Source organism: Candidatus Neomarinimicrobiota bacterium (genome assembly GCA_041154365.1).
GTDB classification, from domain to species: domain Bacteria; phylum Fidelibacterota; class Fidelibacteria; order Fidelibacterales; family Fidelibacteraceae; genus Fidelibacter; species Fidelibacter multiformis.
In genome coordinates, this window is sequence record AP035449.1 from 519044 (window position 1) to 576714 (window position 57671).

Sequence of the window (57671 nt, forward strand, 5' to 3'; positions counted from 1 at the left end):
TAACCGAACTGAAATTCAGCGAAGTAACGGGCAAATTTTCCCAGGAGGCCATGGTCACGGACAGTGTAATCACCCTGGATGATGACAATAAACTGGATAGAGCCATCCTTCAGAAAGGAAATCTGAATTTGGTGTTTACCAATAATATCGGTGTCATTGCCGATGTCGTGTTCCGCCTTCCGGAATTACTGAAGGATGGACAACCTTTCCGGGAAGTGATCCACCTGTCGGATGATGCCGCGCCCCAGGAATTTACAGTTCCCCTGGACGGATATGTCCTGGATTTGGATTACACCTCACCTGATGTGGACCAGCAGATTGCCTACCGTTCCACCATCAGCCTGCCCGATGATTCGGTGATGACCCTATCCCTGAATCAGGAAATCGGAGTGGATGTGGAATTGACGGATATGACCTTTTCGGAAGTATCAGGCTATATTGACACGGTGACGGTGGAGATCGATCCCATTGAGCAATCCATTACTTCACTTCCCGAAGAACTGAAAAATGTGGATTTTGCCGATGTTTCCATTCAGGTGGTCTTTGATTCCCAAATTGATGTCCCGGTCTACCTGGATTTGAACATCACATCGGAAAATGAAGAAGGTGAAACCGTGGAGGTCTCTGTAAGTCAAAATATTACAGACAATCCGGTGGTGGATATCCCCAATGCCAAAGATCTCATCAATATTTTCCCCAACAAAATCACGGCATCGGGACAAGCCCGGGTTGTCGGGGAAGGAACAGTCCGCCAGACGGATGTGGTGAAAGGGGATCTTTTCCTCTCAGCGCCCATCGCCTTTGAGATCGGAGATTCTGTGTATGTCGAACTGGATGTGGAGGAAATGGAAGAGACGGATATCCCGAAAGAGTTTAAAAGTGCGGTGCTGAATGCAAAAGTGGATAATCTCTTTAAATTTGGCGCAGAAGTCACGGTTTTGGGAAGCCCTGATTCCAATTATCTGAAAATCCCGGATCATCCGGATGTGATCGAAATTGCCCGGCTGGATGTAGATGCTGCTGACACCTCACTGCAGGTTCTTGAACTTGGTGAAGATGTGATCGAATTCCTCAAGGATGGAGGATATATGAAAACCGATGTCCGGCTTAAGGGGCCTGAGGATGGTTCTACATCGCGACTGTTGACAACCGATTCCATGACGGTGTGGTTGTATGGGACCTTCAAAGCACTCATCGGTGCAGAGGATGAGGAGGAGAATTGAGATGAATATGAATAAGATTAAGATAACACGTATATTGTTGATCGCCGGATTTATCTTTCTGGGGTCTGGGCGTCTTTTTGCACAGGAACCCGTGAATCCGGGTGAAGAAACATCTCTGGATGAAGTGCGTGAACGGGCGGATGAGGCCTTCGACGAACTGGATCGCGAGATGGATGAATCCCGGGCTGAAGAAGAAGTCTACGATATGTCCGATCAGAATTATCTGGATAAGGACACGTCTGAGCAGCAACAAACCCCTGAACCGGATGTCAATGTGTGGGAAACGGAAAAACAATCCGTATCCCTTGCTTCTGCACCTGCTGTGATTAAAGATAAAGGATCGGATTTTACAGGTTCCTTTACGGATATCGTGTACAAACGGACACTCCGCCAGCCTGCAGCCCTCCAGGGAAATCCGGCAAACCTTGGCATCGATCACGAGTCACTGGTCTCCCTGTCTCTGGTTGCGCCGATGGTGAATATGGATTTTCAGCTATCCAATGGCGCCGTAACGGTGGGGAACTATAACGATTTTGTGTCCCGGGACATGCTGACCTTTGAAGACCAGGAATATTTCGCAGGGCTCTTCGAGGAAAATGGCCTGCCTCTGTATTCTCAGATCTCTTTACCAACACTTTTTGCGCTCAGGGTTGGACCTGTTTTCTTCAACAGCGGTGTGCATGTCGGGGTTTCCGGAACACTCCCCGGTGAAATCCTGGTCATCCCCTTCCTTGGGAATCAGGCACCGGGTTTCAGCTTCGGCAACCCCATTACCAATATGGAAACATCGGCTGAAGTTTATGCCTACATCAGGAATTCACTGGGTATGGGGCACACAATCAGCCGGTATATTCCCATTGTCCGGGATATTGTGGATATCCGGGTTGGCCTGGCTGTGAATGCCTATCTGGGAGGATTCAGCCTGGCTGAAGCCCACGATGTGGTTATCGGGGTGGATGAAACCACCGTCCAAACTGCCGGAACAGCTACGTACAGTTTTGTGAATCCGGATGCCGATATCGAAGTACCGGGACCCACCTTTGGCTTTGATTTCGGCGTAGGGGCGAAATTGAAGGATTTTCTACCCATTCCCTTTGTGGCAAACCGTGTGGATGTCCAGCTCTCTTTCCTGGACCTGGGCGCGACGGTCAACAGCTCCAATATGATTAAAAAAGAGTATCGCTGGGATGCCCGGGTGGAAGATCCTGTAGGAACCTTTTCCGAAGAGGATCTGGATGTGGATTCCCTCCTCAATGCCACACATACAACCCTTGATTCCAACTTCGTGATGACCGAAAATCTGGCTTCACGCATGAAACTGGATCTGACTTGGCAACCCATTTCTGTATTAATGGTCAGGACAGGATTAACGGCTTTTCTGAATGAAGGTCTGGGATATGAAGAATCTCCCCGGACTTATCTGGAACTGGACGTTTTTCCTCTGAAATGGCTGATGCTGAATATGGGAACCGGCTTTACCAACGGCAATGGTTACCTGAAGACCGGGATCGGGTTTAACACCCGGATCTGGGATATGGGAATCTATACCTATTCATTGGGAAGTGCGGGATTTACCGACAATATTCGGGGATTCGGCTTCAAACTGGTGAATAACTGGTATTTTTAACGAATAAGTATTTTTCCTGAATATTTTCTAAAAAAACCCGGCGTTGTCCGGGTTTTTACTTTTAGTTGAGAATCTGTAGAAATTTTGTTGGGTTGATTTATGATTGTAAATAGAATAAAATTTTTACAGAAAGATAATTATAGAAAAATGATTATTAACTATTTCAAATATCCTCTTGTGAAGCAGCATCAGTCCTCGGACTGCGGACCGGCCTGTCTTCTGAGTCTGATTCGGTATTTTGGCGGATATGCTTACCTGGATAAACTTCGTTTATTATGCCATACCGATTATAAAGGATGCCGTTTATACGATTTGAAACAGGCAGCAGAAAAAACAGGCCTGAAATGCTCTGCATTCCGTGTGGACAAAGGAAAATACCCGGAAGTGGAATTACCGGTGATTCTCCATTGTGAACTTCCGGAACACCTGGCTCATTATGTGATCGTCTATGCTCATAAAAAGGGGCGCTTTTTGATCGGCGATCCGGCCAAAGGTCTTTACTGGCTGGATCAGAAAGCGCTGGATTCCCTGTGGAAAAGCCGGGTTTTGATGACAGTCCAGTGCCTTTCCACGTATCGGGATCCGGATTATCAATCGGATGGGGCGTGGCTTGTATCCTATGTCAGAAAATATGCAGATCATGTGATTCAAATTCTATTTTGTGGTGTGATTTCAATCTTTGCAGGTTTTTTTACGGCATTTCTCATCAGGGCGGTGACCGAAAGGGTAATCCCCCGACAGGATCAACATCTGTTATTCATAAGTCTTATCTTTCTGTCATGTTTTCTCCTCATACGAAGTGCTGTGACATATATCCGGAATCTCCTTTTTTACCGACATGGGAAAATACTTTTTCAGGATATTTTCCAATCGTCCATCTCTCATTTTACCCATCTTCCTTACGGGATTATATCGCGTTTCAGCACCGGTGAAATCACATCCCGCTTTCTGGATATTTTCCGGATACAGTCTTTTTACCAATTTACCCTTCTGCATGGGCTGTCAGATGCTTTTATTCTGGCCGGAAGCCTTCTTGTGATGGTCGTGTTTTCTCCTCTCTTGGCAGGTTTGTCCACCCTGTTCATCCTGTTACTGGCGGGGATACTGGCAGAGTTTTATCCCCGGCTGCGAAAACTTCAGAATACCATGCTTCAAAAAGGAGCCGCCTTCAGTCATGAGTTGATTGAAACCATGGAAGGCATGCCGGAAATATCAGCTTTTGGTGTCCACTCCTATTTTACCCGCTTAAACAGGGAAAAATATGATGCTTTTCTCAGTCGATGGCAGGATGTCGGATTGTTGAACAGCCGATTATTTGTCCTTTCAGAATGCTGTCTTGCAGTATTTCAACTTTTATTTATCGGATGGGGTATCCTGAGTGTGATGAATGGGCACATATCCTTTGGCAACTGGCTGGCTGCCTTTATTCTTACGGCCAATTTTATCCCTTCCCTTTTCAGAGTCATGGAAAATGCTTTAAAAGCTGCCGAAACCCGTGAAGCAATCACGCGTCTCCGGGATTTTCTGGTTCATCCAGTGGAAACATGGGAAGGGAAAACATGTGATCCTGTCCCAAATTTTTCCCTGGATCTCCGGAACTGTACTTTCCAATGGCCCAAATATCAACCCCTGTTCGAGAAAATCAGTTTTTCACTCCGGAAAGGATCCCTGGTACAGATTTCAGGTGATAACGGAACCGGTAAAACGACCCTGATCCATTCCATCCTCCGGCAATATCAATTTTGTGAAGGGGATATGTATTGGAATGGGAAACCTGTGATGATGACGAACGTCGTGGATTACCGGCAGCATTTTGGTCTGGTCAGCCAGGATGTGAAGATTTTCAATATGACACTGCGGGATAATATTTTCCTGGGACGTAAACCTGAAAATTTCCGCTGGTTGAATGAAATACACCGGGATTTCAACTGGTTTATCCAAAAGTTTGAATACGGCCTTTTGTCGATTCTCGGTGAAGGACACCGCCGGCTCTCCGGGGGAGAAAGGCAAATAGTGGGACTTCTTCGGGCGATCCTCGAAGAGCCGGATGTCCTGATTTTAGATGAGTGTTTCAATTCCCTGGACCGTATGACCCGTCACTGGGTTCTGAAATGGATAAAAATGTATGCGAAACACCATGCTGTTATTCTTATTAGTCACGATACCCAGATAACGGATCTGGCTCAAACTGTTGTAGACCTTAAAAGAGAATATGCCGGGTGATATGATGCTTACGATTACCTATCGGCCTTTTTTTCAACGTATAAAGTCTGTTCCCTGGACCGGATTCCTTATTCTGTGGTCTGTTTTGTCCATGGCGACGGTCTGGTTCTATCAGGATCAATTTACAACCCGTCAAACCGTGGAACAACTTCTGGGAGCACAATTTTCACCGGTCTATATTGACCTGATTTATGCACGTATTCAGGATATCACATACTGGACGCTGTTGTGTATTCCTTGTTTCATCCTGATCCGAATGACCCTGATGGCGCTTTTGATTCATCTCTTTTTCATACTGACTCAGGTATGGATCCCTTTCAAAAGAGTTTTTCATGCAATCGTGCCTGCCTTTGGTTTTTTAATCCTCAGGGATGTATCAAAATTCATACCCCTGTCCGGCATGGACACTTTGGATGATAAGGCCGGGGAAGTCCTTAAGGTCCCCCTGGCACTCAGTGCGGTTGTGTCTGTAGACTCCTATCCAACATTGAATAAACTTCTGAATGCCTTCAACTGTTTTGAAGGGGTATGGCTTTTATGGGTTGTTTTAACCCTGGCAGTCTGGACAGGGCTCAATATGAGAAAGATTCTTTTCCCGTTGCTGACTGCCCGGATTTTGGGAATTGTCCTCATGTGGGGACTGGGAGTTTTCTATGAAATCTATATGTTATAAAAAAGGTTTTACGCTTCCGGGAATCGTGTGGCTTCTACTGATTCTTATTGTCAGTATATTGATTGTTTTCTGGGTTGTGAAGATTGAAACGCCTCGGGGTGAATTATCTTCTTTCACATACTATTCCGGTTCAGGTCCCAAGCAATTTATACCTGAAAGAGGGAAATATAAAATCATCATCCTCTTTTCCATGAATTGTCCCTACTGCATGCAATATCTGACGCGCCTGAACCGGATGCAAGGGCAGTTACCGGATGTCCAGTACGGCTTGTTTACCACAGATAAAATCTTTTTTACGTCAAGTATATATGAATCCTGTATTTCGCTCAGGCAGGATTCCCGTTTTACAATAGGTATTCTGGATGTCAGCACCGCATACGCCTGTTTCGGGGATCCGCCTTTACCCGTCACATTTATCTATGACGGTGAGCATAAATATGTCCGTTCACTGCGCGGTGACCGAGATATCCGGGAACTCCTGAAATGGATCCCGTCAAATCACAAGCAACATGAAAGAAAGGGGGTCGGAAATGAATGAACTTACCTTGAACGAGATGATGGAGTACACGGGAGGATACCTGCCCGGGTCCTATCTTGCCTGCCTGGCAGGAATCGTTGCTCTGGGCTTCGGTATCTTTACATCACAGGGAATGGTCATGAATATCGGGACATCGCTGATTTTCCGGTATTGTGACTGAAATCCCGGGGGCACATCGGGAGAGCCGTCTCCGGCTCTCCCGGTTTAATCAAATAATGCGGATAGGGAAAAATGTTTATAAAACAACTCAGACTATCTTTTTTGTCATGCCTGATCTTTCAGCTTGTGAAAGTATCTCTACTGACAGCATCGGATCCGGACGGCTTCAGGCCATGCACATGGGTTTTGAAACAACAGGATAAAAATGATTATCTGACGATTAGCATCACCGATACACTTGTAGATTCACTGGAATGTCTTCGCTACCGGGAAGCCTTTACAGCTTCACCCCTTGGCGGTGTGGATGTTATTTTTGTTCTGAAGACTGGTGATCCTCTTTGGTTCAGGATTCCCGCCCTGGGAGAAGAGGTGCATGTGGATTACCGGAAGAAAGAATACATTGTCCACAAACGGATGAAAGATAAATCCTATACCCTGCATACTCCTTTTCATAATGTAACTTTTCCCTTCTATGCCCGTTTCGCCCGTCTACTGTTTCATCCACCTCCCACTGATACCCTTGTTCAACTCTACCTGTATAACGGAAAAACGGTGCCATACCTTTTTAAACCAGCCGGTATGGATACCCTCCAACTTCAGAATCAGAAAATCCCGTGCCAAAAATGGGTTGTTCGTATGAAAACCGGTCCTTTAATGGGACAGGAAGATTATGTGTGGATAACTGATCATCCACCGTTTGAAGTCATGAAAGTAACATCAATCACCCGGATTGGTAAAGTCCTTGGACTATCTTTGGGGAAACATACGGCAGTCTTTGAAAGGGTCTATTAGAAAAACCGACGGCATGAAATCCGCGTTATTCATTTTGTTGGTTTTGATCACAGTTTACTGTGGGATTTGGGTTCAAAGAGGGTTGGTTTTGAAAAAAAAATCCATACCTGAACTGGACCGGCTAATCCGGCAATCTACCTATCTGCAAGGAGAAATATCCCGCACGCCCACGCGTGACGGAAAATGGATTCGACGGGAACAGCTTCCCCATGTCCTGGTTCTGTTGTTGTTGTCCTCTGAGGACCGTCGCTTTTACGAGCATCATGGTGTGGATTTTTTCCGGGTTTTGAAAATTTTACTGACTCCCAGGGTTTCCCGGACTGTTTATTCAGGGGGCAGCACACTGACACAGCAACTGGTGAAAACCATCTGGGGATCCTGTGACCGGACGATATGGCACAAAATCCATGAAATGGCAGGTGCCTGGATTGTAGAATCCTTTCTAAAGAAGGATGAAATTCTTGAACTCTATGTCAACTGTATCATGTGGTCGCCCAACTCTGTGGGACTTTCTTCAGCGGTGCAGGTATTATTCAGGAAGGATGTAAAAGAGCTGTCTCCTGATGACATGATCCTGTTGGTGGCCGGCCTTCCCAATCCTGAAGCCCTGGCGGAATTTATTATTCAGGGCAAACCGAACCGGCGCCTTCTGAACCGAATTCAACGTTTGACATCAGAAGCTGTGACTATGGGTCTCTTTCCATAAGGTAAAAAAAGGAACAGATTATGAATAAAAAAATCTATTTCCTGATTATGATCTTGCTGTTTTTCTGGATACTGCTGCTTTTGTACCGTCAGAAAGAAGTATCCCGAAGCCTTCTTCATGCAGACCGCTCGATTTCAGAATTTCTAAGCCTTGAAAATCTCAGAGCCTGTTACCTGTTCACACCAGTGGACTCGTTGGTAGAAATAAATCATAATGAAGGATTGCTCCTACTGATAAACCGGGACGAAAACCTGGTCACATGGGTTACGTATTTAGAAACACATTTTCCGGCATGGCCCCTGAAGGTTGTGGCAAACGAGACATTGATTCCTTCGGGATCAAAGATGTGTGAGACCCGGATTTCCTTTCCTGAAGTGTTGGATATCCCTGTAAATATTCTCTGTTATTACAGAAGGGATACATGCCGTTATTTTTTTCTGCATGAACCGGCAAACCCCTGGCGATTGGGACTGGACATGAAAAATTTGAGGAAATTCTATGAAAAAAGCACTTAAATGGTTCGCCATCATGATGGCTATCTGCCTGATCTTTATACTTAGCGCGGTGCTAAGACCCAAAATTAAAGAAATCAGAACAGAGCGGTATATGTCGAAATATTGGGAAACTATCCGTCAGGTCTGTGAAAAATCTTCTTTATCTCCTTCAGAGTATTTCAGTGTTGTTTTTGCCGAGCGGCTTCATAATGTCAATCATCTGGACAAGGCAGATTTTAGCAGGGCCCGGTTGGGGTTTGATGCCTCTGTGGGATTTGCCCAGATGAAAATTTCTACCTGTGAATGGGTGGAACTCCATCATCCGGAGCGCTTACCTTTTTCTCCTTCAAAAGACAGATTCCATTTGATTCACCGCTTATCCTTTCCGGATACCAATATTGTGTACAGTGTTGTGTATTGCCGTATCATTCAGGATCTTTACAAGAAACGTTTTGGGTATCTTCCTGATGTGGCAGCTCTGGGATCTTACTATGGCCGTGGAATTGATTACGGAAAAATCATGGACCAGGAATTTTATCTGAATGAATTGGGACTTACAGCTCATGATTATTACACCCGCCATTTTCAGACAGATCCTTAAACTCAGTGTTTGTGTTGTACTTTTCTGGACATGTTCAGAAAACAGGGATCCACTGCACATCATATTCAGAAATGCCTGGAATGCCCGCGATCCGGTCTATCCCCTGCAAATGGAAAGTAAACGGCGCCATAATATTCCTTTTACTGGAATCTGTATTCACTATTCCGGTTTCAGTTGTGATATGGACCCCCGTTCATTGCAGGATTACCAGATTTTACGACTTGGTTATCCGGATATAAATTATCATTATATCATAGATAAAAGAGGGCACATCTATCAGGGAAGGGATACCCTGTTTTTCTGTGAAACCCTCCATAAAACGGATCCATATATTCACCTGTGCTGTATCTCCGATATGAAATTTTCTTCAGGATCCTGGCTGCCAAAAAAGCAGAAGAATTCTCTTAAAGAAATGATCCGGTATTTATATGATTTATATAACATTCATGGTAAAAGTATCTTTTTTTATGACAGTACAGGTTATGAAGATTTGGATTTCATGTAAATTTCATTAACTTTTCTGGAAACAAAACGTCATGTCTATAAATTGAAATCCTGAATGAATAAGGAGTAAAAAAGCCATGGTAAGTGAAAAAGTGAATCCTTTTAAGCGTGTGTTGGATGTCTTTGTCAATCCGGAAACGACCTTTGCATCGTTTCAGGAAAAGATCACCTGGAAGGATTTGTGGTTGCCGGTCTTATTGCTGGTGCTTGTTTCGATGCTCACGATACAGCTGACCCATCCCATTCAGGTTAAGGAAAGCCGCCAGATGATCTCCCGCATGGATAATCTTAACGATCAGCAGAAAGAGGCGATGCTGCAACGGATATCTACTGATGAGGTCCCGGTACAGAATATGATCCTGGGAGGCATCACCCCGCTTATTTATGCTTTTTTTATTGCAGTTATCTATCTGTTTGTGGGGAACTTTTTTGGTGGTGGAAATGCCAAATATATGACTATGCTGGCAACGGCCCTGCACATTAGCATGGTGGATGTCCTGGCCAGTGCTGTTAAAATCCCCCTCATGCTCGCTCAAAAAACCATGATGGTTCATACAAGCCTGGCCATGTTTTTCAGTGATTTTGATTTATCTGATATCTGGTTCCGGATTGCCATGCAGGCGGATATTTTTAAAATCTGGAAATGGATACTCTGGATCATTGCCTTCAAGGTGATTTATCAATATTCCGGTAAAAAGGCTTTTATTTTAACAGGAATCATCTGGTTCCTGGGAGCTGTACTCACCATTATTATCCAGGGTTTTTCACCCCTGGCATAAAAAAGTGGACAACCCTTTGCTCTGCAGGGTGTCCGAAACGGAGAAAATAAGGATAGGATCGATTCATGAAGGTACGCAAGGTAATATGGATATTCATGTTTTTGGGGATTGCGGGGTGGATTCAGGCTGCACCGCTCATGACACTGAGCAAATGCCAGGAACAGGCGTTGAGGGCAAATGGGGATCTTTTACAGCAACGGCTTGAAACAGAAAAAACCGGATTAACGGTTAAACAGAGTTATTCTGATCTTTATCCCTCTGTCTATGGCCGTGTTTCGACCAGCTATTCCCATACGGATAATTCCATTGTCACAACTGATAACTCCGGTTATACACTTTCAGGGACGGTGAGTCAGAATGTGTTTTACCCGGGGCTTTTTTCCGGTTTAAAAGCGGCAAAATTCTCGGAAGAAGCAGCAGGATTGAATCTTCAGGATGCCATTTCATTGTTGGAAGCTTCGGTAATTCAATATTATTACAGCATCCTGGCCTCTGATGAATTGATTGCCGTCTATAAAGAAAATATCCGTTTTGCCGATGAAAATATCAAACGGGTTCAGAGCATGGTGGAACTGGGAGCAAGAACTGAATCTGACCTGTTAAAAGTGAAAGTCCAAAAAGGCCAGTTTCAAAGCCAGCTTTTATCTGAGGCACAACGAAACCGGAGTCTGAAACGTGAGCTGAACCTGTTGATGGGACAGGATCCGGCCCAGGAGTTGAGGCTTCAGCCCATGAGTCCTGAACCTGCGAGCCTGCCGGATATTCAGGATGCCCGGAACCTGGTTAAAAAAAGTAATTTCTCTCTTTTGGCCCTGGAAAAACAGATTGAACTTCAAAAGCTGAATGTAAAAATCAAAAAAGAGTCTTATTTGCCGACGGTTTCAGGGGATTATACCTATTCATACAGTGATGATGACGGGGGGAAAGTTCAATCCAATACACTGGGTTTATCGGCGAATATATCCCTCTTTGAAGGATTCCGAAGAAATACGGAAAAGCAAAAAGCTGAGATTGATTTAAAGGCGATGCAAATCCGGTATAACAATGCCGTGGATGATCTGTTTGCCCGTCTCGATGAGTTGTACCACACCCTGAAAACGTACAATGAACTGACAGAAATTCATGAAATCAGTCTGGCGTCGGCAAAGCGGGATTATGAGCTGGTCACTCAGCAGGTTGAACTGGGGTCGGGGACTATTCTGGATCAGCTGGACGCTCAGTTGTCGGTCCTTGCTTCAGAAAGTCAGCTCGTGGAAGCCCGGTATAATACAAAAATAACAGAAGCACACATTAATCAACTTTTAGGGAAATAAAATGAAGAAATGGATTATTCCGATTGTTGTTGTAGTGATAGCAGCCATCGTGTATTTCAACTTAAAAATGAACAAAGAACAGGCGGTTGAAGTACAAACAGAAGTTGTCAAACGCCATACTGTCGAAGAAAAAGTCTCGGCAAGCGGTCGTGTGAAGCCTGTTACCCAGGTGGATATCAGTGCCAATGTAGCCGGTGAAATTATTGAAATGAATGTGAAGGATGGTCAGAATGTCCGCAAGGGACAGGTATTGGCCCAGTTGGATAAAGTCCGTTATGAAGCAGCAGTGGTTAGTGCCCGGGCGACATATTCTTCCACAAAAGTTGCTTTTGAAAAAGCCAAAAAGGATCTCAAAAGAGCACAGGCTTTGTATGAATCGGGCAATCTGAGCCAGGCGGATCTGGATCAGGCTCTGGCGGAATATGAAAGTATCCAGAGTAATCTGGCTCAGGCGGAATCAAGTTTAAAACAGGCCGAGGATAATCTGTCCAAGACGACGATCATTTCTCCCATTGATGGAACCATTATCCAGGTTCGGAAAGAAGCGGGAGAAATTGCCCTTGGATCCCAATTCCAGGCCGATATTATCATGGTTGTGGCGGATCTTTCCAAGATGGAAGTGGAAGTGGATGTTAATGAAAATGATGTCGTCAGGGTCTCGCTGAATGATCCCGTAGAAATTGAAATTGATGCGATCCCAGATACATCTTTTAAAGGGGTGGTCACGGATATCGCCAATCTGGCCCAATCCACCGGACTGGGAACGCAGGAAGCAGTCACCTACTTTACGGTTCTGGTTGAAATGCTGGAAGTACCGGATATGATGCGGCCCGGCATGAGTGCTACCGTTGAAATTCTCACGGATAAGGCGGAGAATACCATTGCCGTTCCTATTCAGAGTGTCACGGTGCGGCCTGCCGATAAGGTGTTTAAACCTGTTGAAAAAGACAGTCTTTCTTCTCCTGCACCCAAAGAAAAAACCGGGGATGAAATGGTTGAAGTCATTTTCCGGGTGGATCAGGATACCGTAACGGCAGTACCTGTCACCATCGGACTCAGCAGTCAGGATCTGTTCGAGATTAAATCCGGTATCCAGGAAGGAGATGAAATTGTCATTGGAAATCATAAAGTCCTAAGCCGTGAATTACAGACCGGAATGCATGTCAAGAAATCCGAGAGTGAAGAAGGCAACGAATCCGGTAAGAAACGCTAAGGAGCAGAACATGGCCTTATTGGAACTGAAACAAGTAACAAAAGTGTACCAGGTTGGGACTGTGGCTGTTCATGCTCTTCGGGGAATTGACCTGATGGTTGAAAAAAATGAATATGTGTCAGTGATGGGCCCCTCCGGATCGGGAAAATCCACCCTCATGAATGTCATCGGATGTCTGGATACCCCAACTTCGGGGACCTACATTCTGGATGGAAAAACAGTCCATGATGATCGCATTGAGCAAAGCAGTAACGGTAAATTATCCGATGATGATCTTGCTTTTGTACGGAATCAAAAAATCGGGTTTGTTTTTCAAACCTTTAATCTTCTGCCCCGCATAACGGCCCTGCACAATGTGGAACTTCCGTTGATCTATGCCGGAATCCATAAAAAAGACAGGATAGACATGGCAAAAGAAGCCCTTCGGAAGGTGAATCTGGAGGACAGGATGCATCATCAGCCCAACGAACTTTCAGGTGGGCAGCGTCAGAGAGTGGCCATTGCCAGAGCCCTGGTAAATAACCCTTCAATCATTCTTGCGGATGAACCTACCGGGAATCTGGACAGTAAAACATCCCGTGAAATCATGCAGCTCATGGATCACCTTCATAATGAAGGCAATACAATCATCCTGGTCACGCATGAGACAGATATTGCCCGGCATGCCCACCGGGTTGTCCACTTTCTGGATGGGCTGATTGCCAGTGACGAATTGACACCTAAGGGAAAAGGGTAAATGGGTCAGCTGTTTGAAAGTGTGATCATGGCCACGAAGGCCATTCTTCAGAATAAAACCCGGGCATTTTTAACCATGTTGGGTATTATCATCGGCATATTATCCGTGTCCCTCATGGGAACTGCCATTTCCGGAATCGATGAAGTTTTTGAAAACAGTATTCAGGGGATGGGCCAGGATGTGTTATATGTACAAAAATATCCCTGGTTTATGATGAATGATGAATGGTGGGAATACCGGAACCGCCCTGACATTGAGGAGGAATATGCCGAGCAAATCCTGGAACGGGCAAGCACCATTGCGTTTGCCGCACCTTCAACAGGACGCCGGAGTGATGTGAAATACGGCAAAAATGCTGTAGAAGGGGTGGAAATCAACGGAACCACCTGGCAGGAAGCCTATATTTCAGCCCTGAAGCTGGAATCCGGCCGCTTTTTTTCAGAACCCGAAAGCCGCTACGGTACCCGGGTGGCAGTAATTGGATATGATATCAAAACAAGCCTCTTCCCCAATGAAGATCCCCTGGGCAAAGAGATTATCATCCAGGGAATTAAATTTCGAATTATCGGTGTGATTGCCCAACAGGGGAAATTTCTGGGACTCATGAGTATGGATAATATTGTGACCATTCCCCTGAAATCCCTGCAAAATATTTTTGGTGGCCGGTGGGGAATGTCTGTCAGTGTGAAACCCAAAGAGGGAGTGACGGTAGAACAGGCGAAAGAAGAACTCATGTTTATTATGCGGGGGCTCCGGGGGCTGAAGCCCCAGGAGGAAAATGATTTTTCCATCAACCAACAGGAGGCCTTCCGGCAGCAATTTGCCAGTATACGGATGGCGATCAGTGCGGTAGGACTTGGTATCACCGCCCTTTCCCTGATTGTGGGTGGTATTGGTATTATGAACATCATGTTCGTGAGTGTCCGGGAACGAACCAAAGAAATTGGTATCCGTAAAGCCCTGGGTGCCAAAAAGAATATTATCCTTTTTCAGTTTCTCAGTGAAGCCGTGATTATATCTCTGATCGGCGGTACCATCGGTATTCTCATCACCGTGGGGCTTGTTGGTCTTTTGCAGAAGTTCTTTGTGGCGCGGCTCTCCATCGATCTCATCATCATTTCCCTTTCCGTTTCGGTGATCACAGGTGTTTTATCGGGAATTGTCCCTGCCAACCTGGCAGCTCGCCTGAATCCCATTGAAGCCATCAGATATGAGTAAAGAAAAGAAAATATGATGATTGTTGACGTTAAGATTGAGAGATTCAGAAATACACCCCTTGATGGGGGTGAGGAATAAAATATGAATTTGCATGAAGTGCTCACATCTTCCCTGGATTCCATCCGCCAGAATAAGCTTCGTTCTTTTCTGACACTTCTCGGCGTTGTGATCGGGATGTTTTCCATTATCGGTGTGATGACAGCGATCAATGTCCTCCAGAATTCGGTTGAAAGCAACCTGAATGTCCTGGGAACCAATACCTTTTTTATCCAGAAGTATCCTGCAGTTCAAATGGGTGGCGGTACCCGCTGGAAATATCGTAACCGGAAAAACCTGACTTATGCAGATTATCTTCAATTGAAGGACCGTTTTTCCGGTCCGGCCACAATTACTGCCGAAGACTGGCATAGTGGAGACCCCATCAAATTTGAAGACAAGCAGACCAAAAACAGTGTGGGAATCCGGGGGGTGACACCTGAATGGGAATTTTCGTCCGGCTATTTTCTGCAAAGCGGCCGGATGATCAGCCGGAACGACCTGGAACAGATGCGGAATGTGATTATTCTGGGACAGGATGTGATTGATGTTCTCATGCCTCAGTATAACCCGGTGGGACAAACGGTTACCATCCGGGGGGTTAAATTCAAGGTGATTGGAACCCTCGAACGGAAAGGCACCATCTTCGGCCAGTCCGAAGATAATGTGGTAATTATGCCATTGACTACCCATCTGAAAATGTTTGCAAGCCGATGGACATCCCTGGGATACGCGATAGCGGTGATGGATATGGAACGGTTTGATGAGGTTCAGGATGAAATTGTATTCAATTTGCGTCTGATCCGGGGCGTTCCTCTGACGGAAGAAAATGATTTTGAGGTCGTATCCAATACTTCGCTTATTGATACCTTCAATCAGGTGACCGGTGCCATCAAAATGGCCGCTCTTCTTATCAGTTCAATTGCCCTTATAGCTGCCGGTATCGGTATCATGAATATCATGCTGGTCAGCGTGACAGAACGAACCCGGGAAATCGGCATCCGTAAAAGCATGGGAGCCCGAAAGCGGGATATTAAGAATCAGTTTCTTCTTGAAGCCCTGGTTTTAACGGAACTTGGAGCCATGATCGGCATTGTTTTGGGTATTCTGGCCGGAAACCTTGTGGCTGTGTCCATGGATGTGAGCGGGGTTTTCCCCATCCAGTGGGCGATTATCGGTGTGGTGATTTGTTCGGTAATCGGCGTGGTTTTCGGAACCTATCCTGCCGTTAAAGCAGCCCGGCTGGATCCTATCGAAGCTCTGAGATATGAGTAAAATCTTTTTTTAAAGAGATTTATTCAATATTTAAATATTTGATTTCACTGGTATAATAACTGACATTTTTATCCAGGGTAGGTACGGAACACTGAAAATTGCCACCACTTCCGGGCAAGAGTGCTGAAGAAGAATAAATACCACCAAGATATTTCATGTCATTCCCTAAAACAAAACTGCTGTCTGTACTGATCAGATTGGCTCCATCATCATACAGCCTGAACACAACCCGGACAAAGTCCGCCCGTTGATTTCCGTTGTTTGTCACCTTTCCCAGAAATACTTTTTTATCGGTATACGTCATTTCTTTGACAGGGCCATCAAATTCCAGCACGGGAGCCTGTTTTTTTATAGGTTCAATGTTTTTAATCTGTTCCCGCTGAAGCGTTATGATACCGATCAGGGTTTGGACCTTTATTTCGGACAGGTTTTCCTCCAGGATTGTTCCCTGAACAATGGTCCCGTTTTTCAATATGATCTGATGGGTCAATTCAGGTACGGTGACCATTTCCCGGATCTCATTCCGGATTTTTGGCATATTCACTTCAGCTTTATACATCAGCACTTCTTCTTTCAGTGCCTTAAGCTCATTTTTCAGCTGAAGGATCTCTTCATCTGCTGTATAATAGCGGTCCCCGTCCGAATCCTTGTGAAGCACATCCGAGGCCGGGGGGACCTGGGCGGCGGCGATTGATACGAGGATCAAAAGAAGCGACAAAAGGTGTGATATTTTCATTTGGCACCTCCCTGAAAGTCACGATGAAGGGCAAGGGCTGTTTTCTCCATCGCCTGGTACAGGTCCGGATCCCCTGATTTACGGACAGCCGTGGCGATATCCGTCCAAAAAATGAGATTATGTGGTTCTTCCAGTGCCTGAATTAAAAACATGAGCTCTTCAGGTGACTCAAATGCGATAAGGCCATCCACTGCTTTTTTACGGAGATGGTAAGGAAAATTATCGTCTGTGGCTATCAAACGGAGGGAAGGGATAATCGCCGGATCGGAAAAATCCTCCAAGACCGCTAAGGCACTGTTCAGCATATGATTGTGCCGTTCCTTGCTCCGGTCCAAAAACTTAAGGAGGGCAAGCAATATTTCCTCATCCTGAGTGAGATCCAACACATTAAATGAAAATTCACGGAGCATCTGATCTGTTTTTGGATCGCCCATGAGTGCAATCAATGCTTCTGTAAAAGCGGGTTCATTTTTATCAGCCAGGATTTGTAAAGCCCGTTCCCGGGTCCTCAGACTTCGTTTCGGATCATTGATGATTTTCAGCAGGACGGGGACAATTCCGTCATCGTCGTATTTTCCCAGAGATTTGGCAAAGGCATCATCCAGCTGCAAAAAGTGATCATAAGATTTCTGATATAAATCCAGGAAGCGGGGGAGGCTCTGTAAATCCGTATTTGCAAAAATACTCCCCAGGATTTTTTTCTCCAGATTGATCCTGAGATCCATCAGGGCTGAATATGCATTCATCATCAGGGTGCCCCATTTGGGGTCGTTCAGTTGCGCCGTTTCATCGGCGATGATTTCCAGTGCCCAGTATTCCATGGTTTGTGGTTTTTTCAATTGAGACTGGATCAGGCGATAGGAAAGAGGGTCCCTGCTTCGAATGATATAGCGGAGGGCTTCCGCCCGGAGTTCCTGAGCCTGTTCATCATCCACATACGTGGCAATGATCCGGTCCAGGGCTTTGGGCTTTTCTTCCAGGTAACGGTTGTACTGGTTGACAATTGCCCGGCTGTCCTTGAGTGGACCGCTGCCACTGCATCCTGCCAGAAAACCTGCTAAAACAAGAACCATCAGGTATTTTGTTTTCATTTCATATATTCCTGTAAGACTTTTTCACTTGTAAAAAAGGTGCTGACCATGAGCTCCATCTGCCGGAGATAGACATTTTTTATCTGTCCCGGAGCCCAAACACAGACATCAACAAAGTAGGTCCGGTCTGTTACCCCGTCATAAAAATAAAAACTGGAAAAGGGTCCGCCCATGGTTTTTTCCGGATGTCCCCACAATCCACGAATATTGAAAACCGGGCGATTTCCCCAATGAACCAGCCGGTGTGTCAGATATCGTTTTTCTACATATGTACCATCCAGATAATTCAAACTCAGCCAGTGCCGCATGGTGATCGCCCATCGTTCATCCAAAACCGATGAGAGACCGCCTTTTTGCCAGTAAATGGTAACCCAGCGGTAGGGACCGGTTCTCCCCAGTTGAATGATGCGCTCATTGGGGTCTTCCTCCAGGATCTGATAACTGTGGGGGACCCTGAAAGAGAATTTGTATTTTTCAAACAATTTTTTTGTGATCTCTTTTTCTTCGGCTTTATAATACATCTGGTCAAATTGCCGTTCAACGAATGCTTTATTCAGCGCGTCATAAATATTCTTTCCCTCATTCCGGATAAATGTTAAAAGGCTTTCGTCGTCCGGTGCCGCCAAAATGATAAAAATCTGCCGTTTGGCCAGTTTTTCTTTTATAGGAAACAGATACCGCTCACCCTTTTCAATCATGCGCAATGCCGTATCCGGCAGCATTCGCTGAACATATTGGGATGTCCTGTCCGTTCTGTCCAATGTTGTGATGAACATGAGATTTTTGGACGCCCGGTAATCTTTGAAATCCGACAAGGGAACCTTTTCAAAATGGTAGATCTGTTCAATTTGGGGTGTCCGGATCTCCTTTTCCACCGGTTTCCGGATGGCTTCCTCTATGATTGCCCAGAGTGAGTCATCCACAAATGTATAAACCGGTCCGTCGTTTCCAACAGCCAGCTTTTTGTAGGGTTCACAGCTAAAAATGGTTAAAAGGATTAAGCTCAAAAGAATAAGTCGCTTCATCGTTGATCTCCGATTCAGGATGATTGATGTCCTTAGTGATAAAATAGTCAGAGAAATGGTCAAAATCACATGTTATTTACGGTCTGCCACCTGTAAAAAGCCACATAACGGCCGTCTTTGCCGGGATAGCGGTTTTATATTGGGTATCGAGGGGGATTTTTTCAGCGTTGTAAAGAGGCGAAATAAGTTCTGCATCTTTTCCGTTGATTTCAGGAACCAGGGAATTCATTGTGACGGAGGCAGGTTCAAAGTCATCATTGTAGATCAGAATTAGGATACTGTAATCATCGCAGCGCCAGGCAGCATAGAGAGAATCCCCTATGAGGATATGTTTCATGGGCGCCGTGAAAAGACCGGGGTGTTCCTGCCGGAGACGGTTCCATCGCCTGAATTGGTGATAGAGCAGGTTTTCCACCTCATTTCGCTCATCCTGTGTAAAGGCTGAAGTGGCATCATCCGGAAAACCTCCGGGAAATTTCTTCCGGTTCTCAGGATCGTGCCCACCGGTCATTCCGATTTCATCCCCATAATAGATCTGTGGAATGCCCCTGAGACCATATAACAGGGTAAATGCATTCACGTAGACCCGGATGTCTTCCCCCGTGTCCGTAAAAAAACGACCCATATCGTGATTATCCATAAAGACCGTCATCATGGAAGGATTCCGGTACATAAAATCCAGAGAAAGATTTTCATAGAATGTTTTAATACCGGTTTTCCCTGTAGTCAGTTGATGAATCTGGCTGGAATGGGCAAAATCCGTGATGGAGCTGAGTCCGTTTTGTAAGTCTGGTCGATTGCTGAAGAAAAACGAAAGAGGTGTTTTCTCAAAGACCATGGTTTCTCCGAGAATAAAAAGGCCGGGATACTCTTTCCGGACGCCCCGGGCCCATGTGGCAGATCCTGCAGTATCCGAATAAGGCCAGGTATCCTGCCGGATGCCATCCAATCCAAAGGTTTCAATCCACCAGATGGCATGGGTAATCCAGTAATCCACCACAGCATCATGCCGCAAATTCATATCTGCCAGGTATCCGGCAAACCATCCGGACTGGACAATTTCCCGGAGGGAATCCGGCCCCCATGTATTGATGACATCAAAAATCCGGTAATTGCAAGGTTCAAAGTCCTCTACGGAGTAATTGATCCATTCGGAAGATGGTGGATTTTGGGCCAGGGGATGGGAAGGGGAGATGTGATTGATAATATGATCCATGATGACTTTTATCCCAAGGGACTGGCTTTTATCTACCAGTTCCCGGTAAGTCTGGAAATCCCCCAGATGTGGCTCAATGGCATAGAGATCTGTAGGCGTGTATCCATGATAGCAGTTGATGTAATTGTTTTCAAAAACAGGTGTCATCCAAAGAACCGTGATTCCCAGATCCCCAAGGTAATCCAGTTGGTTGATCACGCCTTGAAGATCCCCACCGCGCCGGCCCCATGGGTGTTCAGGACGTACCGGGTCTTTGTGGCCCGGGATGAAATTCCGGTCAGTATCTCCATCTGAAAACCGGTCCGGCATCAGCAGGTAAATCACATCCCGTGCATTGATATCTGCCGGTAATTTCCCCGTCCTTTCTGCAATGGGGAATTCCATAGTGGCAGATTCATGGCTAAAAAGTCCTTTTTTCTTTTTAAATGTGATGGTTTCCGTTCCGCTTTTGAGGATTTTCAGTTTCACCCGGTAATAAGCCGGATTGGGATAGGGATGTGCTTCCAGAATTTTGGCGAATTCTCCGCTTGTCTGGGCGGAAAAACCGGTAAAATCATCTCCATAGATCAGCAGGGTGACGGTGTCGGTTTCCATGCCGCTCCACCAGTTTGGCGGCTCGGTTTTTGTAATTGTCAGTGAAAAAAGAGATTCCGCCGAGAAAAAAAGAATCAGTGGGAAAATCTTATAAAAAATCCATTTCATCGAAACCCTACAGATTTGATTGAATCTTTTGCCGGATTACATTTTTTGGAACAGCACCCAGAATGGAGTCAGCCACCGTCCCGTTTTTAAAGATCATCAGTGTGGGAATAGACCGGATCCCGAATTTTTGTGAAGTCACCGGTGAATGATCCACATTGACTTTGGCAACGATTATTTTACCTTCCATCTCAGCGGCGATTTCATCCAGGAACGGGGCAATCATGCGGCAAGGCATACACCATTCTGCCCAAAAATCGACAACGACGGGGACTTCACTTTTTAAGACATCTTTTTCAAAATTTGAATCATTAACATGGATGACATTTTCAGCCATATTGATCTGCTCCTGATTTAGTGTTTTCGAGTTAATCCGGTATTTAAAATAACATTTCCAGTTTTAGATCGCACGAACTTTGTTACGTTACCGGGAAAGTGACCGGTTCCACCGGAGTATTTCCTGGAAAGTCGGTCTTTTTCCATACATGAGAACCGCCAGGCGGAATATCCGGGATGAGAGCCAAATCAGGAAAACAATCCAGGCAACCAGATACAGAGCCATGCCCAGAATACTCCAGAATGGGGGGGTGGATATCCCGATACGGGCAATCATCAGTAAAGGGGTGATCAGCGGGATGTAAGACAAAATTACCGACAGACTGCTTTCAGGATGTTCCAGCATAAAAGAGATAAAATAAATGGGCAATAAAGCGATGAGGGATAGAATTCCCCCTAACTGTTGAGCATCCCGTTCATTGTCAAAAAGAGATCCCAGGGCGACATAAATCGTGCTGAACATGAGATATCCCAAAATGAAAAAGACAAAATACCATATCAGGTGACTCGTATTCATAAGTCCGGACGTCCATTGGTCGGATAAAAAATGGCTTCCTGCCAGATACAGGATGATCATGTAAATAAATATTTGTGTTAAGCCCAACAGTCCCATGCCTAAGATTTTTCCGGCCATAATTTCCGAAGGCTTTACGGAGGACAGGAGGAGTTCTACAATTTTATGGGTTCTTTCTTCGATGATACTCGAAATAATGCTTTGTGAGGTGGTAATAATGCCCATAATCAGCACAAACATAAAAACAAAGGGAGTCATGTAGCGGATAAAAATATTTTGACCGGATAGGACCCCTTGTTCTGTAAGTTGATATTCCTTCAGTTTTACAGGTGTCTGGATAAAAGCCAGCACATCCCTGTTCAATCCTGCTTTATCCATCCGGTAGGATTCTGCCGCGTCCTGAAGTCCGCTTTGTATCCGGCTGATGTGGTCGGGTCCCATATTTTTATAGTAGATTTCAGTTACTATGGTATCTGATTCTGCCAGGTGGACGGTCAATACGGCATCTGCCATATCCTGCCCGATCATGTGACGTATCAGGGTGTCTTTTTCCGTTTTGGTCCTATTCGATTGCCGGGTAAAAAGATAACGGGGCTCATTATTTTCCAGCCGGTATTTCCGGTTGAATGTGTTTTCAATGGTATCCGCCAGGGCATTGTCCGGGCACATCAAAACCAGATATTCCGGTTCAGGTCCGCTTTTCATGGCAAGCATTTGGGGACCAATGGCCAGCGCCAGAATGATGAAGGGGAGGATAATCGACAGGATAAAGGCTTTGGAACGAACCCTGTGAATATATTCCCATTGCAGTATTGTACGTATATTTTGCCACATATTAGGCCTCAACCAGCTTGATGAAAATATCTTCAAGGGATGGAGTATAACGGGCAATGCCCTCTATATCCCACATATCCGTCAGGCGGCGGACTGCTTCTTTAAAAGACAGATCGTCAGGTAAATAACCCCGGAGAATTTTATTCTGGATGTCATACGATTTGAAAAGTCCGGTGGCAATTTTTTCTGGCCGGGTCTTGAAACGGATCTCAATTTGCTGATCTCCGTGTTTTTCTTTGATGGATGCAAGAGCGCCTTCCAAGACAACCTGTCCCTTGTTGATCAGGCAGATATGATCACACAACTGTTCAACCTGGTCCATCTGGTGGGTACTCAGGACGATGGTTTTTCCCTCATCCCGGAACTCACGGATGATATCCTTCAGGATGATCTGATTGACCGGATCCAGACCGGTAAAAGGTTCATCGAGGATGAGAAGTTCGGGAAAACTGACGGTGGCAACGATAAACTGGATTTTTTGTTGATTCCCTTTGGAGAGCTCGCTGACTTTGCGGTCTGCCTGATCGCTCATGCCGAAACGGTCCAGCCAGATCTGACAGTGATCGGCTGCTTCCTTGAGAGAGAGTCCCTTCAACTGACCGAAAAACCGGATTACTTCCCGGATCTTCCGTTTTTGGTAGAGTCCGCGTTCTTCAGGAAGGTACCCCAGCATTCGGCTGTCGGTTCCTCCCGATGTCCCGTCGCCAATCCGGATTGTGCCGGAATCGGGTTGAATAATATTCATGATCATCCGGATTGTTGTGGTTTTTCCGGCACCGTTGGGACCCAACAGACCATAGACGGATCCCCGGTTAACCTGAAAGGAGACATCCTGAACGGCATGTACCTTTTCAAAGTGTTTTGTGACCTTTTCCAGCTTTAGCATATCAAATCTCCAGAAGTAGGAGAAATTACTTCGCACCAACCATGAATGCAAATTCTCAATAAAAATAATTATTGTAAGGTTAATAAATTCATGGTAGTATTATTACGAATACGATGAAGCAAATGAAACAGAGGAGGACAAGATGTCTAAAGTCTTTGATGATATTAAGAATTTCTTAAACGACTGGTGGACCAAAAACGGACCTAAAGTGGAAGGTATGGTCAAAACCACGGCTGAGAAAGCAGAGCATCTCACTCAGAAAGCCCGCCTGAAATATGACTTATACCAGGCTGGACGGGATTTGGCAAAAGCCTATGAAGAACTGGGTGAAAAGGTTTATCACGATATGAGTGAGAATAAAAAATTTGACTTCTCCGGGGATGATGACATCCAGGTACTGATGGATCAGATTGTTCTTGCAGAAAAAAAGGTTCAGGAAGTCCGGGATGAACTGGCACAGGTGGGGATGACACCGGAAGATGATCCCTTTGAGGAGGAAATGCCGGAAGATGTCAATGCAGCCGACGTTCCCGAGACAGATGAGCCAAAGGTCGGAGAGTAACAATTCTCTGAAAACATGAAGCATCGGAAACGAGACATATCCTATATTTCCCGGAAATGGGGAGTGAGTCCCAATTTATCCAGTTATCTTGAAGAAATTGCCGAGACCGAACCCCTGCCGCCGGAAGAAGAGATCCGTTTGAGCCAGCTTATCAAACAGGGAGATAAGGATGCCCTGAACAAGATGCTTTGTGCCAATTTGCGATTTGTGGTGTCCATTGCCAAAAAATATCAGAACCGGGGTTTACCCCTGGAGGATTTGATCAATATTGGCAATCTGGGGCTTATAAAGGCGGCACACCGTTATGATGAGAGCCGGGGGTTTAAATTCATCTCGTATGCCGTTTGGTGGATCAAACAGACCATTCTTCAGGCATTGGCTGAACAATCCCGAACGATCCGGATTCCCCTGACCATGGTTTCCATTATGAACAAATATGCCCGGGAAATGGAACACCTGGAGCAGACGTTTGAGCGGGAACCGAATTTTGAAGAGCTGGCGCAGGATATGGATATCAATCAGGACACGCTGGAAAAAACCCTCCAACTCAGCACATCTCCCCTTTCTGTGGATGCCCCGGTCCGTGATGAAAGCGATTCGTATTTTCTGGATATTATCGAGGATGAAGATGCCGATGCACCGGACAGCGAACTTATGGATGAGTCCCTCAAGTATGAGTTGCACGATGTGCTGAAGAATCTTACGGACAGGGAACAAAAAATCATAAAAATGTACTATGGACTGGAAAATTATCCTAAAATGACCCTTGAAGAGATTGGGGAAAAGGTTAACCTGACCCGGGAACGGGTCCGGCAAATCAAGGAAAAAGGCATCCGGAAACTTCGGCATATCAGCCGGGCCAGGCTCTTGCAGAAGTTTTTAGGTTAATACTTGATCGAAAGTAAATTCACCCTTAAAATATAGACATATGAGCCCACGACTGAAAAAATCACACAATACAAAGTTTCTCATCTTTTTTGAGCATGCGTCGGAAATGCGGGAGATGGTGATTCCAGTCAGTCGTATGGTACAGATTATCTGCCTGGTATTTTTATTCTTGTCGATGACGATTTATGGCTCTGCCCAGTATCTGGCTGGCATTTATTATGAAGAAAAAATCAAAGCAATTACAGCAGATAATGATGATCTGACATCAGTATTGTCAGAAATGCGGACCCGGATTTCCACCTTACAAAACCAGATTGATGTAATTGTGGAAAAAGATAAAGCCCTGCGTTTATATGCCAATCTGCCGGAAATTGATCAGGATATCCGGAAAATGGGCGTGGGTGGACGTGTGACGGAAGATTTTAACCTGGACAATCTGGATCCGGAAGATGAAAGCGCTCTGGAAAAGATGGATCTGAATCTGAAAGCCCTTTCACAGACTATCAAGCTCGAACTCATGAGCTATGAGACGCTTTTTGAAACGTTACAGACTCAGAAAGACCGGTTTGAAAGTATTCCTTCTATTTCCCCCACAAAGCTGGGATATCTTTCTTCCCGTTTCGGATATCGTCTGGATCCCTTTAATGGCGAACGGACGTTTCATCATGGAATTGATATTGCCGCTTCAACCGGTACCCATGTCTATGCCACAGCCGGTGGGAAAGTTGTCTATGCAAGGTATAACGGCGGTTATGGATATACGATTAAAATCGAACATGGCTATGGATTTGCCACAATTTATGCGCATTTAAGCCGCATGAATGTCCAAAAAGGGCAGATTGTCCGCCGGGGAGATGTCATTGGATTTATTGGAAGTTCCGGCCGCTCAACAGGCCCGCACCTTCACTATGAAGTGCGGTATCACAACAACCCCGTCAATCCTATCGAGTATATCTGGACCGACGCTTCGCTCTAATTTCAATTTCCAAAGCAATATAAATACCCGTTCCGGGAACCAATATAGACTTTATTCTCATGAACAACCGGTGTGGCTTCACAACCAAAAGGTTGCGCATCAAGCCTTTTTAAACGGCCTTCGGGAGAGTATTCAAACAGATATATTCCCCAGTAGCCGGCTGTGATGATTCTGTTACCCACGATAATGGGTGTCGATATGGAAGGACCGATAAGCACCGAATCCAAAACAACGGGTTTAAAGTACCAGGTGCTGCTATCCGGTCCCAATACCTTATAAGTTTGTGTGTTTTTATAATCGATGATGTATAAAAGGCTGTCCAAAGTATTGACAGCGGCAATATGGGGATATCCTTCCGGCCGGGTGTGGTCATTGACAGATGCACTGCCAATAATTCCGCCTTTCCACTCTGCCACTGCGGCATTCCCTACAGGCAGAAACCACTCCACGCAGGATGAATCAGGAGCTTTCTGTGGATTCAGCTTCATCACTCCGCCTTTTCCGGGGATGTGCTGCTTCTCAAGGGTCACCAGTAAACAACTGTCCGATGTGACTACCGGAGATCCGTCCATATCACTGCCGGTGATAAAATCCCAGTCAATCTGACGGGTTTTTAAATGGTATCCATACACATGCCCTGAACCGGATGTGATATATATGTGGTCTCCCAAAAGACAGGGGGAGCTCTCCGTGACCAGATTTAAGCCATGGGACCGGGTATCTTCCCTTGCATAAAGCCGGTGTGATTCCAGAATGCGTGGTTGAAGAAAGCCATCCCGCATTTCTGCCTTTTCCGGCCGGGGATCAAACACAATGAATTGTCCGTTTTCCAAACCTAAATGTGCCAGGGAATCAACAATCAGGGCCGATCCGTCCACATCCCGGCTGTAACTGGCAAAAAAGGGGACATTCATTTTCCACAGAGCTTTGCCCGAATGATAATCGATGGCCTGATAACTGGTAATGATAGGATGATCCAGGTATTTATTCAGTCCCAGCCGGCTTCCCTGCAGAATGATCAGTTGATCCTTGTCCGGAGACGCGTACAGGGTCCCTGTCCCTTTGATCACATCATCAAAAGCATATTGCCAGATCAATTCTCCATCAGAAGCCCGGATCTTTTTCAGGTGATGGTCATAGGCCCCCTGAATGATGTACAAGGTGTCTTCCGTTTTTACCAGTAAGGGCTGGCCGGTCCACCCGCAACCCTTCCATGTCCGGTTTCCGGCCTTTCGGGATAAGGTGGTTTCTCCTTCACCCAGGTAGAAAGACCATTGCAGTTCAAGGCGATCCGGCGCCCTGTTCCCGTAGACATTGCGCCCCGGGCCTCCTAAAAAAGTGCTGTTGATCAGGGAATCCTTCCCACCAGCCTGAATGGGTTCCATAAATATCAAACACAAAATAAGAGAGACAAAACCATAACGCATAAAATGAAGCTAATGAGTTTTATGATCTTTCTTCAACATAAAAAAGGATAATCGGCTGATTTTGTCACTCCTTCCCCTTAAATTCCGCTTATGAAAATATCTGTGGTTTTTCTGGACAGGGACGGTGTACTGAATGAAGACAGGGATGAATATATCCGTACCGTCCGGGATGTGAAGGTTTATCCGTTTGTGCCTGAAACCATACAGCAATTGACAAGACTTTCCCTCAAGGTCATCATCATCAGCAATCAGTCCGGCATAAACCGCCACTATTTTTCCCGGGAGGCTGCAGAGAAAATGTTTGAAAAGGTTATTCAAGCTGCCGAGTCTGCCGGTGGGAGAATCACGGATTATTATTATTGTCCCCATACCCCTGAAGAAGGATGCTCCTGCCGGAAACCCCAAACCGGAATGATTCAGCAGGCAGTTGCCGATCATGGTATCTCTTTGGATGAAGCGTTGATGGTGGGGGACAGCCGTTCTGATTACGAAACCGCCCGGAATGCCGGCATTCCCTTTATACTGGTCCGGACGGGCAAGGGTGAGAAGACAGAAGAAGAATTGAAAACTGTGGATCCGGATCTGATTGTGGTAGATACCCTGAAAGATGCCGTTTCATGGATTGTGAGGAGAACCTGATGAATATCTGCGTTTTACTGGGAGGTGCTTCACCGGAGCGGAATGTCTCCATCACCAGTGGAAAAGCTGTAGGACAAGCCCTGACATCTCTGGGTTATACCGTTTTTTATGTTGATCCCTCCACGCCCTGGCATCAAATGGACCAGTTCCGCAGCATGCTGGAAAGCTTTGATGTCACGGATAATCATTTTGATGATATGGCACATCGGGATGAAAGGGTCTTTATAGAACATATCCGTGAAATGAAAGCCATGAAAACCGATGTCGTTTTTAATGCCCTTCATGGAGGAACCGGCGAAAACGGTATGATTGCAGCGGTTCTGGAAATTGCCGGAATTCCCTATACCGGTTCCGGCCCCCTGGCTTCTGCCCTGGCCATGGATAAATATCTTTCGAAAGTGCTTGCGGAAAAGGCAGGTGTTCAAACAGGACGTGTTGCCAGGATTACCGGTGAAACACAGATCAATCCGGATGCCCTGACCTTTCCCCTGGTGATCAAACCCAACAGTGCCGGATCGTCCGTAGGGCTCCATGTTTTGATGGAACCCTGTGATATCCGCCCCCTGATAAAGGATGCCCTGACCTATGACCCGGTGATTCTGGTTGAAGAATATATTCCGGGACAGGAACTCACGGTGCCTGTTGTAGGCGGTGAAGCGTTTCCCCTTATTGAAATTCTCCCGGAAGGCGGTGTGTATACCTTTGAAACAAAGTACACATCGGGAAAAAGCCGTTATCTGGTACCGGCACCCCTGGCAGATGATGTCACCCAATCCCTGAAAGAGAAAGCATTACGCATTTGGAATATTCTGGGCCTTGAAAGTTATGCCCGGATTGATTTCAGATTGAAAAACGGTTATGAAGCGTACTTTCTGGAAGCCAACTCCCTGCCCGGTATGACAGCCACCAGCCTTTTACCTAAATCAGCCAACGTGATGGGAATGGATTTTCCCACACTGACGGATTGGATCATCAGGGATGCCCTGAAACGTTTTGAAAAAAAGGAACAATCATGAGCCTGGTTTTTTACAACACTCTCAAGCGAAAAAAAGAAATATTCATCCCCCTGGAAAAAGGTGTTGTAAAGATGTATACCTGTGGTCCCACGGTATATAATCATGCCCATATCGGCAATTTCAGGGCCTATATTTTTGAGGATCAGCTGAAGCGTTACCTGAAATATAAAGGATTCAAAGTCACCCAGGTGATGAACCTGACGGATGTGGACGATAAAATCATCCGGAATTGTTCAGAGAAAAAAATCCCCCTTCAGGAATATACCCGGCCTTTTAAAGAGTCCTTCTTCAGGGATCTGGAGATTTTGAATATTGACAGGGCGGAGGTTTTTCCGGCAGCCACAGAACACATCGGGGATATGGTAAGACTGATCCAGTCTCTATTGGATAAAGGACTGGCTTATCGTACAGAGGATGGTAACATTTTTTTCAAGATCACGGCTTTTCCCCGTTACGGGCGGTTACAAAACCTGAATCCGGAAAACCTCCGGAGTGGAGGCCGGGTGGAGAGTGATGAATACGAAAAGGAATCGGTACACGATTTTGCCTTGTGGAAAGCCTGGAAACCGGAAGACGGGGAGGTATATTGGGATACACCTCTGGGGAAAGGTCGCCCCGGCTGGCATATCGAATGCTCTGCCATGTCCATGAAATATCTGGGGGAGACGTTTGATATACATACCGGCGGTGTGGACAATATCTTTCCCCATCATGAGAATGAAATCGCTCAAAGCGAGGGAGCCACAGGCAAACCTTTTGCACGGTACTGGCTCCACTGCGAACACCTGCTTTGGGATGGTGAAAAAATGAGCAAATCCCTGGGAAACATGATGTACATCCGGGGTTTGACAGATAAAGGCTATTCTCCCCGGGCCATCCGCTATACCCTGCTATCTACTCATTACCGCCAAAAGCTGAATTTCAGTCTGCCCCTTCTGGATCAATCAGAAAAATCCCTTAAACGAGTGGATGATTTCCTTTTTGAACTTGATCAAATTCATGAGGACGGTCCGGTTCATGATAAAGTGGAAAAGGAAGTCGCCCGGATGCTGGAAAAATTTGAAGAAGCCCTGGACGACGATCTGAACATTTCTCCGGCCCTGGCGTCTGTGTTTGAAATGATCCGAAGGATCAACCGGATAAAGATAGATTTCCCAATGACACATGAAGATAAGAAAAGCATTTTGTTGGCACTAAAAAAAGTGGATCAGGTTTTGGGGGTTATTTTTTCCGGAAATCACAAAAAGTCCGCCGAACTGTCGGATGAGGCCATTGAAGCCCGGATTGCAGAAAGGAATGAAGCCCGGAATAACAGGGACTGGGCCCGGGCAGACGCTATCCGGGATGAATTGCTCAAGTCCGGAATTGAACTTATTGACCGGAAAGAAGGTACAACCTACCGGCGGAAATAGCATAAATTCATCTTGAAATAAAAAAGGGCGGTTTGTACCGCCCTTTTTTTATGTTGTTAACAATGATTATTTAAACATAATGCCTAAACCGACAGTGGCCACCTGATAATCACCCACCAGGGCGACCTCGGCATTGACGAATGTCAACGGAAGGACCTGAAGGGTTAAGCCGGCATTCATGCGGATTGTGTTTTCCCCTTCCAGGTCAAAAGAGAGTTCCTGGTCTTCATCAATACCCGGGATGGTCCCGGCCGGGATGGTATAGGTCAGGTTGATGGTTGTCTGATCATACCCGGCACCGATATAGGGTGTAATCTTGATGATGGGAATGGGCAGACGTTTTCCCAGTTCAGCATGGTAATTGATATTTGTGGCTTCAAGAATATCTCCTATTTTCAGGACCTGATAGAAGGCGCCGACAGACACGTCCAGGATGGGAACCGGCAGGTTTTTCCGCAGGCCGGCACCGTACATGGAGAACATGCCGAATTCTTCGCTGATTTCAAATTCGGGAACATAGCGTCCCTGTACTTCGATCCCAAAAGGAATACGGACATTGGCCTGGAGACCGGCCGTGGGGACAAACTCAAGTCCGAGTCCGCCGGGGAATTGAAAGTCAGGTGCAATGTTATCCAGATTTCCATTGAGGAAATTCATGATGGATGGCTGCAGATAGGTATCCACATCACCTCCGGACATGCCCTGTTCTTCCACCAGCTGGGTTCTGAGGGCCATGTAGACTTCATTGGGTGTGCGCGTGGAAAGCAATACTCCATCTTCCTGGTCGCTGGCGATGGTGGGTGTTTCTGTTACACCGCCGTTGTCGTATATGTCGCTGAATGTCAGCGTCACGTCATCCGGTTGAAGTTCTGCCGGAAGCATTGAAACACCGGACATAGAACTCAGGGGAAAAGTGATGGTGTTTTCCATCATGGAATATTCAAACATCATGGCGGCATCCGGGACAGCCACCGCGTTTACAACCAGTCCCACATCCAGGCCGATGGGCAGGGGAAGTTTGGCGGTTTTGGTGGAAGCCTTCCGGTATAAACCGCTGTTCATTCCGGCACCGAATCCTGTTACCAAAGGCTGTACATAACCCCTGGCATTATCCCCCAGCATTTTTTGAAGGCTTTCTTCAAGGCTCTGGGCCTGCAAATGGGATACAGGCATCAGCAAAGCCAGAATAAGTACCATTCCGATCACAGCTTTTAAACGCATTGTTCACTCCTTATGTTGTTATTATCCCCTCATTTTACTTAATGTAAGAGAAATCGGGTATCATAATCAAAATTTTTTTTATTTTCACCGCTGCTATCGTGAGTCAGGACACATATTGTTCAATCAATTTCACCAGATGAAGGAGTTTTGACTGTTCCGGGAGGGGAAGGTTACCGTTCGTCTCACAGATTTTTTCGGCTTTTTCGATATAATTCAGGATTTTCTCAAGATTCGGTGTTTCCGGATCCATGACCCGGAACATCTCTTTTAATGATTTCAGGGATTCAGCATCGGCGGCACCTTTGGGGATATATGTAAAATACTTCCGGGGGGCCGTGGATAAATCCCGTAGAAGATAAGAGAAATAAAGGACAAGCCGGTTAATTTTGGGATAATCGAGTTTTTCGGCCGAATCAAAGAGGGTGTGGTAAAAATGGTTCCGGCCCGATGTGGCAAAAATGAAAGGCCGTTCACGGTTTTTAAAGGCGATATAATTACCGGATGGAGGTACGGCATGAATTCCCATACGCCGGGGATAAATGCCTTCAACGGATGTTTCCAGCTGGTTGAGAACAGGCCCAATACCGCATTTTTCTCCACCGATGAGAAAAAAAGAATCCATGATTTTCTCATGGGTACCTGTACCCAGTCCGTGTCCCATCAGATCCAGAAAAACGGCCAGATCAATGGCATTCAATACTTCGGGATTGGCTTCACAAAAGCGTTCCACACCCATGTGGGGAGAGTTGAAAAAGGGGGGTTCTTCTGCGTCAAAACAGGCCACAAGGATACTTCGCCGGTCAGCCTGGGGCGGGTCGGCATGAAAATGTCCCGCCGCCCTGAGAATGATACCCACAGCCGCCGCATTGTCATCAGCCCCTGGATAATACCCCAATTCGTCATCATCAGTCCCCAAATGATCGTAATGGGCTTCGATCATGATGTACCGGTTTTTTAACCGTCCTTTTCCGGGAATATATCCCAGAATGTTGGCGCCCTCAATATTTTCCGGTAAATGAGGAAGGGGCTGAAGGTATGATTCGCCATAAAAGGGGAGGATTCCCAGGTCCTGCATTTGCTGAATGATGTATTCCTGTGCCCTTTTCCACCCCCCGGTTCCGGTCCGGCGACCGGCGCAATACCGGGATGCAAGATAGTGGATGATCTGAAGGGTGGAGTCGGCCATGGACAGAATATTCACGGAATCCTGCGGAATAGCAAGAAAATAATGTTCAATATTTTAAATCTGTGAGAATCCCGTTACATTTCAGTCAAATCATGACAATGGAACTGAACATCCTGGGAACGGCTTCACAACTGCCGACGGCTAAGCGGAATCACGGAGGCTGCCTGTTGCACTGGCAGGGAGAAAATATCCTCCTGGATCCGGGTGAAGGTATCCAGCGCCAGTGTGTGAAAGGCGGCCTTTCCGTCCCGGCTATCCGGACTATTTGCATTTCCCATTTTCATGGGGATCACTGTCTGGGACTCCCGGGAATCATTCAGCGGATTTCCCTGGCAAAGGTGACTGAACCGGTGACTATCATTTATCCCGGGGAAGGAGAGGATTTTTTAAAAAGACTTCTGACCTGTTCGGATTTTCATCAGACGTTGACCCTTAAACTTCTTCCCATACCCTGTGAAGGGATTGTTTTTAATACGGGAAAACTCCGGATTGAAGCCGTCAGATTGAAGCATCGCATTCAAACCTTTGGATTCCGGATCGTTCAGCCGGGTGGATACCGTTTTGATAAAGAAAAGCTGGCTGTTGCAGGCATTAAAGGAAAATCCGTTGGGATTTTGCAGGAAAAAGGTGAACTTCAAACTGAGAGGGGAGTGATCTCCCGGGAGAGTGTTTCAAAACCTGTTCCGGACCGGGTTTTTGCTTATGTGGCGGATACGGCGCCGGGAAATCATGTGAACCACCTCATGGATCATGCGGATCTGCTGCTGTGTGAAACAACCTTTATGGAAAGTGAACGGAATCTGGCGGAAGCTTACGATCATTTAACGACCGGCACAGCAGCAAAGGCAGCCCTTGAAAACAAGGTTGGATTTCTGATTGCGACTCATTTTTCGGAACGCTACCGGGATAACCGCGTTATTGAAAAAGAACTTCGGGAAATTTTTCCCCGGTGTTATACCGCAGAAGATCTGACCCGTTTCAGTCTGGTGCTGAAGACAAAGACACTTCATGTAGAAACCATAAGGAAAAAGAATGGACAAGCGACCTGAAAGACCCGGCTGGGATGAATATTTTCTGGAAATAGCCCGGGTGGTAGCCCGGCGCTCATCGTGCCTGCGCAGGCAGGTGGGAGCCGTCATCGTCCGAAATAAAGATATTATTTCCACCGGTTACAACGGGGCACCCAGCTTCCAGAAAAACAGCCTTGAATATGGCTTTTGCTACCGTGATACACACAATATAAAATCCGGAACCCACCTGGAACTGTGCAGGGCCGTAGGATCCCATGCCGAATCCAATGCCATTGTACTGGCTGCCCGGAACGGACATTCCACGGCGAACAGTACCATTTACATCTATGGCCATGAATTTGTGTGCAATATGTGTAAAGCCATGATTGCCAATGCCTTCATTCATCGGGTCGTTTTGCAGAAGCCCGATGGGAAAGTGGTGGAATTTATTCCTGAGCGGGACTGGACAGTCCATCCTGTGGATATGGCCGAAACTCCGGAAAAGGTGAGTGAACGATGAGACGTCTGTATCTGTTGACTGGAATTCTGATTGCGTTTATCAGTAACCCTGTTCACGCTGCAGATGCCCGCTCCTATCTGATTCGCTATAATGATCAGATGAACAAAATTTCCACATTGGAAGCGGACCTTCTGGTCAGCTCACGGATGCCGGGACTCACCCTGGCAGATCAAAAAGGAAAACTCCGGTACCTGTCCCCCGATGAGGTGGATATCAGTGGCGGCTTAAAAGATGTGATTCCTCCTGAAGCCATTCTTATCAACCTCCACCACGTACTGATGGATTCTTCCGTCACCGTCCTGCCGGGTGTTGAAACGGTTGCCGGCGGAGTGATCCTCCGGATGCATGTCCAGGATCCTGCGGCCGGTCGTTTGGACTGGACGGTGACAATGGATACCATCCGCTGGTATATCCGGGAAATCTTTGTCCGGGATCCCAAAGACAATACCGTGAATATTCTTTTCCGCCAAAAACCGGTCCAGGATGATCTTTATCTGCCCCAATCCATTGAAGTCCTGATGACGGCTGCAGAAGAGAAAAGGCGGGTCCCCAATCCCCGGAGACAACGGATTGCCCAGCCGGGAGATGAGGAATCAGGAACCATGACGATCCGCCTGAATCACTATCGCATCAATGATCCGGAGACCTATGAATTTTTTCATCACTCCATGGATTAGACCTGACCTTAATGACTGAATTTCGTATATTTCATAACTGATGACAAAACCACCTAAATATTTTGAAACATGGTTGGCCAGAGGGATATCCTTTATCTTCAATCCCCTGTGGTTCAGCATTTTGTTTATCATTTACCTGGTAACACATAAGGGATACGACCGGGCGGATGCCATGGGAATTATTATCGCCGGATCCTTGTCCGCTTTTATCCTGCCGGTTCTGATTATCGGCTATATGGTAAAAAGAGGGATGACATCCCACATGGATATCCCCGAAAGGTCCCAGCGGATTGTCCCGTTTATGATTTTTTCCCTCATTTATCTGGTCACGTTTCTCATATCTGTCTGGACCGGACTTCCGGGTGCTTTCAATGCCGTGTTGTTTGCCATTTTTATCAATACGATCATTTATGGAATTATTACCCTGTGGTGGAAAATCAGCATTCACTGTGCAGGTATTGCCGGTTACCTGTCTGCAACAACCTTGATTTTTGGTCCACGGCATGTTGTTCTCTGGCTGATCGTTCCTGTACTCTGCTGGTCCCGGATCCGTGTGAAAGCCCATACTCCCATGCAAACAGTGGTGGGCACCGTATTGGGTGGAGTGCTGACATGGCTGGAAATTTGGCTGGCCGATTATTGGTTTAATATTTTATAAATCATGAGGTGTCTATGAGACGTGTTTTATCACTCATACTTGGAGGTGGACGGGGAACGCGACTGGCTCCCCTCACCAGTGTGCGTTCCAAACCGGCAGTCCCTATCGGAGGCAAATACCGCCTGATCGATATTCCCATCAGCAACTGCCTGAATTCCAATATCCGAAGAATTTACGTCCTGACACAATTTAACAGTGAATCCCTCCACCGGCATATTAACAGTACCTACAAATTTGATCCCTTTTCACAGGGATTTCTGGAGGTTTTGGCGGCATCCCAGACCTTTGAAAATGCCCACTGGTATCAGGGAACGGCAGATGCGGTCCGCCATAACCTTCACCATTTTGAAAAATGGGATTTTACCGAATACCTGATCCTGGCCGGCGATCATCTGTACCGGATGAATTACGACAAGTTTGTTCACCATCACCGGTCCAGTACGGCCGATATCACCATTTCGGTCAAAGCCGTCTCACGGAAAGAAGCCATGGAATTCGGTGTGCTGAAGGTGGATTCAAACGGACAGATCATCAAATTTGCCGAAAAGCCCAAAGACGATCAAATCCTGGATGATATGACCAGCGATACGGGGAATCCGGACAAACCTTACTGGGGCTCTATGGGTATCTATGTGTTCAGCAAAAAAATTCTCCGGAAAGCCCTGAGTGACATTCAGAAAGATGATTTCGGCGGCGATATTATCCCCGGGGCCATTGAAAGCGGATATCATGTCCAGGCCTATTTTTTCAATGGGTATTGGGAGGATATCGGGACCATCCGTTCCTTTTATGAAGCCAACATTGCCATGACGTCCCAGACACCCCCCTTCTGTTTCCGTGATCCCCTGATGCCCATCTATACCCATGCCCGTATGCTTCCCGGAAGTCATATCGGGGACTCCTGCATTGTCTCCTCCACCGTGGGAGAAGGTTCCATGATCCGGGCTACGTCCATCCGGAAATCGGTGATTGGCATCCGGAGTATGATTGATTACGGAACCACCATCGAATCCTCCTATATCATGGGCAATGATTACTTTGAAGAAGATCGCGAAACAGGCATTCCCCTGGGAATCGGCCGTAATTGCGTGATAAAAAATGCCATCATCGATAAAAATGTCCATATTGGAAATGATGTGCAAATCCTCAATAAAAACGGGATCGACTACAAGGAAGAAAGTCAGTACTGGATCAGGGATGGCATCGTAGTGGTGAAAAAAGGAGCGATTCTTGAAAATGGAACCATTATCTGACAGAGATCAGAGGAAAAGCATGACAGAGACCCCGAAAGACCCATTGATTAAACTTGATAAACAATGTACCCTGAAGGACGATTTTCCCGTCCCCACGCATGAAGAGTGGCTTTCAATTGTTGAGCCTTTCCTCAAGGGGGCTCCCTTCGAAAAGAAACTATGTACCCCCACTTATGAAGGTATTACCCTGAAGCCCCTGTACATCCGGGCGGACCGCGATGATATCCCCTCAGATATGTATCCCGGAGGGGATGATGGCTTGCGGGGAAACACGGCTGCCGCTTATGCAGGTAAACCCTGGATTGTAAACCAGGAACTTCCTTTTGCCCTGGCGGAGGATTTTAACAAAGCCCTGCTGAACGATTTGCAAAAAGGGCAGACAGGCGTGACGCTGAAATTGGATACGGCCACCCGTTTGGGACAGGATGCCGATTACGCAAAGACGGAAGATGTGGGAGATGAAGGTCTATCCATATCGGGATTGCGAAGCCTTGAGCGGGCTTTGAATGGCGTAGAACTCCCTGCAGTGGAAATATCACTCGACGGCGGTTTTTCAGCCCTCCCTTTTCTGGCCCTTTTTAAGGCATACCTGGATAAAAAAGGTGTGGATCCCACAGCCCTTAAAGGAAGTGTAAATCAGGATCCCTTTGCATTTTTAGCCGGAAAGGGATTTCTCCCGGTCAACACAGATACTGTTTTTGATGAAATTGCCGAAACCATCACATGGCTTGACGGCACCATGCCGGGCTTGAAGGGACTTGGAATATCCACTCTGCCGTACCATGACGCCGGTGCCAATGTCGTGCAGGAACTGGCCTGGATGCTCTCAACCCTGGTGGAATGGATAAACCGGCTGGAAGAACGGGATATAACCCCGGAACGCATTGTACGCCATCTGCGGATCACCCTGGGTGTCGGACCTTTCTTTTTTATGGAAATCGCCAGGTTCAGGGCAGCCCGGTTGCTGGTCCGTAGGGTGCTGGAAGCCTATGGATTGAAAGAATCAGCCCGTCAAATCACCTGGCATGCCCGTCCATCCAGAACCAATCAAACCCTGTATGATCCCTATGTCAATATTCTCCGGACCACCACGGAGGCTTTTTCTGCAATCCTGGGAGGCGTGGACAGCCTTCATACCAATACTTTTCATGAAATGGCCGTGGGTGAACCATCCGCCTTTGCCCGCCGGGTAGCACGGAATATCCAGATTATCCTCCGGGAGGAGTGTCATCTGGACCGCCTGATCGATCCCGCCGGTGGATCTTACTTTGTTGAGGCACTCACCCGACAGGTGGCTGAAGAAGCCTGGTCCTCTTTTCAGAAAACAGAAGAACAGGGCGGCCTGATGAAAGCCCTGGAATCCGGGTGGATCCATAACGAAATTTCTGCAGTAAGAAAAGCCCGGGAAAAAGACTATCGAAAGCGGAAACAGGTTTTGGTGGGAATCAATATGTATGCCGATATCAAACAAAAAAAGCTGGAAGCAGTGCCCGTGGATCAAAAAGCGATTCAAAAAACGCGGGCAGAGTATCTGAAAGCCTTTCGTGTTTCTCCGGGACAAAAAGAGAATCAGGCTGTCATGATGCATCTTGAGAATTTATCCCGGAATAAACAAACATTAGAAACGGCTGTACAGGCGGTGTCCGCCGGAGCCACACTGGGTGAAGTCTCACGGAGTCTGCGTCTTTCTGCAGGGAAAGGCCTTAGTATTTCACCCCTGTTGCCTTACAGAGCAGCTGAAATATTTGAACATTTCCGGGATATGGGTTGGCAGGCGGAAAGGACAGAGAGGGGCAGGCCAAAGATTATTCTGGTCAATATGGGTCCTCCCAAACAACACAAGATCCGCTCCGAATTCAGCCGGGGATTCCTGGAACCCGGTGGATTTGAAATCCTGGATACACCTGCCCAATCCTCACCGGAAGAGGCAGCCCGTACCGCACATGAAAGCGGTGCCTTTGCGGCTGTCCTCTGTTCCACCGATGAAAGTTATCCGGAGATCGTCCCAGTCTTTATTAAAAAGCTGGAAGATCTTAACTCCCCAATGAAAGTGATTGTTGCCGGCCGGCCCCGTGAAAGTATGGAAATGCTGGAAAAAGCAGGTGTTTTTCGCTTCCTCTATCTGGGAGCCGATGCCGTGGACATGTATGAGGATCTGTGGAAAACGGCGGGAGGTGAAGATCATGCGTAAACCGGATTTTACAAAAATTCCCCTTGATATTGATGCACCCCGGATGACTCGTGAGGAATGGGAAAACGCTTTTGAAAAAGAGACGGGTATGTCGGTCCGTGAAGCGGTATGGGAGACCATGGAAAAAATTCCCGTCAAACCCCTTTACGACAGGAATGATACAGAGAGCTGTGAGCATCTGGATTATCTTTCCGGGATCCCCCCTTTTTTACGAGGCCCCTATTCCACCATGTATGTAGGACGTCCCTGGACGGTCCGGCAGTATGCCGGCTTTTCCACGGCGGAAGAGAGCAATGCCTTTTATCGCCGGAATCTGGCGGCTGGACAAAAAGGGCTTTCCGTAGCCTTTGATCTGGCAACCCACCGGGGCTATGATTCGGATCATCCCCGGGTTGTGGGGGATGTGGGAAAGGCTGGCGTGGCCATCGATTCGGTGGAAGACATGAAAATCCTTTTTGACGGAATTCCCCTGGATAAAATGTCCGTCTCCATGACCATGAACGGGGCGGTGCTGCCGGTCATGGCTTTTTATATTGTGGCGGCGGAAGAACAGGGTGTTGCTCCGGAAGAATTGAGTGGAACCATCCAGAATGATATCCTCAAAGAGTATATGGTTCGCAATACCTATATCTATCCTCCGGAAGTATCCATGCAGATTATTGCCGACATTTTCAAATACACATCCGAAAAGATGCCCAAATTTAACAGCATCAGCGTTTCGGGATATCACATGCAGGAAGCAGGCGCCACAGCGGATCTTGAAATGGCCTATACGCTGGCGGATGGGTTGGAATATGTACGGACCGGGATTCAGGCGGGGCTGGATATTGATGCGTTTGCTCCCCGGATTTCTTTTTTCTGGGCAGAAGGCATGAATTATTTCATGGAAATTGCCAAGCTCCGGGCCGCCCGGCTGATCTGGGCCAAACTGATCCGGCAGTTCAATCCGAAAAATCCCAAATCCATGTCTCTGCGGACCCATTCCCAGACATCCGGCTGGAGTCTGACAGAGCAGGACCCCTACAACAATGTCGCCCGGACCTGCATCGAGGCCATGGCAGCAGCTTTGGGACATACCCAGTCCCTTCATACCAATGCCCTGGATGAAGCCATTGCCCTGCCGACGGATTTCTCTGCCCGGATAGCCCGGAACACCCAGCTTTATTTACAGGATGAAACCTGGATTACAAAAGTCATTGATCCCTGGGGCGGTTCCTATTTTGTGGAGTCCCTGACCCATGAACTGCTGCAGAAGGGCTGGGATCATATCCTGGAAGTGGAGGGATATGGCGGCATGACCAAAGCCATTGAGGCCGGCATTCCCAAGATGCGCATTGAAGAAGCGGCTGCCCGGCGTCAGGCCCGCATTGATTCAGGTCGGGAAACTATTGTGGGACTCAATAAATTTCCCCCTGAAGAGAAAGATCCCATCGAGATTCTCGAAGTGGATAATACGGCGGTTCGTCTTTCCCAAATCCGCAGACTCCGGGAGATTCGGTCCAAACGGGACGATAAGGCAGTGGATAAAGCCCTGAAAGCCATTACTGCCTGCACGGAATCCGGCGAAGGAAACCTGTTGGATGTGTGTGTTGAAGCGGCAAGAAGCCGGGCAACTCTGGGAGAAATATCATCAGCAATTGAAAAAGTATGTGGAAGGTATCAGGCTGTGACGAGGACAATTTCAGGTGTGTATAGCAGTGAATATGCCGGAGATGAAGAAGATCTGGTTCAAAAAGTCCGGGAACTCACCGATGATTTTGAAAAACGGGAAGGCCGGCGTCCCCGGATCCTTATTGCGAAAATGGGCCAGGATGGACATGACAGGGGGGCCAAGGTTGTAGCAACGGCTTATGCCGATATGGGCTTTGATGTGGATATGGGCCCTCTTTTTCAAACGCCGGAAGAAACAGCTCGGCAGGCCGTGGAAAACGACGTGCACGTGGTGGGCATGAGTTCACTGGCAGCGGGACATAAAACACTGCTCCCCCAACTTGTTGACGCCTTAAAAAAACTGGGACGCGAAGATATTATCGTCATTGTCGGCGGTGTGATCCCGTCCCAGGATTATGACTTTCTCTACCAACACGGAGCTTCGGCCATATTCGGACCTGGTACCCGGATCCCGGAAGCGGGGCTCCGGCTTATGGAAGAAATCAACGAACGGTTTGGGCACGAATGAGAGAAACAGATAAAGATCAGGATCCCGAAAAAGATCAGGAGGAAGTGGAGGGTGAACGGAGTTACCGGCCGGATTGGGCACCCCCGGAAGATCATGATGCCTTTGCCGTGAAAGTGGTCCGGAGCGGACATCCGGAGGGGATGAAAAAAGAGATTACCAAAGGGCCTAGACGAAAAAATCTTTCAGTGGATGAGTACGTGACGGGTGTTTTAAAGGGTAACAGGCCAATACTGGCCCGGACCATTACGCTTATTGAAAGCCAGGCTCCCCGGCACCGGGAAGTGGCAGCCCGGGTCCTTCACCGATTACTTCCCCATGCCGGAAAGTCTCTTCGTATTGGCATTTCCGGTGTCCCCGGCGCCGGTAAGAGTACTTTTATCGAGACCTTTGGGCTCCAGCTTATTCAAAACGGTCACCGTGTGGCTGTGCTGGCTGTGGATCCAAGTTCTTCCGTCACAAAAGGAAGTATTTTGGGGGATAAGACCCGGATGGAAAAGCTCTCCCGGGATGATCATGCTTTTATCCGTCCGTCTCCTTCAGGGGGAACCCTGGGAGGAGTGGCATCAAAAACCCGTGAAAGCATCACCGTGTGTGAAGCTGCCGGATACGATGTGATCCTGGTTGAAACCGTGGGGGTGGGACAAAGCGAGATCACGGTCCGCTCCATGGTGGATTTTTTCCTCCTCCTGCAAATTTCCGGTGCAGGGGATGAGCTTCAGGGAATCAAAAAAGGCGTTATTGAAATTGCCGATGCCGTGGTCATCAATAAGGCGGATGGTGACAATGTTCAGAAAGCGGAAATGACCCGAAACCAGTTTGAAACGGCCATTCATTACCTAAAACCCGTCACCAGAGGATGGAATTGTCGCGTGCTGACCTGTTCAGCTCTCACAGGATCCGGAATCCCCGATATCCGCCGGATGATCTGGGACTTTAAAGAGCAAACGACACAGACAGGTATTTTTCAGCAAAGACGGAAAGAACAGGCAGTGAACTGGTTTTTCAGTATGATTGATGAACGGATGCGTGCCTGGTTTTATGATCATCCGGAAATCCGTGATAATATCAATACCTTAAAGGAGAAAATCACGTCCGGAACCCTTTTGCCCACAACCGGGGCAGAGCAAGTCATGGAAGGTTTTCTCGAAAAGATTTTCCCTAAAAAAGGGGAGTAATTGATTCTCTGATTGTGTAAGTTTTTGATTGGGAGCAGTAACACGTGACACGTGACGCGTGACGCGTGACGAGTGACGCGTGACAAGTCGTTGAATGTGACAGACTAAGAAATTGAGGGTAACATGATTAAAGGAATTTCACATATTGGGATTGCAGTCCGCTCACTGGATGAACAGATACCCTATTACAAAGATGTATTGGGTCTCCCGTTGTTGGGGATTGAAACGGTTCAGGACCAGGGTGTTAAGGTTGCGATGTTTCAGGTGGGAGATACACGGATTGAACTCCTGGAACCCCTGTCCGAAGAGAGTCCCATTGCTAAGTTTCTTGAGAAAAGGGGAGAAGGGTTTCATCACATCGCCTATGGGGTGGATAATTGTGAAAGCGCCCTTAAAACGGCTGAAGAAAAGGGAATCCGTCTCATAGACCACAAACCCCGTTTAGGTGCCGGTGGGCATTTGATTGGATTTCTTCATCCCAAATCCACCTATGGGATTTTAACTGAACTGACTCAGGAACACGAAGAATCATAAGCCATCCTTCAATCAAAAGGAGAAGACAGGTATGTCGATGCAGGAGAATTTGAAAAAACTCCGGGAAATGCGACAGAAAGCATTGGAAGGGGGCGGAGAAGCCCGGATTGCCAAACAGCATGAAAAGGGTAAGCTGACCGCCCGTGAACGAATCGATTTTTTACTGGATAAAGATTCCTTTGAGGAATTTGATATGTTTGTAACCCACCGAAGCCGGGATTTCGGTCTGGATAAGAAGAAATATTTGGGTGATGGTGTGGTAACTGGGTATGGGACCATTGACGGCAGACTGGTCTATGTATTTTCCCAGGATTTTACGGTACTGGGGGGAAGTCTGAGTGAGACCTTTGCCATGAAAATCTGTAAAGTGATGGATATGGCCATGAAAATGGGGGCTCCTGTCATTGGTCTGAATGATTCCGGTGGTGCCCGTATTCAGGAAGGGATTATGTCCCTTGCGGGCTACGCAGATATTTTCCAGCGGAATGTGGAAGCCTCCGGTGTGGTTCCCCAGATTTCCGCCATTTTGGGCCCCTGTGCCGGTGGGGCTGTCTACTCCCCGGCGCTGACGGATTTCATCATCATGGCGGAAGAGACATCCTACATGTTTATCACCGGCCCGAAGGTTGTGAAAACTGTTACGAACGAGAATGTCACAGAAGAGCAGTTGGGTGGGGCCATGGTCCATGCCTCCAAGTCTGGTGTGGCCCAGTTTTCGGCAGAGAATGAAGAAGAAGCCCTGGGAATTATCCGGAAACTGATCAGTTATCTGCCACAAAACAACCTGGAAGAAGCACCCCTGGTATCAACCCATGATCCCATTAACCGGGTGGATGACGAATTGGCTTCTATCATTCCTGATTCCACAAACCAGCCCTATGACATGAAGGATATCATCTACCGGATTGTGGATGACGAGGAATTTCTGGAAGTATCCCGCCACTTTGCCCCCAATATGATCACGGGCTATGCCCGCTTTAACGGCCGGTCGGTAGGGATTGTAGCCAATCAACCCAGCTATCTGGCGGGTGTTCTGGATATTAATGCCAGTAAAAAAGCCGCCCGCTTTGTCCGCTTTTGTGATGCCTTCAATATTCCCATCTTAACCCTGGTGGATGTTCCCGGTTTCCTGCCGGGTACTGCCCAGGAGTACCGGGGAATCATCAGCGAAGGGGCAAAACTGATTTATGCCTTTGCCGAAGCGACGGTACCGAAAGTGACGATCATTACACGAAAAGCCTACGGCGGTGCGTATGATGTGATGAGTTCGAAACATCTCCGGGGCGATGTGAATTATGCCTGGCCAACGGCTGAAATCGCTGTGATGGGTGCCGAAGGGGCCGTTCAAATCCTTTACAGGAAAGAATTGGAAGATGATTCGGATGGTCACCGTATGAATGAACTGGTGGAAGAATACCGGGAAAAATTTTCAAATCCCTTTGTCGCCGCAAGCCGGGGTTTCGTGGATGATGTGATCGATCCGAAAAATACCCGTTTTCGCATTATCCGGGCCTTCGAAAGCCTGCTGACAAAAAAACTGACAAATCCCCTGAAAAAACATGGAAATATTCCTTTATAGGAGATGGCATGTTCAAATACAAATTGACAGCTGCATGTCTGGCGATAACCACTCCCCTCTTTTCGGCCATGGCCGGTAAAGGATCCGGTTTTATTCTGAAAATTACCATATCCGGTTTCCTGATTGTAATGGTGGCACTCACCGTCGTCTATCTTTTTGTCATGTTGATAAATACGGTGTTAAAGATGGCCTTTGAATATCAGCACAAACGGGAAGAGCGCCGGAAACTGGAGAAGGAAGTGGGAGAAAGTGCCGAGGGAAAAGGGTCAAAAATTCCCGATGACACAGCCACGGCGATCATGATGGCCGTATACCTTTTCAGACGCCAGAGCCTGGAAGAAGAAAAAGCCAAACTCACATTTGAACGGTGGGCAAAACCCTATTCGCCCTGGTCCAGCAAAATTTACGGACTCAGGCAGCCTATCGTGACCATCAAACGAGCAGGGAAGTAGAAGATGAAAAAGATGAAATTTCTGATCAATGGAAATCCCTATGAACTGGCCGTAAAGTCTATCACTGATGATTCGGCAGTTGTAGAGTGCAACGGCACCGATTATGAAGTGGAAATTCTGGAATCACGGGCGGAACAAAAAACACCGCGCCTGGTCCGTAAAAATGTAGCTCCTTCCAGTTCTGAAAAAGTGGAGCGGACCCATAAACCCACAGAGCATGTCGGCAGTCAATATATTAAAGCACCCATTCCGGGAACTATCCTCTCAATACTTGTCAATCCGGGGGATTCGGTGGAAATCGGCCAGGTTGTGGCAAAAATGGAAGCTATGAAAATGGAAAACAATATCATGGCTTCGTCAGATGGTGTGGTAAAAACCGTGAATGTCAAACCGGGAAGTTCTGTGCTGGAAGGTGAAGTCTTAATTACCCTGGAGGTTTAATGGATATCGTCTTTGAATTTTTACGCTATTCAGGATTCGCCAATATAACCATAGGCCACGTGATTATGTTGATTGCCGGCGGTATCTGTATCTATCTGGGCGCCGCAAAAAATTATGAACCTCTCCTCTTGGTTCCCATCGGTTTCGGCATTATTGTCGGAAATATCCCCTTTCTGGAAGGCGGTGGATTACAAATCGGAATTTATGAAGAAGGTTCTGTCATGAATTATCTCTACTATGGCGTTTTAAAAGGAATTTATCCTCCCCTTATCTTTTTGGGGATTGGAGCCATGACAGATTTTTCCGCCCTTTTGTCTAACCCGAAGCTTGTGATTCTGGGTGCGGCAGCACAGATGGGTATTTTTCTGACCTTTTTAACGGCGAATTTTCTGGGATTTACCATTCAGGAAGCAGGAGCTATTGGTATTATCGGAGGAGCCGATGGTCCCACGGCGATCTTCCTTTCATCAAAACTGGCGCCTCATCTCATGGGTGCCATTGCCATCGCTGCCTATTCCTATATGGCCCTGGTACCGGTGATTCAACCCCCCATCATGAAATTGCTGACATCGGAAAAAGAACGGAAAATCCGGATGAAACCGGCACGACAGGTAAAAAAAGTTGAAAAAATCCTGTTTCCCATTCTGGGTTTTATTGCCACAACGTTTATATCTCCGGGTGCACTACCACTTCTGGGGATGCTCTTTTTTGGAAATCTGCTGAAAGAAAGTGGAGTGACCGAACGGCTGGCCAATGCGGCACGAGGCCCTATCGTGGATTCGGTGACCATTCTGCTGGGATTAACAGTCGGTGCTTCGACTCAGGCGACGACTTTTTTAACGAAACAATCGATTATGATTTTTGTTCTGGGAGCAGCCTCATTCATGGTGGCGACAGCCAGTGGTGTTTTGTTTGCCAAATTCATGAATCTCTTTCTGAAAAAAGAAAATAAAATCAACCCCCTCTGTGGAGCCGCCGGTGTAAGTGCCGTACCGGATTCGGCCCGCGTGGTTCAACATGTGGGGATGGAATACGATAAGACAAATTATTTGCTGATGCATGCGATGGGTCCGAATGTGGCAGGTGTGATTGGCTCAGCGGTAGGTGCCGGAATCCTCCTGGCTGTTTTGGGCTGATAGGTTTTTATGAGAAAATATGCCCTTTTGGCCGGATTTTCTCTCTTTGCGTTTGTTGTATCCGTTCAATGGCTGAAAGGACAATCCCCGGATTCTTTTACATGGCTCCCCGATTCAGTTTGCTGGAATGGATATATATTAAAAAAAACTTCCGAAGATCATCAGTTTTGGTATGCTGTGCTGATGAAAGAGGATGATACACTGACTGTTTTTGACCAGGGCTTTGACCGGCGAATGACCCGGAGTGCCTTTATCCCCCTTCCGGATAAAAATGACTCCATGCTGATGGTTGAACAATTCAGCGGAGGTGCTCACTGCTGCTGGTCCTATACCGTACTCAATGATACCCTTGATTCGGTTTATGTATTTTTCAGGTCTACGGATTATCCTGTGGGATATGGTGTGACTCTTGAGGATTTAAATCAGGACGGAATTCCGGAATGGATCCAGTCTTTGCTCACGTTTGATTATTTTCTCGTGTTAAGTCATGCCGTTTCACCCATTATTCCGGTTGTCTTTAAATATGAAGAGGATGGACTCTATCCTGCCAATCCTGAATTCAGGGAAGTGCTTCTCCGACAAATTCATGACAGTCAGCAGATCGTGCGGAATTCATCGCCCATCCATACACCCATCGAGTGGAATTCACCGGATATCGAATTGTTTTCTCATCTGCTCCGGGTTGTTGTAACACTTTTCTATGCAGGTGAATATGATCAGGCAACGGCATTGTTTAATAAATATTATACAGCCCGGGATTCCCGGATTGTTTTTGATCAGATCATGCAAAAGTTAGAGACCTGTCAGGTATTTCAGTCTATCTATCAGCGGTACCCGGCAGCCGATACATGCTGCCCGGCCGATTCTAGCGGTTGAACAGCTTTTGCCAGAATGTCTTCTCCTGATATCGGTTCCGGACTTTGGGATCTTCCCACCGTTCTTTCCACACACATTCCGGGTTTTGTTTGGTCAGATCCAATGCTTCGTAAACCTTCGAGTGGACGAGTTGCCGCCATTCAAAATAATTGGGATATTTATAACGGCGATGAGGATGAACCGCATTAGTAAGGAGAATGACGAAAATGTCATGATCCGGATCGATCCACATGGATGTCCCGGTATAACCCGTATGGCCGAAACTGTTGGGACCGGCATACACACCGGCGGAGGATTCTCCCTGGGGACTGTCCCATCCCAAACACCGGGAGTTATCCAGCAGCATGTAAGCTCTTTTGGTGAAGAGTTCAACGGTCTCCGGCTTGAATATGTCAATATCCTTATAAGTCCCTTTGTTTAAAAACATCTGAGCGTAAACGGCCATGTCTTTACCGGTTGAGAAAAGTCCGGCATTACCGGAAATTCCTGCCAGTCCTGCGGCAATTCCGTCGTGGACTCGTCCCCGGATAAACCTTTCTTCCTGTTCGGAATATTCTGTGGGAACGATCCGGTCCATCCAGTCTGACGGGGGAAGATAGGTGGTATGGTCCATCCCCAGTGGCGTGTAAATATTCTTTTTCACGTACTCATTCACAGGGAGTCCCGATACCCGCTTCACCATTTCACCCAGGGTAATGAATCCAAGACAGGAATACACATAGCGGGTCCCGGGAAGTGTATCCAGATCCGTACTCAGAATGGAAGCCATAATACTCTCGGGAGTTTCTTTGCTGTAATCAAATGATTTATAAGCCGGAAGCCCGCTGGTATGCGTCAGCAGGTGCCGTATGGAAACCAGTTCTTTCATCAGCGTGGCTGTTTCAGTACTCCCTTTAAATTCCGGAATATATTTTACGATAGGATCTTCCAGTGAAATCTTTCCTTTTTCATACAAATCCATGACAGCCGGCGTTGTGGCCATAACTTTTGTGATGGATGCCAGGTCGAAAATATCATCGGACCGGGTTTTTTCCTGTTTTTTATAGGTATGAAAACCATAGGATTTATGATATTGCACACCGTCTTTATCACCCACTACCAGTACGGCACCCGGCCAGGCGCTGTCGCTGATGGCCGCTTCAATAATGGTATCTACTTCCTTAAAAATATTTTCTTCTGCCCCAAAGACAAACAGGGGAATCAGGAATAAACTTAGCAACAACTTGATAACATGTGTTTTGTATATCATAACATTCTCCTAATTTTTCCAAAGATACAAAATTATCTGAAGAAGAGATAGTCAGTATAAAATGAGTGAACAAGAAGTTTTTAAACGAAGTTTAAGAACTACCATTTCTTTTGATTTGTATCTTGACTTCATATTGGTTTTTCAGTAACATTTCTTTCGAAGAGCATAAATAAAGACGGCAGAACATCGGCGAAATCAAAAATGTTCTGTATTTTCACAGCAAATTAATGAGAACCAGAAATTAAAAGGAAAGCAGCAGACAAGTTGATAACGGCGAAAGTGTGTTTGCGAGATAAATTTTTATTAGTCGTAACTCTATAGAAGATAAGGAGCTTATACATGAAATTGTTGAGAGGTTTACTAGCGCTTACAATGCTGTTCGGTCTTGCCTATGGACAGACGTCGGGTAAGATCATGGGGACAGTAACGGACCAGAACGGTAATCCTTTACCGGGGGCCAATGTAATAGTAGAGGGGACTGTTTATGGTGCTGCGGCGAATCAGGATGGATTTTATGTAATCCTCAACGTGCCACCGGGCGTCTACTCAGTCTCTGCTTCTTATGTGGGTTATGCCACGTTGACCCAATCCGGAGTCCGGGTGGAAATTGATTTGACGACTCAGGTGAATTTTGCCTTAAAACCCCAGGCTTTTCAGGGGGAAACGGTCACGGTTGTGGCCGAGCGGAAGGTCATGCGGGTAGATGTGGCTTCAAGCCAGACCAACCTTGGATCTGAACAGATAGAAGATTTACCGGCCACCAGTGTGGAAGATGTCATTGGCATGCAGGCCGGTGTGAGCGGGCTCGAAGTCCGGCAGGGTGGAACCGATGAGCTGGCATATATGATGGATGGTGTGTCCATGAAAGATGACCGGACCGGTCAGCCTGTTTCCGGAGTACCTTTAAGCTCTGTACAGGAAATCATGATTCAGTCCGGTGGTTTTAACGCGGAATATAGTGACCTCCAGGCCGGGGTGATCAATGTGGTGACCAAAGAAGGACGTGTTGATAAGTATTCCTTTGACGGGACCTTTAAATACAGTCCGGCTGCTCCGAAACATTTTGGGATGTCCATTTATGATCCCAATTCAATATATATGCGTCCCTGGCTGGATGATGAAGTTGCCTGGTGGGGAACGGCACCGGAGACTTTCGAAGATCTGAATAAAGATGGATATTGGGATCCGGGCGAACCTTTCAATGACCGGAACGGGGACGGTGAATACTACAACCCCTGGGATGAGCACACACGGAAAATGTATCCGGCCTTTCAGGGATGGAATGCACTTGCCAGTGACCGTCTGGCCAATGATGATCCCAGTGATGATATAACGCCCACCGGTGCACAGCAGATTTTCGAATGGCAACACCGCCGCCAGGGGGATATCACTGAACCGGATTACAATATTGATGTAGGACTTGGCGGACCGGTTCCCTTGGTCAGTAAATATCTGGGCAATCTCAGGTTCTATGCCTCTTTCCGGAAGGAAAAGGATATGTACATGGTGCCTTTGGCCAGAGATGCCTATGAAGAGTGGTCTCTTTCAACCAAAATCACTTCAGATATCACAAATAGAATTAAACTCCAGCTGACCGGCTTTCATAAAAAGACGGATGCTTCCTCAGCCAGTGAAACCGGGCTACCCTCCTATTTTTCTTCAACCATCTGGGGAGTCGCCGGCGCTTTTGGAAGCAGCTCCCAGCAACGGTCAAAGATTTTTTATCCTCACTACTATTGTCAAACGGATATTTGGAGCGATGTTTTTTCAGCAAAACTGACGCATCAGCTCAGTGGGAAATCCTATCACGAAACATTGCTTGAATACCGCTCCACTGAATATCTGACAGGTCCGGCAGACCCCCGGGATTTTACACCACGGTACAACGTGTTGCCGGGTACCGAAGGTGAAGACCAGTACCTTGTGGACGAAGCTCCCTGGGGATTTGATACCGATCTGTCAAAAAGTATTGACGGATACATGATTGGTGCAAAAAGTAATGCCCGGGATTCAACCAAAACATGGGCATTCAAGGCCCGGTGGGATTTTATTTCCCAGGTCAATCAGAATAACCAGATTAAAACCGGTGCCCAGTTTGAGTATTTCAACTATGATATGAATTATGGTGCCATTAACCCTGCCCTTCCAGCCGGTCGTCCATGGACGGATTGGGAAAAATCCCCCTGGCAAATCGGTGCCTATATCCAGGATAAACTTGAATTCGAAGGCTGGGTGGCGACCGTAGGGTTGAGAGGCGAATATTTCAATCCCAATACAGACTGGTTCGATTATGAACCCTTTGACAGAACCATTAAGACTGTCGCTTCCAAGGAAGTTACGGATGAAGATGATCTGCCCATGAAACGGGCTAAAGGCCTCTTTACCCTCATGCCCCGTATCGGTATTTCGCATCCCATTACGGTTGATTCGAAACTCTACTTTAACTACGGTCACATGAGACAACGCTTTTCACCCTCTGAGCTGTTCGGAATCCGCCGGGTCTATGGGGGTTCTCTCTCATACCTGGGTGATCCTGAGCTTCCCATGGAAAAAACAATCGCCTATGAGCTGGGTTATGATCACTCACTCTTTGATAAGTACCTGGTCCATATTGCGGCGTATTATAAAGATAAATCCGATCAAGCCACTACGGTCCGTTATCAGGGCGTAGGTGGTGTTGTGGATTATTATCAGTATAGTAATTTGTTGTACCAGGATATCCGGGGACTTGAAATTGAACTCCGGAAGCGGATCGGTGACTGGGTTACGGGATTCGTGAACTATGAATATTCTGTCTATTCATCCGGTAACTTTGGTGTAAGATCCCAGAATGAAAATCCGGCGGTTCAGCGTGACACAGAGCGGAATATCAATCTCCAGAAACAGTATAAACCGGTTGCTCTGCCACGGATTAAATACAACGTTGCTTTTAAAACACCTCATTATTTCGGTCCGGAAATGGGCGGACTGGCACCCCTTGCCAACTGGCAGATTGCTTTCACCGGTACATGGCGGAAGGGCGGTTATCATACGTTTGGAAACAACCCTTCTATTATCAATAATGTGCGCTGGGTGGATAGCTGGGGACTGGATATGCGCGGTTCCAAATCAATATCACTGAACCAATTCAGAATCCAGATCATTGCCGATATTTATAATATTCTCAACAAGAAATCACTGTCCACTGCCGCACTGGGTGATTCCTATCTCGTTCCGGGAGTGTATGATATGTATCAGGAGTCCCTACACTTCAATGAAAGTGTGTATGAAGAGTTAGGACTCAGACATATCGCCGGTGATGATAAAATGGGATACTACCGTGACCCGAGTGTCCCTTATCAGCCGCTGAAATATACATCGCGGGCTTCAGGACTCACACAACCTGATCCGAAGACTTATTACTATGTGGGTGATGTGGCTGACCTTCAGGAACTCTTTCCCGATGAAAATATTCCGGAAAATCTTTCTGATACGGAACGGTATGTACAGTATGTGAATAATGAGTGGACTCGTGTTGATAAGAGTACAGTCCAAAAAGTTCTGGATGACAAAGCCTATATTTTCAATCCTGTGAATGAATCGTTTCTCTTTTTGGCTCCCCGGGATATCTTCCTTGGCATCCGGATTTCTTATGATTTCTAATAAGACGAAGGTAATGAAAAGAAAAGGAAATACATGATGAATAGAACTTCAAAAATATGGACAGGACTCATACTGATCTTTCTGTTCCTTGGCTTGACGACGACGGCTGAAGCGCAGGTTGAAGCCAGGTGGATAAAGGTCGGTAATCTGCATAATTTCTATCAGGCACACGGATCTGAGCCTGAAGAAGCATACGGGTCTGAACAGCAGTTTGGATTCCGGTGGCCGGCCTGGTTTGATCACCAGGATATGCAGGCTGCCAAGGCGATCTGGATTGGTGTCAAAGATTTTGACGATCCCATTGCCAACCAGGTCTATCCCTACAAAGTGGTCCATACCGGTCCCCGCCCTGTATCCGGATCGGAAACGAACGAGATTATGCCTGTTGAGCTGAAAATGGTTGCCCGTTATAATGCACCGACGGTTTTGGTGGACGGTGCCGTTGCCTCTGATCTCTTTTACGATGATCAGGTGGATGAACTGGATCTGAACCTCCCATCGGACAGGATGATCTATAACGAATGCAATACATCAGTCGGTATCTCTTTTACCCGGAAGATCTATGCCTATACCCAGCAATACATGGACAATTTCTTTATCTATGAGTATACTTTTACCAATACCGGTATCTGGAATATCAACGGGGATACCTTCGATGACAACCGAACCCTCGAAGGGGTTTATTTTCACTGGCAATTCAGAAATGCAGTGGCCGGTGAAGGAACTGTAGAAACAGCTGCAGCCAGTGACTGGTACGGACGCCCCGGTTGGAATACGCCCCGGGATATGCGCTGGGGAATCAACACCATGAATGATGTGCTGGGGACCAAACCGGATAAACCAAATTTTACCAATGATTATGAATCAGATGAGCGCTATACATCCACTATTTTGGATACTCAAACCGGTGTGGATAAACTCATAGATCCCAATGCCGGTGTGACGCCGGAAAATATCATGCGTTTTTATGTCAGCTGGCATGGATATCACAGTGAGTTGAGAGATGTCTATGATAATATCGGATCTCCAAATTACCGTGGATATGCACCGGACGGCCGTCTGGGCGCATGGCAGTACATGGGCGCCGTAACCATACATGCGGATAAATCTCCCACGGATCCCACCGATGATATTAATCAGCCGGCCAGCACACCCTATGTGGAATCAAATGCCCAGGAAACCCAACCCAATGACCAGTTCAGTGCCACACGGATGCAGAATGAATATTTGGGACTTCTGGATGTAGGTCATCCGGTTGCCGGAAGTCATGCCGTACAGGTGGGATTTGCCAATCCCGATGAATGGCAGAATCCTGCAGGGGGTTACTCACAAACCATGGCTTTTGGACCCTACACCCTTGCTCCCGGAGAAAGCGTGAAAATCGTCTGGGCTGAAGCGGCCGGCGGATTGGGACGTTCTCCCTTCGGACGGGAAGGAGATATTCGGGGTGAAGTGGGAAGAAACTGGTACGATGTGGTTGCAGAAGGGAAAACAAAGACTCTGACGTTTCCTGATGGAACAACCCGGACTGTCAGCACAAAAGACGATGCTGATTTGTATAAAAACACCTGGGTATATACAGGCCGGGATTCTATTGTCCAGGCTTTTCGCCGGGCGATAGACCTTTACCGGAACAAAGGACTCGATCTTGGTACCGAATATCCTCCGGCTGCTCCATCTTACTTTGAAGTCACATCTCAAGGAAACCGAATAGCTTTGAATTGGGATGCAAGTGAAGATGAAGCGGAATCCTGGTTTGAAGGATATAAAGTGTATCGAGCCCAGGGAGACCGTTGGGATTCAACCTATATTGAAATTGCGGATCTGAATAAAACCGATGGAAATATTGCCAACGAATTTTTTGATTATACAGCAGTCCGCGGTCAAAGCTATTACTATTTTATCATCTCCTATGATGACGGAAGCCGGAATACCATTGAACCCGGTGTTCCTTTATACAGCAGTCCCCACCTGACCCGTACCAACACAGCTGCCACTTTGCAGAAACCACCGGCTGAAGATATGAGTGAAATCCGGGTGGTACCGAATCCCTACAATATTTCAAATATCAATTACCAATATTCTGGTGAACCAAATAAGATCATGTTTGTAAACCTTCCCAATGAATGTAAAATTAAGATTTTTACTGAACGGGGAGATCTGATCTATGAAATGGATCATGCAGGTAGTGGTGACCGGCGCTGGGATCTGATTACATCCTCACGCCAGATTGTAGTGAGCGGTGTATATATTGCAACTTTCGAAGATCCCGACGGCAATATGGTGTATCGTAAATTTGTAGTGATTCGATAATAGAGAATATGAGGAGATTAAAAATGAATAAAAATCCCATGATGAAATTGGTTCTGCTCATAAGTATCGCAACACTCGCTTTCATGAGCAGCTGCGATGTCCTGAATGACTTCGAAGATGAAACCTATGAGATGGAATCTTATGATGCCTCCGCCGCTTCATCCTACAGAGCAACAATCAAAAAAGCTCTCAGCGGATCGGTGAAATTACATAGTAACCCGGATAGTCTGAGTCTTGAATTTCTCCATACAATTCTGACACTTGAGGATACGCTGATTCATGTTGAAGGAACAGATACAACCATCTATCCTCCCACAACAGACTACCTGTTTACAGCCAATGAACTTCTGACTCGAATTGATACAATTTCTGTTTACGACACCACGTTTGTAAATGATACCACCTTTACCATTGATACCAGTGAAGTGATTGAAGAGGTCACCAGTTATACGAAAACTGTTGCTCCTGCCAGCGCTCCTACGACGTATTTTGTTGTGGAAGGCGTGAATACCGGAGAAGTTGTTTTCTACTTCAATGATTATATCCGGACCAATGTCTATGATCCGGAAGCCCCGGAAGAACCCCTTGAAGTTCTGGATGAAACCATTCCTCTGGAACTGTCATCCGGGATTTTTACCGTGGCCAACCGGGTGGCTCAACCTGTGGTGAAGTCCAGGTATGTGTATGAACTTCAGTCCGGGAAATCATACCTGGTGGAGATTCAGAAACTGGAACAAACACTGGGAAATTCTTATAACACAGTGATTATCAATAAATAACTCCGGAGGAATAGATACAATGAGAAAATATACAGCCTTTGTGCTAGTCCTGCTGATCTTATGCGCATCCTTCGCGACAGGAGCCGAGAAGAAACTGGCCCAGACCGGTTATCAGTTCCTGTCTGTAAATTCAGATGCCCGGGCAGCAGCACTGGCCGGAGCCATGACCACTGTGGAAATGGGTTCCGCGTCTTTGTTCTACAATCCGGCAACCATGGCCAATATGCCTTCAAGAATCGATGCCATGGCTTCCCAAAATTCCTGGATTGCTGATATCAAACATAACACGTTCAGCCTGGCCCTGAATCCATCACAGAACAAGTTCGGTGTATTCGGTGTCACAGCCCATGTGGTTGACTACGGTGAAATGCAGGGGACCATGGTTTGGTCCAATGATAAAGGATATGTGGATACCCATGTATTTAACCCCTCGGCCATGCAGGTGGGTATTGGATATGCCAAATCTCTCTCCGCAAAATTTTCCATCGGCGGCCAATTAAAATACACAGCCCAGCAGTTTGGGAAGAGCAATGTGCAAATGACAGATAGCCTGATTACCCAAAAATACAAAACCAACGCTGTGGCCATGGATTTTGGTACCCTTTTTAACACCGGATTCCGGGATGTGAAGTTTGGTATGACGGTTCGGAACTTTTCCAACGAGATAAAATACATCGATGAGAGTTTCCAGTTGCCTCTTACTTTCTCAATTGGATTAACAGCCAATCTGATGAATTTTATCCCCGCTGACATGCCAAATCACAACGTGGATGTCTATGTAGATTGGGCACACCCCCGTTCTTATCCCGAATACCTGAACCTGGGTATTGAGTATAGCTTTGTGAGGAAATTTTTTCTCCGGTACGGGTTCGAACAAAACCGGGATGAAAGCGGTTCCAGTTTTGGATTTGGCCTGAATGCCTTCGGGGTCATTTTCGATTACAGCTATACCCCCATGAAAACATTTGACGATATTCAGAGATTTACCCTGAGAGTATCTCTCTAGAGGAGTATCCTTATGAGCAGGATTTTCTATAAAACGATGCTTTTGCTTGCCCTGGTGGGACTTCTGTTACTGCCTGTTTTCTCTCAGGCTGCCCAGTCAGGAAAAATTGCGGGTCAGGTGACCAACGAGGCCGGTAATCCTCTGCCGGGGGTTAACGTGATTGTTGAAGGGACCATGCTGGGTGCCGCAACGGATGAAAACGGGTATTATTCCATTCTGAATGTTCCGCCGGGAACCTATGAATTATCTGTTTCCATGATTGGTTATGAAAAGGTGACGGTCCGGAACGTCAATGTCAATATGGGGCTCACCACCATCATTGATGTAACTTTAAGGACCCAGGCAGTGGGCATGTCTGAAGTGGTAGTTGTGGCCGAAATGCCGGTCGTGGTCCGGGATATTTCCAACAGCCAGCTGAATATTAATTCTGAAAAAATTGATGCCCTGCCCATTGATGAAGTAACAGACGTCATCGGTCTTCAGGCAGGAGCACAGGGATTGACGATCCGTGGAGGCAGTTCCCGACAAACGTCGTTTATTGTGGATGGAATTGTCATGAACGATGAGCGGTCCAATGATCCCTATTCCGCTGTTAGCCTGAGCACCGTCAAAGAAGTGCAGGTCCAAACCGGTGGATTTAACGCAGAATACGGTAATATCCGTTCCGGTGTGATAAATATTGTGACCAGCGAGGGAAGCAAGGAATCCTATAACGGCTCCCTCTCTTTTCAATATAAACCGGCGGCTCCGAAACATTTCGGCATTTCTCCCTATGATCCCATGTCTTACCATAACAGGCCTTATCTCGATGATGAAGTGTGCTGGTATGGAACAGACCCTGATCCGGAAACGGGGTATGAACCCTGGGACCGTTTTACACGGCGCCAGTATCCTTCATTTAAAGGATGGGTGGCCATATCACAGGAAACCTTGTCTGATGACAATCCGGACAACGATCTTTCACCTACAGGAGCCCAGCGTGTATATCGATATAACCACAGGCGCCAGGGCGATATCAAAAAGCCGGATTATGTAGGGGATTTTTCTTTTAGCGGTCCTGTTCCGGTGATTGGGAAAAAACTGGGAAACTTGCGGTTCAACCTGTCCTACCGCGATCTGCAGGAAATGTTCTATATCCCCCTTTCAAGAGATGCCTACTCAGAAAATATCGGCCGTCTGAAACTGACTTCAGATATTTCAGATGATACCAAACTGACTGTAACAGGA

Annotated in this window: 53 protein-coding genes (2 of these 53 running past the window's edge); 42 read left to right on the plus strand and 11 right to left on the minus strand. The window is 46.8% G+C overall.

Features of this window, described 5'->3' with window-relative positions:
- From strainIA91_RS02190 to strainIA91_RS02270, 17 genes are all read left to right on the plus strand, one after another.
- Positions 1-1223, plus strand: partial view of a hypothetical protein gene (locus strainIA91_RS02190; protein ID WP_400167462.1) — the final stretch only. 1711 nt of this gene lie to the left of the window's left edge; 1223 of the gene's 2934 nt are visible here — the last part of the coding sequence; its start codon lies beyond the left edge, outside the window; the stop codon is at positions 1221-1223.
- Between the two features lies 1 nt (position 1224).
- A complete protein-coding gene (locus tag strainIA91_RS02195; RefSeq protein ID WP_400167463.1) occupies positions 1225-2850 on the plus strand; it encodes a hypothetical protein in 1626 nt (541 codons plus the stop codon).
- A 99-nt stretch (positions 2851-2949) separates the two neighbouring features.
- Positions 2950-5073, plus strand: a complete 2124-nt coding sequence (locus strainIA91_RS02200; protein WP_400167464.1) for a peptidase domain-containing ABC transporter — start codon at positions 2950-2952, stop codon at positions 5071-5073.
- Position 5074: 1 nt separating this feature from the next.
- Positions 5075-5746: a hypothetical protein gene (locus tag strainIA91_RS02205; protein ID WP_400167465.1), complete on the plus strand. Its 672-nt coding sequence runs from the start codon at positions 5075-5077 to the stop codon at positions 5744-5746.
- Positions 5727-6284, plus strand: coding sequence for a hypothetical protein (locus tag strainIA91_RS02210; protein WP_400167466.1), 558 nt, complete (start codon positions 5727-5729; stop codon positions 6282-6284). The genes strainIA91_RS02205 and strainIA91_RS02210 overlap by 20 nt, the downstream gene beginning before the upstream one ends.
- A complete protein-coding gene (locus strainIA91_RS02215; protein WP_400167467.1) occupies positions 6277-6444 on the plus strand; it encodes a hypothetical protein in 168 nt (55 codons plus the stop codon). Before strainIA91_RS02210 ends, strainIA91_RS02215 begins: the two co-directional genes overlap by 8 nt.
- Positions 6445-6569: 125 nt before the next feature.
- A complete protein-coding gene (locus strainIA91_RS02220; RefSeq protein ID WP_400167468.1) occupies positions 6570-7235 on the plus strand; it encodes a hypothetical protein in 666 nt (221 codons plus the stop codon).
- A gap of 88 nt (positions 7236-7323) precedes the next feature.
- The gene (locus strainIA91_RS02225; protein ID WP_400167469.1) at positions 7324-7941 is read left to right on the plus strand and encodes a biosynthetic peptidoglycan transglycosylase; all 618 of its coding nucleotides are present in this window, start codon (positions 7324-7326) and stop codon (positions 7939-7941) included.
- 20 nt (positions 7942-7961) lie between these two features.
- On the plus strand, positions 7962-8456 hold the full coding sequence (locus strainIA91_RS02230; protein ID WP_400167470.1) for a hypothetical protein: 495 nt from the start codon (positions 7962-7964) through the stop codon (positions 8454-8456).
- The gene (locus strainIA91_RS02235; protein WP_400167471.1) at positions 8440-9036 is read left to right on the plus strand and encodes a hypothetical protein; all 597 of its coding nucleotides are present in this window, start codon (positions 8440-8442) and stop codon (positions 9034-9036) included. The genes strainIA91_RS02230 and strainIA91_RS02235 overlap by 17 nt, the downstream gene beginning before the upstream one ends.
- Complete coding sequence (locus strainIA91_RS02240) at positions 8999-9541, plus strand: peptidoglycan recognition family protein (protein ID WP_400167472.1); 543 nt, start codon at positions 8999-9001, stop codon at positions 9539-9541. Before strainIA91_RS02235 ends, strainIA91_RS02240 begins: the two co-directional genes overlap by 38 nt.
- Positions 9542-9617: 76 nt before the next feature.
- Positions 9618-10319 carry a YIP1 family protein gene (locus strainIA91_RS02245; RefSeq protein ID WP_400167473.1) on the plus strand — a complete coding sequence of 234 codons (702 nt, stop codon included), beginning with the start codon at positions 9618-9620 and terminating at the stop codon, positions 10317-10319.
- A 65-nt stretch (positions 10320-10384) separates the two neighbouring features.
- Positions 10385-11632: a TolC family protein gene (locus tag strainIA91_RS02250; RefSeq protein ID WP_400167474.1), complete on the plus strand. Its 1248-nt coding sequence runs from the start codon at positions 10385-10387 to the stop codon at positions 11630-11632.
- 1 nt (position 11633) lies between these two features.
- Complete coding sequence (locus tag strainIA91_RS02255; RefSeq protein WP_400167475.1) at positions 11634-12845, plus strand: efflux RND transporter periplasmic adaptor subunit; 1212 nt, start codon at positions 11634-11636, stop codon at positions 12843-12845.
- Between the two features lie 10 nt (positions 12846-12855).
- Complete coding sequence (locus strainIA91_RS02260) at positions 12856-13581, plus strand: ABC transporter ATP-binding protein (RefSeq protein ID WP_400167476.1); 726 nt, start codon at positions 12856-12858, stop codon at positions 13579-13581.
- Positions 13582-14799 carry an ABC transporter permease gene (locus strainIA91_RS02265; RefSeq protein WP_400167477.1) on the plus strand — a complete coding sequence of 406 codons (1218 nt, stop codon included), beginning with the start codon at positions 13582-13584 and terminating at the stop codon, positions 14797-14799. It abuts the gene before it with no gap.
- Between the two features lie 81 nt (positions 14800-14880).
- A complete protein-coding gene (locus strainIA91_RS02270; RefSeq protein ID WP_400167478.1) occupies positions 14881-16110 on the plus strand; it encodes an ABC transporter permease in 1230 nt (409 codons plus the stop codon).
- A gap of 19 nt (positions 16111-16129) precedes the next feature.
- Here the strand turns inward: strainIA91_RS02270 and strainIA91_RS02275 are convergent, their stop codons facing one another.
- The 7 genes from strainIA91_RS02275 to strainIA91_RS02305 all read right to left on the minus strand — a co-directional run bounded on the left by strainIA91_RS02275 (position 16130) and on the right by strainIA91_RS02305 (position 23447).
- On the minus strand, positions 16130-16846 hold the full coding sequence (locus strainIA91_RS02275; protein ID WP_400167479.1) for a hypothetical protein: 717 nt from the start codon (positions 16844-16846) through the stop codon (positions 16130-16132).
- Positions 16843-17937, minus strand: coding sequence for a HEAT repeat domain-containing protein (locus strainIA91_RS02280; RefSeq protein ID WP_400167480.1), 1095 nt, complete (start codon positions 17935-17937; stop codon positions 16843-16845). Before strainIA91_RS02280 ends, strainIA91_RS02275 begins: the two co-directional genes overlap by 4 nt.
- Positions 17934-18962, minus strand: coding sequence for a DUF4837 family protein (locus tag strainIA91_RS02285; RefSeq protein ID WP_400167481.1), 1029 nt, complete (start codon positions 18960-18962; stop codon positions 17934-17936). Before strainIA91_RS02285 ends, strainIA91_RS02280 begins: the two co-directional genes overlap by 4 nt.
- Before the next feature lie 76 nt (positions 18963-19038).
- Positions 19039-20880 (minus strand): alpha-amylase family glycosyl hydrolase, encoded by a 1842-nt coding sequence (locus tag strainIA91_RS02290; protein ID WP_400167482.1) that lies wholly within the window; start codon positions 20878-20880, stop codon positions 19039-19041.
- Between the two features lie 7 nt (positions 20881-20887).
- Positions 20888-21214 (minus strand): thioredoxin, encoded by a 327-nt coding sequence (gene trxA, locus strainIA91_RS02295; RefSeq protein WP_400167483.1) that lies wholly within the window; start codon positions 21212-21214, stop codon positions 20888-20890.
- 87 nt (positions 21215-21301) lie between these two features.
- Positions 21302-22561: an ABC transporter permease gene (locus strainIA91_RS02300; RefSeq protein WP_400167484.1), complete on the minus strand. Its 1260-nt coding sequence runs from the start codon at positions 22559-22561 to the stop codon at positions 21302-21304.
- Position 22562: 1 nt separating this feature from the next.
- On the minus strand, positions 22563-23447 hold the full coding sequence (locus strainIA91_RS02305; RefSeq protein ID WP_400167485.1) for an ABC transporter ATP-binding protein: 885 nt from the start codon (positions 23445-23447) through the stop codon (positions 22563-22565).
- Between the two features lie 142 nt (positions 23448-23589).
- On the opposite strand from strainIA91_RS02305, the gene strainIA91_RS02310 reads away from it, so the two are divergent.
- From strainIA91_RS02310 to strainIA91_RS02320, 3 genes are read left to right on the plus strand one after another with little or no spacing between them, the layout of a single operon-like run.
- Entirely contained in the window at positions 23590-24009 is a 420-nt protein-coding gene (locus strainIA91_RS02310; RefSeq protein WP_400167486.1) for a hypothetical protein, read from the plus strand.
- A 15-nt stretch (positions 24010-24024) separates the two neighbouring features.
- Positions 24025-24897 carry an RNA polymerase sigma factor RpoD/SigA gene (locus strainIA91_RS02315; protein WP_400167487.1) on the plus strand — a complete coding sequence of 291 codons (873 nt, stop codon included), beginning with the start codon at positions 24025-24027 and terminating at the stop codon, positions 24895-24897.
- A 40-nt stretch (positions 24898-24937) separates the two neighbouring features.
- A complete protein-coding gene (locus strainIA91_RS02320) occupies positions 24938-25873 on the plus strand; it encodes a M23 family metallopeptidase (RefSeq protein WP_400167488.1) in 936 nt (311 codons plus the stop codon).
- 2 nt (positions 25874-25875) lie between these two features.
- Here the strand turns inward: strainIA91_RS02320 and strainIA91_RS02325 are convergent, their stop codons facing one another.
- Positions 25876-27258: a hypothetical protein gene (locus strainIA91_RS02325; protein ID WP_400167489.1), complete on the minus strand. Its 1383-nt coding sequence runs from the start codon at positions 27256-27258 to the stop codon at positions 25876-25878.
- Between the two features lie 132 nt (positions 27259-27390).
- On the opposite strand from strainIA91_RS02325, the gene strainIA91_RS02330 reads away from it, so the two are divergent.
- The 3 genes from strainIA91_RS02330 to cysS are packed head-to-tail and all read left to right on the plus strand — an operon-like array spanning position 27391 to position 30367.
- Positions 27391-27939 carry a D-glycero-alpha-D-manno-heptose-1,7-bisphosphate 7-phosphatase gene (locus strainIA91_RS02330; protein WP_400167490.1) on the plus strand — a complete coding sequence of 183 codons (549 nt, stop codon included), beginning with the start codon at positions 27391-27393 and terminating at the stop codon, positions 27937-27939.
- Positions 27939-28955: a D-alanine--D-alanine ligase gene (locus strainIA91_RS02335; RefSeq protein WP_400167491.1), complete on the plus strand. Its 1017-nt coding sequence runs from the start codon at positions 27939-27941 to the stop codon at positions 28953-28955. Before strainIA91_RS02330 ends, strainIA91_RS02335 begins: the two co-directional genes overlap by 1 nt.
- A complete protein-coding gene (gene cysS / locus strainIA91_RS02340) occupies positions 28952-30367 on the plus strand; it encodes a cysteine--tRNA ligase (protein ID WP_400167492.1) in 1416 nt (471 codons plus the stop codon). Before strainIA91_RS02335 ends, cysS begins: the two co-directional genes overlap by 4 nt.
- 66 nt (positions 30368-30433) lie before the next feature.
- Here the strand turns inward: cysS and strainIA91_RS02345 are convergent, their stop codons facing one another.
- Positions 30434-31588, minus strand: a complete 1155-nt coding sequence (locus tag strainIA91_RS02345; protein ID WP_400167493.1) for a DUF6588 family protein — start codon at positions 31586-31588, stop codon at positions 30434-30436.
- 103 nt (positions 31589-31691) lie between these two features.
- Positions 31692-32774: a M28 family peptidase gene (locus strainIA91_RS02350; RefSeq protein ID WP_400167494.1), complete on the minus strand. Its 1083-nt coding sequence runs from the start codon at positions 32772-32774 to the stop codon at positions 31692-31694.
- Positions 32775-32866: 92 nt separating this feature from the next.
- Between strainIA91_RS02350 and strainIA91_RS02355 the strand changes: the two genes are divergently transcribed.
- The 14 genes from strainIA91_RS02355 (at position 32867) to strainIA91_RS02420 (ending at position 47455) form a co-directional block, all read left to right on the plus strand.
- The gene (locus tag strainIA91_RS02355) at positions 32867-33823 is read left to right on the plus strand and encodes an MBL fold metallo-hydrolase (RefSeq protein WP_400167495.1); all 957 of its coding nucleotides are present in this window, start codon (positions 32867-32869) and stop codon (positions 33821-33823) included.
- Complete coding sequence (locus tag strainIA91_RS02360) at positions 33807-34304, plus strand: deoxycytidylate deaminase (RefSeq protein WP_400167496.1); 498 nt, start codon at positions 33807-33809, stop codon at positions 34302-34304. The genes strainIA91_RS02355 and strainIA91_RS02360 overlap by 17 nt, the downstream gene beginning before the upstream one ends.
- Positions 34301-34981, plus strand: a complete 681-nt coding sequence (locus tag strainIA91_RS02365; RefSeq protein WP_400167497.1) for a hypothetical protein — start codon at positions 34301-34303, stop codon at positions 34979-34981. The genes strainIA91_RS02360 and strainIA91_RS02365 overlap by 4 nt, the downstream gene beginning before the upstream one ends.
- A 40-nt stretch (positions 34982-35021) precedes the next feature.
- The gene (locus strainIA91_RS02370) at positions 35022-35639 is read left to right on the plus strand and encodes a hypothetical protein (RefSeq protein ID WP_400167498.1); all 618 of its coding nucleotides are present in this window, start codon (positions 35022-35024) and stop codon (positions 35637-35639) included.
- A gap of 14 nt (positions 35640-35653) precedes the next feature.
- Complete coding sequence (locus strainIA91_RS02375; protein ID WP_400167499.1) at positions 35654-36892, plus strand: glucose-1-phosphate adenylyltransferase; 1239 nt, start codon at positions 35654-35656, stop codon at positions 36890-36892.
- 19 nt (positions 36893-36911) lie between these two features.
- Complete coding sequence (locus strainIA91_RS02380; RefSeq protein WP_400167500.1) at positions 36912-39083, plus strand: methylmalonyl-CoA mutase family protein; 2172 nt, start codon at positions 36912-36914, stop codon at positions 39081-39083.
- Positions 39076-41262 carry a methylmalonyl-CoA mutase gene (gene scpA, locus strainIA91_RS02385; protein WP_400167501.1) on the plus strand — a complete coding sequence of 729 codons (2187 nt, stop codon included), beginning with the start codon at positions 39076-39078 and terminating at the stop codon, positions 41260-41262. Before strainIA91_RS02380 ends, scpA begins: the two co-directional genes overlap by 8 nt.
- Positions 41259-42437, plus strand: a complete 1179-nt coding sequence (gene meaB / locus strainIA91_RS02390) for a methylmalonyl Co-A mutase-associated GTPase MeaB (protein ID WP_400167502.1) — start codon at positions 41259-41261, stop codon at positions 42435-42437. The genes scpA and meaB overlap by 4 nt, the downstream gene beginning before the upstream one ends.
- Positions 42438-42560: 123 nt before the next feature.
- Positions 42561-42971 (plus strand): methylmalonyl-CoA epimerase, encoded by a 411-nt coding sequence (mce, locus tag strainIA91_RS02395; RefSeq protein WP_400167503.1) that lies wholly within the window; start codon positions 42561-42563, stop codon positions 42969-42971.
- 31 nt (positions 42972-43002) lie between these two features.
- A complete protein-coding gene (locus strainIA91_RS02400; RefSeq protein ID WP_400167504.1) occupies positions 43003-44550 on the plus strand; it encodes an acyl-CoA carboxylase subunit beta in 1548 nt (515 codons plus the stop codon).
- Positions 44551-44558: 8 nt separating this feature from the next.
- Complete coding sequence (locus strainIA91_RS02405; RefSeq protein WP_400167505.1) at positions 44559-45002, plus strand: OadG family protein; 444 nt, start codon at positions 44559-44561, stop codon at positions 45000-45002.
- A gap of 3 nt (positions 45003-45005) precedes the next feature.
- Positions 45006-45443, plus strand: a complete 438-nt coding sequence (locus tag strainIA91_RS02410; RefSeq protein WP_400167506.1) for a biotin/lipoyl-containing protein — start codon at positions 45006-45008, stop codon at positions 45441-45443.
- Entirely contained in the window at positions 45443-46579 is a 1137-nt protein-coding gene (locus strainIA91_RS02415) for a sodium ion-translocating decarboxylase subunit beta (protein ID WP_400167507.1), read from the plus strand. Before strainIA91_RS02410 ends, strainIA91_RS02415 begins: the two co-directional genes overlap by 1 nt.
- Positions 46580-46588: 9 nt before the next feature.
- Positions 46589-47455: a hypothetical protein gene (locus tag strainIA91_RS02420; protein WP_400167508.1), complete on the plus strand. Its 867-nt coding sequence runs from the start codon at positions 46589-46591 to the stop codon at positions 47453-47455.
- Here the strand turns inward: strainIA91_RS02420 and strainIA91_RS02425 are convergent.
- Positions 47445-48704: a serine hydrolase domain-containing protein gene (locus strainIA91_RS02425; RefSeq protein WP_400167509.1), complete on the minus strand. Its 1260-nt coding sequence runs from the start codon at positions 48702-48704 to the stop codon at positions 47445-47447. The genes strainIA91_RS02420 and strainIA91_RS02425 overlap by 11 nt on opposite strands.
- Before the next feature lie 339 nt (positions 48705-49043).
- Between strainIA91_RS02425 and strainIA91_RS02430 the strand changes: the two genes are divergently transcribed.
- The 5 genes in view from strainIA91_RS02430 to strainIA91_RS02450 are tightly spaced (at most 33 nt apart) and all read left to right on the plus strand, a layout consistent with a single transcriptional unit that may run on beyond the window.
- On the plus strand, positions 49044-52346 hold the full coding sequence (locus tag strainIA91_RS02430) for a carboxypeptidase regulatory-like domain-containing protein (protein ID WP_400167510.1): 3303 nt from the start codon (positions 49044-49046) through the stop codon (positions 52344-52346).
- Between the two features lie 33 nt (positions 52347-52379).
- Entirely contained in the window at positions 52380-54659 is a 2280-nt protein-coding gene (locus tag strainIA91_RS02435) for a hypothetical protein (protein WP_400167511.1), read from the plus strand.
- 23 nt (positions 54660-54682) lie between these two features.
- Complete coding sequence (locus strainIA91_RS02440; RefSeq protein WP_400167512.1) at positions 54683-55438, plus strand: hypothetical protein; 756 nt, start codon at positions 54683-54685, stop codon at positions 55436-55438.
- 19 nt (positions 55439-55457) lie between these two features.
- On the plus strand, positions 55458-56444 hold the full coding sequence (locus strainIA91_RS02445; protein WP_400167513.1) for a PorV/PorQ family protein: 987 nt from the start codon (positions 55458-55460) through the stop codon (positions 56442-56444).
- A 12-nt stretch (positions 56445-56456) separates the two neighbouring features.
- Positions 56457-57671 carry the start of a carboxypeptidase regulatory-like domain-containing protein gene (locus strainIA91_RS02450; RefSeq protein WP_400167514.1) on the plus strand. 2034 nt of this gene lie beyond the right edge of the window, so the window shows 1215 of its 3249 coding nt (coding positions 1-1215); it begins with the start codon at positions 56457-56459; the stop codon falls past the right edge of the window.

Coding starts and splice junctions, on each gene's coding strand:
- strainIA91_RS02195 (WP_400167463.1), top strand. CDS start 1,225: ATGAATATGAATAAGATTAAGATAACACGTATATTGTTGATCGCCGGA.
- strainIA91_RS02200 (WP_400167464.1), top strand. CDS start 2,950: ATGATTGTAAATAGAATAAAATTTTTACAGAAAGATAATTATAGAAAA.
- strainIA91_RS02205 (WP_400167465.1), top strand. CDS start 5,075: ATGATGCTTACGATTACCTATCGGCCTTTTTTTCAACGTATAAAGTCT.
- strainIA91_RS02210 (WP_400167466.1), top strand. CDS start 5,727: ATGAAATCTATATGTTATAAAAAAGGTTTTACGCTTCCGGGAATCGTG.
- strainIA91_RS02215 (WP_400167467.1), top strand. CDS start 6,277: ATGAATGAACTTACCTTGAACGAGATGATGGAGTACACGGGAGGATAC.
- strainIA91_RS02230 (WP_400167470.1), top strand. CDS start 7,962: ATGAATAAAAAAATCTATTTCCTGATTATGATCTTGCTGTTTTTCTGG.
- strainIA91_RS02235 (WP_400167471.1), top strand. CDS start 8,440: ATGAAAAAAGCACTTAAATGGTTCGCCATCATGATGGCTATCTGCCTG.
- strainIA91_RS02240 (WP_400167472.1), top strand. CDS start 8,999: ATGATTATTACACCCGCCATTTTCAGACAGATCCTTAAACTCAGTGTT.
- strainIA91_RS02245 (WP_400167473.1), top strand. CDS start 9,618: ATGGTAAGTGAAAAAGTGAATCCTTTTAAGCGTGTGTTGGATGTCTTT.
- strainIA91_RS02250 (WP_400167474.1), top strand. CDS start 10,385: ATGAAGGTACGCAAGGTAATATGGATATTCATGTTTTTGGGGATTGCG.
- strainIA91_RS02255 (WP_400167475.1), top strand. CDS start 11,634: ATGAAGAAATGGATTATTCCGATTGTTGTTGTAGTGATAGCAGCCATC.
- strainIA91_RS02260 (WP_400167476.1), top strand. CDS start 12,856: ATGGCCTTATTGGAACTGAAACAAGTAACAAAAGTGTACCAGGTTGGG.
- strainIA91_RS02265 (WP_400167477.1), top strand. CDS start 13,582: ATGGGTCAGCTGTTTGAAAGTGTGATCATGGCCACGAAGGCCATTCTT.
- strainIA91_RS02270 (WP_400167478.1), top strand. CDS start 14,881: ATGAATTTGCATGAAGTGCTCACATCTTCCCTGGATTCCATCCGCCAG.
- strainIA91_RS02275 (WP_400167479.1), bottom strand. CDS start 16,846: ATGAAAATATCACACCTTTTGTCGCTTCTTTTGATCCTCGTATCAATC.
- strainIA91_RS02280 (WP_400167480.1), bottom strand. CDS start 17,937: ATGAAAACAAAATACCTGATGGTTCTTGTTTTAGCAGGTTTTCTGGCA.
- strainIA91_RS02285 (WP_400167481.1), bottom strand. CDS start 18,962: ATGAAGCGACTTATTCTTTTGAGCTTAATCCTTTTAACCATTTTTAGC.
- strainIA91_RS02290 (WP_400167482.1), bottom strand. CDS start 20,880: ATGAAATGGATTTTTTATAAGATTTTCCCACTGATTCTTTTTTTCTCG.
- trxA (WP_400167483.1), bottom strand. CDS start 21,214: ATGGCTGAAAATGTCATCCATGTTAATGATTCAAATTTTGAAAAAGAT.
- strainIA91_RS02300 (WP_400167484.1), bottom strand. CDS start 22,561: ATGTGGCAAAATATACGTACAATACTGCAATGGGAATATATTCACAGG.
- strainIA91_RS02305 (WP_400167485.1), bottom strand. CDS start 23,447: ATGCTAAAGCTGGAAAAGGTCACAAAACACTTTGAAAAGGTACATGCC.
- strainIA91_RS02310 (WP_400167486.1), top strand. CDS start 23,590: ATGTCTAAAGTCTTTGATGATATTAAGAATTTCTTAAACGACTGGTGG.
- strainIA91_RS02315 (WP_400167487.1), top strand. CDS start 24,025: ATGAAGCATCGGAAACGAGACATATCCTATATTTCCCGGAAATGGGGA.
- strainIA91_RS02320 (WP_400167488.1), top strand. CDS start 24,938: ATGAGCCCACGACTGAAAAAATCACACAATACAAAGTTTCTCATCTTT.
- strainIA91_RS02325 (WP_400167489.1), bottom strand. CDS start 27,258: ATGGAACCCATTCAGGCTGGTGGGAAGGATTCCCTGATCAACAGCACT.
- strainIA91_RS02330 (WP_400167490.1), top strand. CDS start 27,391: ATGAAAATATCTGTGGTTTTTCTGGACAGGGACGGTGTACTGAATGAA.
- strainIA91_RS02335 (WP_400167491.1), top strand. CDS start 27,939: ATGAATATCTGCGTTTTACTGGGAGGTGCTTCACCGGAGCGGAATGTC.
- cysS (WP_400167492.1), top strand. CDS start 28,952: ATGAGCCTGGTTTTTTACAACACTCTCAAGCGAAAAAAAGAAATATTC.
- strainIA91_RS02345 (WP_400167493.1), bottom strand. CDS start 31,588: ATGCGTTTAAAAGCTGTGATCGGAATGGTACTTATTCTGGCTTTGCTG.
- strainIA91_RS02350 (WP_400167494.1), bottom strand. CDS start 32,774: ATGGCCGACTCCACCCTTCAGATCATCCACTATCTTGCATCCCGGTAT.
- strainIA91_RS02355 (WP_400167495.1), top strand. CDS start 32,867: ATGACAATGGAACTGAACATCCTGGGAACGGCTTCACAACTGCCGACG.
- strainIA91_RS02360 (WP_400167496.1), top strand. CDS start 33,807: ATGGACAAGCGACCTGAAAGACCCGGCTGGGATGAATATTTTCTGGAA.
- strainIA91_RS02365 (WP_400167497.1), top strand. CDS start 34,301: ATGAGACGTCTGTATCTGTTGACTGGAATTCTGATTGCGTTTATCAGT.
- strainIA91_RS02370 (WP_400167498.1), top strand. CDS start 35,022: ATGACAAAACCACCTAAATATTTTGAAACATGGTTGGCCAGAGGGATA.
- strainIA91_RS02375 (WP_400167499.1), top strand. CDS start 35,654: ATGAGACGTGTTTTATCACTCATACTTGGAGGTGGACGGGGAACGCGA.
- strainIA91_RS02380 (WP_400167500.1), top strand. CDS start 36,912: ATGACAGAGACCCCGAAAGACCCATTGATTAAACTTGATAAACAATGT.
- scpA (WP_400167501.1), top strand. CDS start 39,076: ATGCGTAAACCGGATTTTACAAAAATTCCCCTTGATATTGATGCACCC.
- meaB (WP_400167502.1), top strand. CDS start 41,259: ATGAGAGAAACAGATAAAGATCAGGATCCCGAAAAAGATCAGGAGGAA.
- mce (WP_400167503.1), top strand. CDS start 42,561: ATGATTAAAGGAATTTCACATATTGGGATTGCAGTCCGCTCACTGGAT.
- strainIA91_RS02400 (WP_400167504.1), top strand. CDS start 43,003: ATGTCGATGCAGGAGAATTTGAAAAAACTCCGGGAAATGCGACAGAAA.
- strainIA91_RS02405 (WP_400167505.1), top strand. CDS start 44,559: ATGTTCAAATACAAATTGACAGCTGCATGTCTGGCGATAACCACTCCC.
- strainIA91_RS02410 (WP_400167506.1), top strand. CDS start 45,006: ATGAAAAAGATGAAATTTCTGATCAATGGAAATCCCTATGAACTGGCC.
- strainIA91_RS02415 (WP_400167507.1), top strand. CDS start 45,443: ATGGATATCGTCTTTGAATTTTTACGCTATTCAGGATTCGCCAATATA.
- strainIA91_RS02420 (WP_400167508.1), top strand. CDS start 46,589: ATGAGAAAATATGCCCTTTTGGCCGGATTTTCTCTCTTTGCGTTTGTT.
- strainIA91_RS02425 (WP_400167509.1), bottom strand. CDS start 48,704: ATGATATACAAAACACATGTTATCAAGTTGTTGCTAAGTTTATTCCTG.
- strainIA91_RS02430 (WP_400167510.1), top strand. CDS start 49,044: ATGAAATTGTTGAGAGGTTTACTAGCGCTTACAATGCTGTTCGGTCTT.
- strainIA91_RS02435 (WP_400167511.1), top strand. CDS start 52,380: ATGATGAATAGAACTTCAAAAATATGGACAGGACTCATACTGATCTTT.
- strainIA91_RS02440 (WP_400167512.1), top strand. CDS start 54,683: ATGAATAAAAATCCCATGATGAAATTGGTTCTGCTCATAAGTATCGCA.
- strainIA91_RS02445 (WP_400167513.1), top strand. CDS start 55,458: ATGAGAAAATATACAGCCTTTGTGCTAGTCCTGCTGATCTTATGCGCA.